Origin of the sequence: Mycobacterium sp. SMC-4 (genome assembly GCF_050205565.1) — a bacterium.
In the GTDB taxonomy this organism is placed as follows: Bacteria; Actinomycetota; Actinomycetes; order Mycobacteriales; family Mycobacteriaceae; genus Mycobacterium.
The window spans coordinates 281,107-335,726 of record NZ_JBNMQU010000003.1; the positions used below are offsets into that span (position 1 = coordinate 281,107).

General features: G+C 67.8%; 61 protein-coding genes and 2 pseudogenes (2 of these 63 only partly in view). 38 read left to right on the forward strand and 25 right to left on the reverse strand.

All coding sequences use genetic code 11. The features are described from left to right. The 5 genes from ACQI46_RS08145 to ACQI46_RS08165 all read left to right on the forward strand — a co-directional run. Positions 1–214: the final stretch of a helix-turn-helix transcriptional regulator gene (locus ACQI46_RS08145; RefSeq protein WP_427093463.1), read on the forward strand. 227 nt of this gene lie to the left of the window's left edge; only the last 214 of its 441 coding nucleotides appear in the window; the start codon falls outside the window, past its left edge; the stop codon is at positions 212–214. A gap of 25 nt (positions 215–239) precedes the next feature. Then, positions 240–674, forward strand: a complete 435-nt coding sequence (locus tag ACQI46_RS08150; RefSeq protein ID WP_427093464.1) for a VOC family protein — start codon at positions 240–242, stop codon at positions 672–674. Between the two features lie 89 nt (positions 675–763). After that, complete coding sequence (locus tag ACQI46_RS08155) at positions 764–1,987, forward strand: oxygenase MpaB family protein (protein WP_427093465.1); 1,224 nt, start codon at positions 764–766, stop codon at positions 1,985–1,987. Between the two features lie 231 nt (positions 1,988–2,218). Continuing rightward, on the forward strand, positions 2,219–2,650 hold the full coding sequence (locus ACQI46_RS08160; protein WP_427093466.1) for a DUF732 domain-containing protein: 432 nt from the start codon (positions 2,219–2,221) through the stop codon (positions 2,648–2,650). A gap of 152 nt (positions 2,651–2,802) precedes the next feature. Continuing rightward, positions 2,803–3,621, forward strand: coding sequence for a class II glutamine amidotransferase (locus tag ACQI46_RS08165; protein WP_427093467.1), 819 nt, complete (start codon positions 2,803–2,805; stop codon positions 3,619–3,621). Positions 3,622–3,628: 7 nt separating this feature from the next. Here ACQI46_RS08165 and ACQI46_RS08170 read toward each other — a convergent pair whose 3' ends face one another. Beyond that, positions 3,629–4,090, reverse strand: a complete 462-nt coding sequence (locus ACQI46_RS08170) for a nuclear transport factor 2 family protein (RefSeq protein ID WP_427093468.1) — start codon at positions 4,088–4,090, stop codon at positions 3,629–3,631. 79 nt (positions 4,091–4,169) lie between these two features. Between ACQI46_RS08170 and ACQI46_RS08175 the strand changes: the two genes are divergently transcribed. Next, complete coding sequence (locus tag ACQI46_RS08175) at positions 4,170–4,952, forward strand: superoxide dismutase family protein (RefSeq protein ID WP_427093469.1); 783 nt, start codon at positions 4,170–4,172, stop codon at positions 4,950–4,952. Positions 4,953–5,423: 471 nt separating this feature from the next. Here ACQI46_RS08175 and ACQI46_RS08180 read toward each other — a convergent pair whose 3' ends face one another. The 4 genes from ACQI46_RS08180 to ACQI46_RS08195 all read right to left on the reverse strand — a co-directional run bounded on the left by ACQI46_RS08180 (position 5,424) and on the right by ACQI46_RS08195 (position 7,110). Then, complete coding sequence (locus ACQI46_RS08180; protein ID WP_427093470.1) at positions 5,424–5,732, reverse strand: hypothetical protein; 309 nt, start codon at positions 5,730–5,732, stop codon at positions 5,424–5,426. A gap of 73 nt (positions 5,733–5,805) precedes the next feature. Continuing rightward, positions 5,806–6,564 (reverse strand): DUF427 domain-containing protein, encoded by a 759-nt coding sequence (locus ACQI46_RS08185; RefSeq protein ID WP_427093471.1) that lies wholly within the window; start codon positions 6,562–6,564, stop codon positions 5,806–5,808. A gap of 8 nt (positions 6,565–6,572) precedes the next feature. Beyond that, positions 6,573–6,872, reverse strand: a complete 300-nt coding sequence (locus ACQI46_RS08190; RefSeq protein WP_427093472.1) for a DUF732 domain-containing protein — start codon at positions 6,870–6,872, stop codon at positions 6,573–6,575. Positions 6,873–6,957: 85 nt separating this feature from the next. Then, a complete protein-coding gene (locus ACQI46_RS08195; protein ID WP_427093473.1) occupies positions 6,958–7,110 on the reverse strand; it encodes a hypothetical protein in 153 nt (50 codons plus the stop codon). Positions 7,111–7,304: 194 nt separating this feature from the next. Here ACQI46_RS08195 and ACQI46_RS08200 point away from each other — a divergent pair, with 194 nt between their 5' ends. From ACQI46_RS08200 to ACQI46_RS08210, 3 genes are read left to right on the forward strand one after another with little or no spacing between them, the layout of a single operon-like run. Next, positions 7,305–8,165 carry a formate/nitrite transporter family protein gene (locus ACQI46_RS08200; protein WP_427093474.1) on the forward strand — a complete coding sequence of 287 codons (861 nt, stop codon included), beginning with the start codon at positions 7,305–7,307 and terminating at the stop codon, positions 8,163–8,165. Next, a complete protein-coding gene (gene cynS, locus ACQI46_RS08205) occupies positions 8,162–8,611 on the forward strand; it encodes a cyanase (protein WP_427093475.1) in 450 nt (149 codons plus the stop codon). The genes ACQI46_RS08200 and cynS overlap by 4 nt, the downstream gene beginning before the upstream one ends. After that, positions 8,605–9,981 (forward strand): acetamidase/formamidase family protein, encoded by a 1,377-nt coding sequence (locus ACQI46_RS08210; protein WP_427093476.1) that lies wholly within the window; start codon positions 8,605–8,607, stop codon positions 9,979–9,981. The genes cynS and ACQI46_RS08210 overlap by 7 nt, the downstream gene beginning before the upstream one ends. Position 9,982: 1 nt before the next feature. On the opposite strand, the gene ACQI46_RS08215 is transcribed toward ACQI46_RS08210, so the two are convergent. Further along, positions 9,983–10,831 (reverse strand): sigma-70 family RNA polymerase sigma factor, encoded by an 849-nt coding sequence (locus tag ACQI46_RS08215; protein ID WP_427093477.1) that lies wholly within the window; start codon positions 10,829–10,831, stop codon positions 9,983–9,985. Between the two features lie 127 nt (positions 10,832–10,958). On the opposite strand from ACQI46_RS08215, the gene ACQI46_RS08220 reads away from it, so the two are divergent. Further along, on the forward strand, positions 10,959–11,312 hold the full coding sequence (locus ACQI46_RS08220; RefSeq protein WP_427093590.1) for a DoxX family protein: 354 nt from the start codon (positions 10,959–10,961) through the stop codon (positions 11,310–11,312). Positions 11,313–11,316: 4 nt separating this feature from the next. Here ACQI46_RS08220 and ACQI46_RS08225 read toward each other — a convergent pair whose 3' ends face one another. The 4 genes from ACQI46_RS08225 to ACQI46_RS08240 all read right to left on the reverse strand — a co-directional run bounded on the left by ACQI46_RS08225 (position 11,317) and on the right by ACQI46_RS08240 (position 13,838). Then, a complete protein-coding gene (locus ACQI46_RS08225; RefSeq protein ID WP_427093478.1) occupies positions 11,317–11,565 on the reverse strand; it encodes a hypothetical protein in 249 nt (82 codons plus the stop codon). Between the two features lie 76 nt (positions 11,566–11,641). Next, positions 11,642–12,949 carry an MFS transporter gene (locus ACQI46_RS08230; RefSeq protein ID WP_427093591.1) on the reverse strand — a complete coding sequence of 436 codons (1,308 nt, stop codon included), beginning with the start codon at positions 12,947–12,949 and terminating at the stop codon, positions 11,642–11,644. A gap of 109 nt (positions 12,950–13,058) precedes the next feature. Further along, a complete protein-coding gene (locus ACQI46_RS08235) occupies positions 13,059–13,364 on the reverse strand; it encodes a hypothetical protein (RefSeq protein WP_427093479.1) in 306 nt (101 codons plus the stop codon). A gap of 123 nt (positions 13,365–13,487) precedes the next feature. Further along, positions 13,488–13,838, reverse strand: a complete 351-nt coding sequence (locus ACQI46_RS08240; protein WP_427093480.1) for a DUF732 domain-containing protein — start codon at positions 13,836–13,838, stop codon at positions 13,488–13,490. Between the two features lie 243 nt (positions 13,839–14,081). On the opposite strand from ACQI46_RS08240, the gene ACQI46_RS08245 reads away from it, so the two are divergent. The 4 genes from ACQI46_RS08245 (at position 14,082) to ACQI46_RS08260 (ending at position 16,766) form a co-directional block, all read left to right on the forward strand. Continuing rightward, positions 14,082–14,420 carry an STAS domain-containing protein gene (locus ACQI46_RS08245; RefSeq protein ID WP_427093481.1) on the forward strand — a complete coding sequence of 113 codons (339 nt, stop codon included), beginning with the start codon at positions 14,082–14,084 and terminating at the stop codon, positions 14,418–14,420. A gap of 138 nt (positions 14,421–14,558) precedes the next feature. Beyond that, positions 14,559–14,798, forward strand: a complete 240-nt coding sequence (locus ACQI46_RS08250; protein WP_427093482.1) for a CsbD family protein — start codon at positions 14,559–14,561, stop codon at positions 14,796–14,798. Between the two features lie 141 nt (positions 14,799–14,939). After that, a complete protein-coding gene (locus ACQI46_RS08255) occupies positions 14,940–15,230 on the forward strand; it encodes an STAS domain-containing protein (protein ID WP_427093483.1) in 291 nt (96 codons plus the stop codon). Positions 15,231–15,674: 444 nt separating this feature from the next. Then, complete coding sequence (locus ACQI46_RS08260; protein ID WP_427093484.1) at positions 15,675–16,766, forward strand: hypothetical protein; 1,092 nt, start codon at positions 15,675–15,677, stop codon at positions 16,764–16,766. 78 nt (positions 16,767–16,844) lie between these two features. On the opposite strand, the gene ACQI46_RS08265 is transcribed toward ACQI46_RS08260, so the two are convergent. After that, positions 16,845–18,032: a lipid-transfer protein gene (locus ACQI46_RS08265; RefSeq protein ID WP_427093592.1), complete on the reverse strand. Its 1,188-nt coding sequence runs from the start codon at positions 18,030–18,032 to the stop codon at positions 16,845–16,847. Between the two features lie 111 nt (positions 18,033–18,143). Here ACQI46_RS08265 and ACQI46_RS08270 point away from each other — a divergent pair, with 111 nt between their 5' ends. After that, positions 18,144–19,202, forward strand: a complete 1,059-nt coding sequence (locus ACQI46_RS08270; RefSeq protein ID WP_427093485.1) for a dihydrodipicolinate reductase — start codon at positions 18,144–18,146, stop codon at positions 19,200–19,202. Continuing rightward, entirely contained in the window at positions 19,199–20,056 is an 858-nt protein-coding gene (locus tag ACQI46_RS08275) for a patatin-like phospholipase family protein (RefSeq protein WP_427093486.1), read from the forward strand. The genes ACQI46_RS08270 and ACQI46_RS08275 overlap by 4 nt, the downstream gene beginning before the upstream one ends. On the opposite strand, the gene ACQI46_RS08280 is transcribed toward ACQI46_RS08275, so the two are convergent. Both ACQI46_RS08280 and lpqV read right to left on the reverse strand, forming a co-directional pair. After that, positions 20,045–21,025, reverse strand: coding sequence for a patatin-like phospholipase family protein (locus ACQI46_RS08280; RefSeq protein WP_427093487.1), 981 nt, complete (start codon positions 21,023–21,025; stop codon positions 20,045–20,047). The two genes, ACQI46_RS08275 and ACQI46_RS08280, sit on opposite strands and share 12 nt — an antisense overlap. A 64-nt stretch (positions 21,026–21,089) precedes the next feature. After that, positions 21,090–21,500, reverse strand: a complete 411-nt coding sequence (lpqV, locus tag ACQI46_RS08285) for a lipoprotein LpqV (RefSeq protein WP_427093488.1) — start codon at positions 21,498–21,500, stop codon at positions 21,090–21,092. 115 nt (positions 21,501–21,615) lie between these two features. Between lpqV and ACQI46_RS08290 the strand changes: the two genes are divergently transcribed. Both ACQI46_RS08290 and ACQI46_RS08295 read left to right on the forward strand, forming a co-directional pair. Next, complete coding sequence (locus tag ACQI46_RS08290; protein WP_427093489.1) at positions 21,616–22,131, forward strand: cysteine dioxygenase; 516 nt, start codon at positions 21,616–21,618, stop codon at positions 22,129–22,131. Next, positions 22,124–22,492 carry a rhodanese-like domain-containing protein gene (locus tag ACQI46_RS08295; protein ID WP_427093490.1) on the forward strand — a complete coding sequence of 123 codons (369 nt, stop codon included), beginning with the start codon at positions 22,124–22,126 and terminating at the stop codon, positions 22,490–22,492. The genes ACQI46_RS08290 and ACQI46_RS08295 overlap by 8 nt, the downstream gene beginning before the upstream one ends. Here ACQI46_RS08295 and ACQI46_RS08300 read toward each other — a convergent pair. Genes ACQI46_RS08300 through ACQI46_RS08310 form a run of 3 tightly spaced genes read right to left on the reverse strand, consistent with a single transcriptional unit; the run spans position 22,489 to position 26,012 of the window. Then, on the reverse strand, positions 22,489–24,177 hold the full coding sequence (locus tag ACQI46_RS08300; RefSeq protein WP_427093491.1) for an alpha/beta hydrolase: 1,689 nt from the start codon (positions 24,175–24,177) through the stop codon (positions 22,489–22,491). The genes ACQI46_RS08295 and ACQI46_RS08300 overlap by 4 nt on opposite strands. Positions 24,178–24,186: 9 nt before the next feature. After that, a complete protein-coding gene (locus tag ACQI46_RS08305) occupies positions 24,187–24,966 on the reverse strand; it encodes an enoyl-CoA hydratase (RefSeq protein WP_427093492.1) in 780 nt (259 codons plus the stop codon). Between the two features lie 2 nt (positions 24,967–24,968). Further along, a complete protein-coding gene (locus tag ACQI46_RS08310; protein WP_427093493.1) occupies positions 24,969–26,012 on the reverse strand; it encodes an enoyl-CoA hydratase/isomerase family protein in 1,044 nt (347 codons plus the stop codon). A gap of 173 nt (positions 26,013–26,185) precedes the next feature. Between ACQI46_RS08310 and ACQI46_RS08315 the strand changes: the two genes are divergently transcribed. Both ACQI46_RS08315 and ACQI46_RS08320 read left to right on the forward strand, forming a co-directional pair. After that, a complete protein-coding gene (locus tag ACQI46_RS08315; protein WP_427093494.1) occupies positions 26,186–27,031 on the forward strand; it encodes a Bax inhibitor-1/YccA family protein in 846 nt (281 codons plus the stop codon). Positions 27,032–27,172: 141 nt separating this feature from the next. Continuing rightward, positions 27,173–28,068 (forward strand): annotated as a pseudogene (locus ACQI46_RS08320) (endonuclease domain-containing protein). Between the two features lie 31 nt (positions 28,069–28,099). On the opposite strand, the gene ACQI46_RS08325 reads toward ACQI46_RS08320, so the two are convergent. Together ACQI46_RS08325 and ACQI46_RS08330 are read right to left on the reverse strand one after the other, a co-directional pair. Continuing rightward, a complete protein-coding gene (locus tag ACQI46_RS08325) occupies positions 28,100–29,317 on the reverse strand; it encodes an acetyl-CoA C-acetyltransferase (protein ID WP_427093495.1) in 1,218 nt (405 codons plus the stop codon). 102 nt (positions 29,318–29,419) lie between these two features. Then, the gene (locus ACQI46_RS08330; RefSeq protein WP_427093496.1) at positions 29,420–30,415 is read right to left on the reverse strand and encodes an SGNH/GDSL hydrolase family protein; all 996 of its coding nucleotides are present in this window, start codon (positions 30,413–30,415) and stop codon (positions 29,420–29,422) included. A 191-nt stretch (positions 30,416–30,606) separates the two neighbouring features. Here ACQI46_RS08330 and ACQI46_RS08335 point away from each other — a divergent pair, with 191 nt between their 5' ends. From ACQI46_RS08335 to ACQI46_RS08355, 5 genes and pseudogenes are all read left to right on the forward strand, one after another. Beyond that, on the forward strand, positions 30,607–31,677 hold the full coding sequence (locus tag ACQI46_RS08335) for an alpha/beta hydrolase (RefSeq protein WP_427093497.1): 1,071 nt from the start codon (positions 30,607–30,609) through the stop codon (positions 31,675–31,677). A gap of 29 nt (positions 31,678–31,706) precedes the next feature. Continuing rightward, positions 31,707–33,101, forward strand: coding sequence for a cystathionine beta-synthase (locus ACQI46_RS08340; protein WP_427093498.1), 1,395 nt, complete (start codon positions 31,707–31,709; stop codon positions 33,099–33,101). A gap of 124 nt (positions 33,102–33,225) precedes the next feature. After that, positions 33,226–33,663 (forward strand): annotated as a pseudogene (locus ACQI46_RS08345) (RDD family protein); the annotation flags it as partial. Positions 33,664–33,687: 24 nt separating this feature from the next. Further along, positions 33,688–34,731: a hypothetical protein gene (locus ACQI46_RS08350; protein WP_427093499.1), complete on the forward strand. Its 1,044-nt coding sequence runs from the start codon at positions 33,688–33,690 to the stop codon at positions 34,729–34,731. After that, positions 34,703–35,218: an RDD family protein gene (locus ACQI46_RS08355; protein ID WP_427093500.1), complete on the forward strand. Its 516-nt coding sequence runs from the start codon at positions 34,703–34,705 to the stop codon at positions 35,216–35,218. The genes ACQI46_RS08350 and ACQI46_RS08355 overlap by 29 nt, the downstream gene beginning before the upstream one ends. On the opposite strand, the gene ACQI46_RS08360 is transcribed toward ACQI46_RS08355, so the two are convergent. After that, positions 35,202–36,383: an acyl-CoA dehydrogenase family protein gene (locus ACQI46_RS08360; protein ID WP_427093501.1), complete on the reverse strand. Its 1,182-nt coding sequence runs from the start codon at positions 36,381–36,383 to the stop codon at positions 35,202–35,204. The genes ACQI46_RS08355 and ACQI46_RS08360 overlap by 17 nt on opposite strands. A 32-nt stretch (positions 36,384–36,415) precedes the next feature. Here ACQI46_RS08360 and ACQI46_RS08365 point away from each other — a divergent pair, with 32 nt between their 5' ends. Continuing rightward, entirely contained in the window at positions 36,416–37,606 is a 1,191-nt protein-coding gene (locus ACQI46_RS08365) for a cystathionine gamma-synthase (protein WP_427093502.1), read from the forward strand. On the opposite strand, the gene ACQI46_RS08370 is transcribed toward ACQI46_RS08365, so the two are convergent. From ACQI46_RS08370 to ACQI46_RS08380, 3 genes are all read right to left on the reverse strand, one after another. Further along, positions 37,603–38,268 (reverse strand): GOLPH3/VPS74 family protein, encoded by a 666-nt coding sequence (locus ACQI46_RS08370; protein WP_427093503.1) that lies wholly within the window; start codon positions 38,266–38,268, stop codon positions 37,603–37,605. The two genes, ACQI46_RS08365 and ACQI46_RS08370, sit on opposite strands and share 4 nt — an antisense overlap. Beyond that, positions 38,265–38,759: a transcription elongation factor GreA gene (gene greA / locus ACQI46_RS08375; protein ID WP_427093504.1), complete on the reverse strand. Its 495-nt coding sequence runs from the start codon at positions 38,757–38,759 to the stop codon at positions 38,265–38,267. Before greA ends, ACQI46_RS08370 begins: the two co-directional genes overlap by 4 nt. 232 nt (positions 38,760–38,991) lie before the next feature. Continuing rightward, positions 38,992–39,417: a DUF4307 domain-containing protein gene (locus ACQI46_RS08380; protein WP_427093505.1), complete on the reverse strand. Its 426-nt coding sequence runs from the start codon at positions 39,415–39,417 to the stop codon at positions 38,992–38,994. Between the two features lie 118 nt (positions 39,418–39,535). On the opposite strand from ACQI46_RS08380, the gene mca reads away from it, so the two are divergent. Genes mca through ACQI46_RS08395 form a run of 3 tightly spaced genes read left to right on the forward strand, consistent with a single transcriptional unit; the run spans position 39,536 to position 41,139 of the window. Further along, positions 39,536–40,408, forward strand: a complete 873-nt coding sequence (gene mca, locus ACQI46_RS08385; protein WP_427093506.1) for a mycothiol conjugate amidase Mca — start codon at positions 39,536–39,538, stop codon at positions 40,406–40,408. After that, positions 40,405–40,728 carry a hypothetical protein gene (locus tag ACQI46_RS08390; RefSeq protein ID WP_427093507.1) on the forward strand — a complete coding sequence of 108 codons (324 nt, stop codon included), beginning with the start codon at positions 40,405–40,407 and terminating at the stop codon, positions 40,726–40,728. Before mca ends, ACQI46_RS08390 begins: the two co-directional genes overlap by 4 nt. 42 nt (positions 40,729–40,770) lie before the next feature. Continuing rightward, a complete protein-coding gene (locus ACQI46_RS08395; protein ID WP_427093508.1) occupies positions 40,771–41,139 on the forward strand; it encodes a nuclear transport factor 2 family protein in 369 nt (122 codons plus the stop codon). Between the two features lie 10 nt (positions 41,140–41,149). Here ACQI46_RS08395 and trhA read toward each other — a convergent pair whose 3' ends face one another. Then, positions 41,150–41,890: a PAQR family membrane homeostasis protein TrhA gene (trhA, locus tag ACQI46_RS08400; RefSeq protein WP_427093509.1), complete on the reverse strand. Its 741-nt coding sequence runs from the start codon at positions 41,888–41,890 to the stop codon at positions 41,150–41,152. Positions 41,891–41,945: 55 nt separating this feature from the next. Between trhA and ACQI46_RS08405 the strand changes: the two genes are divergently transcribed. From ACQI46_RS08405 to ACQI46_RS08420, 4 genes are all read left to right on the forward strand, one after another. Next, positions 41,946–42,740: a (2Z,6E)-farnesyl diphosphate synthase gene (locus ACQI46_RS08405; RefSeq protein WP_427093510.1), complete on the forward strand. Its 795-nt coding sequence runs from the start codon at positions 41,946–41,948 to the stop codon at positions 42,738–42,740. 2 nt (positions 42,741–42,742) lie between these two features. After that, a complete protein-coding gene (locus tag ACQI46_RS08410) occupies positions 42,743–44,089 on the forward strand; it encodes a hypothetical protein (RefSeq protein ID WP_427093511.1) in 1,347 nt (448 codons plus the stop codon). 135 nt (positions 44,090–44,224) lie between these two features. Beyond that, entirely contained in the window at positions 44,225–44,638 is a 414-nt protein-coding gene (locus ACQI46_RS08415) for a hypothetical protein (protein WP_427093512.1), read from the forward strand. Positions 44,639–44,723: 85 nt separating this feature from the next. Beyond that, positions 44,724–46,223, forward strand: a complete 1,500-nt coding sequence (locus ACQI46_RS08420) for an FAD-dependent oxidoreductase (RefSeq protein WP_427093513.1) — start codon at positions 44,724–44,726, stop codon at positions 46,221–46,223. Here ACQI46_RS08420 and coaA read toward each other — a convergent pair. Then, positions 46,195–47,133, reverse strand: coding sequence for a type I pantothenate kinase (gene coaA / locus ACQI46_RS08425; protein ID WP_427093514.1), 939 nt, complete (start codon positions 47,131–47,133; stop codon positions 46,195–46,197). The genes ACQI46_RS08420 and coaA overlap by 29 nt on opposite strands. Positions 47,134–47,163: 30 nt before the next feature. Here coaA and ACQI46_RS08430 point away from each other — a divergent pair, with 30 nt between their 5' ends. The 5 genes from ACQI46_RS08430 (at position 47,164) to ACQI46_RS08450 (ending at position 53,220) form a co-directional block, all read left to right on the forward strand. Next, positions 47,164–48,372: a DUF885 domain-containing protein gene (locus ACQI46_RS08430; RefSeq protein WP_427093515.1), complete on the forward strand. Its 1,209-nt coding sequence runs from the start codon at positions 47,164–47,166 to the stop codon at positions 48,370–48,372. 121 nt (positions 48,373–48,493) lie between these two features. Beyond that, on the forward strand, positions 48,494–49,957 hold the full coding sequence (locus ACQI46_RS08435; protein ID WP_427093516.1) for a glycine hydroxymethyltransferase: 1,464 nt from the start codon (positions 48,494–48,496) through the stop codon (positions 49,955–49,957). Between the two features lie 126 nt (positions 49,958–50,083). After that, entirely contained in the window at positions 50,084–50,911 is an 828-nt protein-coding gene (locus tag ACQI46_RS08440) for an acyl-ACP desaturase (RefSeq protein ID WP_427093517.1), read from the forward strand. A 203-nt stretch (positions 50,912–51,114) separates the two neighbouring features. Continuing rightward, complete coding sequence (locus tag ACQI46_RS08445; protein WP_427093518.1) at positions 51,115–52,428, forward strand: PhoH family protein; 1,314 nt, start codon at positions 51,115–51,117, stop codon at positions 52,426–52,428. A 108-nt stretch (positions 52,429–52,536) separates the two neighbouring features. Further along, entirely contained in the window at positions 52,537–53,220 is a 684-nt protein-coding gene (locus ACQI46_RS08450) for a polysaccharide deacetylase family protein (RefSeq protein WP_427093519.1), read from the forward strand. Positions 53,221–53,231: 11 nt separating this feature from the next. Here the strand turns inward: ACQI46_RS08450 and ACQI46_RS08455 are convergent, their stop codons facing one another. Further along, on the reverse strand, positions 53,232–54,620 hold the 3' portion of the coding sequence (locus ACQI46_RS08455) for a class II fumarate hydratase (protein ID WP_427093520.1). 18 nt of this gene lie beyond the right edge of the window; the window shows 1,389 of its 1,407 coding nt (coding positions 19–1,407); the start codon falls outside the window, past its right edge; it ends in the stop codon at positions 53,232–53,234.

Sequence of the window (54,620 nt, forward strand, 5' to 3'; positions counted from 1 at the left end):
AGCCGAAATCTGCATGATGGTCGGATTGCAGAGCGTCGGGTCGTTCACCACCAGCTTCGCCCGCACCTACGGGCTGCCACCGGCGGCGTACCGCGCGTCCATGCCGCCCGCGACAGTCCACGCCCGGATTCCGAGTTGCATCCTGAGCCGCGACACCCGGCCCAAGGCCGATACCCGCGTCCCCAAGACAGCACACGGGGAGAAGACGCGCTGATCGGCACCGTCGTAGCGTCGACCCCATGATCAAGATCTCAAGTGCCCACCTCTGGGTGCACGACCAGAACGTCGCGTTCGAATTCTGGACCGAGAAGGTTGGTTTCGAAGTGCGCCAGGATGTTTCGCTACCCGACGTCGACGGCATCTTCCGCTGGTTGACCGTGGGACCGCCCGGACAGGACGACGTGTCGATCGTCTTGATGGCGGTGCCCGGCGAGCCGGTGATGGACGAGACCAGCAGGCGCCAGGTTCTCGACCTCACCGCCAAAGGGTTCGCCGGCACCATCTTCCTGACCACCGAGGACTGTCGGGGCGCCTACGAGCGACTGAAGGCTCGCGGAGTGGAGTTCGCCGAGGAGCCCCACGAAATGCCCTACGGCATCGACTGCGGCTTCCGCGACCCGTCGGGCAACAGCGTGCGGCTCACCCAGTTGGCCGAGGTGCCGCTGGGCAGTTGAGCCCACGCGGTTCGTTGACACCTGTCCATTCCTCGGCTTAACATTCTGACTACATGCGTTGTCAGAAATGAGCTCGAGGAGGAGCCGTCGTGAGCGTGCCCATTCCGTCGCGCCACCCGGACCGCCCGCGGCCGATCCCGGCCGGCGTCCGCGCCATCGCGACGGCCCTGGCGATCCGGAATCCGAATCCACACCAGTGGCAGGTTCTGGGGGAACGCCTCACCGTCGGTGATGAGTCGATGGACCGCCTGGTCGAGTGGATGGCCGCCACCGGCACCGAACAGACGCGTCCGCTGTTCGAACAGGCGCTGACCGAAGGTATCGCCAGCGTCCCGGACGCACCGGCGCCCCTGCGTGAGTTCTTCGAATCCGTTGAGACACCGCCGGACTGGGTGAACAGGGATCTGCTGCGCATCGGACAACGCGCGCTGCGTCGGGGCGGCGCCGACGGCATGTACGTCGCTCGCGACGTCTCACTGTTGGGTGGTTACCAGTTCTCCGGATTCAACAAGACGCTGCTGCGCACCGGAGCTTTGGAGAAGGGCTCCAACAAGCGGTTCGCCGAGACCATGCAGTGGGCCATGGACGTCATCGCCGAGGACGGGCTGGAGCCACTCGGCGTGGGGTACCGGTCGACCATCCGGGTACGGCTGATCCACTCGTTCGTGCGTCGGCACGTGGCGGCGATGCCCGACTGGCGCGCCGACGAATGGGGGGTGCCGGTCAACCAGACCGACATGGCCGCGACACTGGTCGGCGCGCTGGTGGCGCCGGCCGTCGGTGCGCTCGGTATGGGTGTTGTGTTGTCGCCGAAGGAGTATGGCGCCGTCGCCCACCTGACCCGCTACGTCGGCTCGCTCATCGGCGTCGAAGACCAGTGGCTGCCCACGAGTTTCCGCGACAGTGTCCGGATCTTGGCGCACACGCTGACCGCGCTGGCGGCGCCCGACGAGTCCAGCAAGCAGCTGGCCGCCCCCATGGTCGAGGATCCGCTGGCGTGGCACTACGACGTTTTCCCGGGGCTGCGGCGGCGGCTGGCCCGCGCTCAGCACCTGTCGATCACCAGTACCTTCCTGGGGCGGCGTGCGGTGCAGCAGTTGGGGCTGCCGTCGTACTCGCTGCCCTGGTATCCGATGCTGCGGCTGCCGCTGAACCTGGCGCGCAGCGCCGCGGCTCTCGGGCTCTCCGGCGGCATGGAACGCGCCGACCAACGCGGCCGGCGTCAGCACGCAAAGTTGTTGCGCACCATGATCGGAGACGGCGCTTCGGCGACCATCGGGGAGTCGGCCCTCCACGTCGGCAAAGTGGCCTGACTCCACGCTCGGCCAAGAGCCGCTCCGCCGGAAACTGACGGTGTCGGCAAATGCTGCGCGATAGCGGCCGCGGTGCCACCGGGCATTTTGGTTCTCTACGCTGAGGTCGCCAATCCCCGGCAACGCATAGGCATTTGAGCCCCGAAATCAGGACCATTGACCCTGTTGCTCCCGTCGGCAAGAGCGCACTGTCAAAGGTGACGGCAAAGACGCCCGACCTCAGGGGGAATCATGAACGTCACCGTGCACGCCGCAGCCGACGAACCTCTCCAAGCACGCGCACCGACCAGAGTTCTGGCGCTGGTGACCGCGGCCGCCATGCTGATTCTCGGTCTGTTGGGCCATGCGTTGTTGAGCGCTCCGACCGCCGAAGCTCTCACCCGGGATGAGCAGGTCTTCATCAGCCTCCTCCTCGAGGATGGCATCGGGCCGACCGCCGGCACCACCTACGAAGACCTTGCGTTCACCGGCCACGTGATCGCCTGGGACCTGCGCCGTGGTGTGAGCTTCGGCGACGCGGCATACGCCCTATGGCTCGACAACCCCGGACTCACCAGGGACGAAGCGATCAAGGTCGTCGCTGCAGCCCTGGTGGTGTTCGCTCCGGAACTGGTGCCGATCTACACCGGCGAGACAGGTCCACCGGCCGACATGGTCGCCTGAACTCCGATCCGCAATCTACGAGGACGCCGACCCGATGTCGGCGTCCTCTTTTGGATGCCGAGCGCTCGTGACGCCGAAACGCCGTGCCGCCAGCCGGCAAGAGAGTAGACAGGCTCCATGACCCCTCGTCACGGCAGCGGCCCGGTGACCTGATGTGTCGCCTGTTCGGCCTGCACGCCGGAAAGCCGGTGACCGCGACGTTCTGGCTGCTGGAGGCGCCCGACAGCCTCGCTGAGCAGAGCCATCGCAACCCGGACGGCACCGGGCTCGGCCTGTTCGACACCGACGGGACGCCGGTGGTGCGCAAGCAGCCGATGGCCGCGTGGCAGGACCGCGACTTCGCCACCGAGGCCCGCGAAATGACCGGGCAGACGTTCATCGCGCACGTCCGGTACGCGACCACCGGGGCCGCCGAGGACAAAAACACCCATCCGTTCGTGCAGGACCGGCGGATCTTCGCCCACAACGGAGTGGTGGGTGACCTCGACGTCCTCGACGCGCGGCTCACCACCCTCGGTGTCACCGACCTGGTGCTCGGCGACACCGATTCCGAGCGCGTCTTCGCATTGATCACCGCAGCGGTGCGCAACAACGGCGGCGACGTCGCAGCCGGCATCACCGAGTCGTTGAGCTGGCTGGTCGACAACGTCGCGATCTCGGCGGTCAACATCCTGTTGGCGACGGAGACCGATCTCTGGGCGTTGCGGTATCCCGAGACCCACGACTTGTATCTACTCGACCGCACCGGGGAGCGTCGTCGGGACTTCTCCCTGCACACCAACAGGATCAGTGCGCACAGCGACCATCTGGCCGATGCGCCGTCGGTGGTCTTCGCCACCGAGCGCATGGATGACGGCCCGTGGGAACCGCTCGGAGTCGGCGAGCTGGTCCATGTCGGGCCGGATCTCGACATCGACCGGCGCACCGTGCTGACCCGCTCCCCGTCGAGGCCGCTGGCCGCACCCGACTGATGTCAGCTCACCACAGCGGGATCTCGTGTCCGCGTTCGGATTCCGGGCGGGCTCCGAAGATTCGGCGTTGCGACTCGTCGATGGCGACGTCGTTGATGCTCGCCTCGCGCCGTGACATCAAGCCTTCCGGCGTGAACTCCCACAGCTCGTTGCCGTAGCTGCGGTACCACTGGCCGCTGGTGTCGCGGCTCTCGTACTGGAACCGGACCGCGATGCGGTTCTCGTCGAACACCCAGAGGCTCTTGCGCAACGCGTAGTCGAGTTCGCGTTCCCATTTGGCGGTCAGGAACGCGACGATCTCCTCACGGCCGACGAAATGCAGATCGCGGTTGCGCCAACGGGAATCCGGTGTGTACGCCAAGCTCACTCGGTGTGGGTCGCGGGTGTTCCAGGCGTCCTCGGCAGCCTGGACCTTCTGCAGGGCCGTCTCACGGGTGAAAGGGGGCAGGGGCGGGCGTGTCTCGGTCATCGTCTCAGCCTCTCATCGGAGCCCGCGCCGATCGACGGTGCGTCGTTTCAAGATCACCCAGTATGGGTACGGGGCGGCCATGAACAAGCATGTCACCGTCGCCATCGCTTCCCTCGCCGCTCCCGCCGCCGTCCTCGCCGGCTGCGCCAACCAGTCAGCTGAGGACGACTCGGCCACCACGACCACCACCACGTCCGACGCCGCGCAGGGGCTGACGGCTCAACTGACCACTGCCGACGGCACCGCCGTGGCTGATGCGACCATCGACTTCACCGGCGGCTTCGCGACCGTGACCATCGAAACCGTCGACGACAGCACCCTGTCACCGGGCTTCCACGGCCTGCATCTGCACCAGTTCGGCCGCTGCGAGGGCGCAGACTTCAGCTCGGCCGGCGAGCACTTCCAGGCACCCGGCCACACCGGTATGCCCGCCAGCGGAGACCTTCCGCCACTGCTGGTGCGCTCCGACAATGCCGGAAAGCTGGTCGCGACCACCGACGCTTTCACCGAAGGGGATCTGACCGGACCCAACGGCTCGTCGATCATGTTGCACCAAGGCGCTGACATGCCGGGCGCCACCGAGGGCGCCGATGTGCGGCTCGCGTGCGGCGTGATCAGCCCGGCGACTGCGCCCGCGGCGGAGACGACGACGACCGTGGTCACCGAGACGGTGCCGCCGGGCGCCCCCGTCCCACCTGCCGCGCCGGTGCCGTCACCGGGGGCAGAGACGACGACGCCCGCCACCCCGGCACCCGAAGGGTCCCCGACGCCCACCACCACGACCACCGTCACAGAGACCACCACGCCGCCGGAGACCACGACCACGACGGTTCCGGCGACACCGGCCCCGCCAGCGGGCTGACGCGTCAGGCGACGCTCATGCGGGAGCGAGGCGGGAGCGACGCGAAAGTGCCTTCGCGGTAGTGCGGCGCGCTTGGTGACTACGGTGAGGGCACTTTCGTGGCGGCCCGAGGGCTGACGGCTCATGGCGCCCCGAGGGTTGACGCGTTGAGACGGCGGCGGTGCTGATGCGGGAGCGACGCGAAAGTGCTCTCACGGTAGTGCGGCGCGCTTGGTGACTACGGTGAGGGCACTTTCGTGGCCGCCCGGAGGGTTGACGGCTCGTGGCCGCCCCGAGGGCTGACGCGCTCAGACGGCCCGAGGGCCGACGGCTCAGACGGCGGCGGCGCTCATGCGGGAGCGTCGCGAAAGTGCCTTCGCGGTAGTGCGGCGCGCTTGGTGACTACTGTGCGGGCACTTTCGTGGCGGCCCGAGGGCTGACGCGCTGAGACGGCGCCCCGAGGGTGAGACGGCGCCCCGAGGGTTGACGCGCTCAGACAGCGGCGGCGATGAAGGCCAAGATCGCCAACACCACGAGGATGAGGCCCGCCAGCACGATGAACGCACCCATCGACGCCTTGCGGTGCTCGGGGTCCGCGTCCGAACTCGCGGCCCCGCGGACCGACGTCTTCATCGTCGCGAAGAGATCCGACCACGCCACCCGCGAAAGGCCGCGCCGTGTCGCGGTCGCATCACGCATCGGCCTTTCGGGCACCGTCCCTGCGCCGTTGCCGTACATCACCAGGCCGATGACGATCGCCGCCGCCGCCAGCACCAGCAACGCAACACCGAGAACCACCATTCGCACGCCTCCTGATCGCTGATTCGCCAGAGACGGGAATACCCGCCGACGATTCGAACCGAACGCGCCCGACTCAGCTGAAGTGCGTCTGCGGCCGGGCCAGTTCGACCCCGTCGACCGTGATGTCCACCTTCTCGTTGTAGAACGCCACCATCGTCGCGATCGCTGACACCGCGGGCAGCGGTGTCTTGTAGCTCCACGCCAGGTCCGCATGCACGGTGTCCCCGGACCGCACCGACCAGTAGCGCGACGTGGTCCCCTTGTACGGGCACACCGTCTGCGTGTCCGACGGCTCCAGATGATCGAACACCACATCGGTACGATCGATGTAATACCTTGTGGGCAAGCTGGTTTCGAACAACAGCACCGGTGAGTGGGTATCGGCCAACGTCATCCCGTCCAGCTCCACGACCACGTGACGGTGTGACCGCACCGCGTCGACGCGCGCGTAGGGGTTGCGCGGATGCTTGAAGATCGGCTCGTCCTCCTCGAACCAGTCCAGCGCGTCCCACTCGAAGCGCACCAGCCCGGCGACCGGACCGTCACCGTCGTCGAACACCCGCGCCGCCGACGCCACCTCCCGACCACCCGCCCGCAGCCCGTACAACCGCGACGGTCCGAACTGAACCCGTTGCGGATGGTCCTCGTCGACCAGACAGTCACGCCGCACGTCGGTCAACGGCACGTAGTACTGCGGGTAGTACGGGATCTCCCAGACGTAGCGCGCCGCCGTCGTGTCGAACACCGGCTCGCCGTTGCAGAAGCCGCGTACCCGTCGCGGTGACGGCTCCACCCGACCGCGTTCGGCGGCACTTTGCGGGTAGTCAGCCACACCCACGCCTAAGACGGGCAGTACGAGCGTGTGGCGGCCTCGACGAAGAGCCCACTCTGCTCGGCGGTCCAACCGGCAGGGCCGACGATCTCGACCGCCACCTGATTCGCCGGCTGCCCGGCCGAGACGTACTCACAGATCGCCGTCGCGAGATCGATCGCATCGGCTGTGCTGGAGTACGGGATGCCCTTGGTGTCGATGGCATCGATGAAGACGTCGTCGGTATCTTCTGCACCGGCGGGAACAGCCAGCACAACGGCAACGGCGCCCGTCGCCGCGACGGCTCCGAAAACGCGACCCCCACGCACGCGAAACTCCTCCCCGGACGTTTGCCAGCGCCATCCAGCGTACGCCGCGCCGGGCTCCCGTATCCGCCTTTTCGGCGGCAGCGGCTCAATTCTCGTCCGGGATCTGGTGCCGCGTCTGGCTGCGCGCCGGCGCGTCCGGGTCGTCGTCGGAGTGCTCGAGCTTTTTCTGCAGTTCCTGCTGTTCAGCGGTGGCTTGAGTGGCGTCTTCAGGTGTCGGGGGGATCCTGCTCTGCTCCACGGGCGAAACCTCCATCGTCGGACACGTGTGCCCGACAGGGTTGTCCGAACGGGTCACGCCGAAACACCGCCGAACGCACAACGCCGTACCCGGCCGAGTGAGGAAGCGGCAACACGGTCGCATCGGCTGTGTCGCGGATCCGAAATATCGGACAGGGAACGTTCCGGCGTAACCGCTTCTCGGAAGGTTCTGTCATGTCATATGTGACTCCGTCGGACTTCGTCCACAAGATGATCGACGCCGGCGAGGCCAAAGCCACGATGTCGACCCGCGACACCCTCATCCGCGCGTACATGGCCGGCGCCATCCTGGCCATGGCCGCCGCCTTCGCGGTCACGATCACGGTGCAGACCGGCAACGCGCTGCTGGGCGCGGTGCTGTTCCCGGTCGGCTTCTGCCTGCTGTACCTGCTCGGCTTCGACCTGCTCACCGGCGTCTTCACGCTGGTGCCGCTGGCGCTGCTCGACAAGCGGCGCGGTGTGACCGTGCGGTCGATGCTGCGCAACTGGGGCTGGGTGTTCATCGGCAACTTCGCCGGCGCGATCACCGTCGCGCTGATGATGGCGATCGTGTTCACCTACGGATTCAGTGTGGACCCGAACGAAGTGGGCGTGCGGTTGGGCGAGATCGGACACAGCAGGACCGTCGGCTACGCCGAACACGGCGCGGCCGGGATGCTCACGCTGTTCATCCGCGGAGTGCTCTGCAACTGGATGGTGTCCACCGGCGTGGTTGCCGCGATGATGTCGACGAGCGTGTCCGGCAAGGTGATCGGGATGTGGATGCCGGTCATGCTGTTCTTCTACATGGGCTTCGAACACTCGATCGTCAACATGTTCCTGTTCCCGTCCGGACTGATGCTCGGCGGCGACTTCTCCATCGCCGACTACCTGATCTGGAACGAAATCCCCACGGTCGTCGGGAATCTCGTCGGTGGCCTGACCTTCGTCGGCTTGACTCTCTACGCCACCCACGCCCGCACCCGCCCGTCTCGCCTGACGCTGCCGGACGCTCCGCTGCCGACGACTCCGCGCCGAGAGGAAGTCAGTGCATGACCCCGATCATGGCCAAGTCCGACGCCGCGGACCTGATTGTCGCCGCCCGCATCCGGAACAAGTTGACGTGGGCCCAGATAGCCGAGGAGCTCGATGCCCCGCTGGTCTGGTGTGTGGCCGCCCTGCTGGGCCAGCATCCGATGTCCGCCGAGCAGGCCGAGAAGGTCTGTGCGCTACTCGATCTCGATGAATCCGTGGCCGAGAGCCTGCAACTGCAGCCCGCGCGGGGCATGGATCCGGCCATGCTCGCCGACCCCACCATCTACCGGTTCCACGAGGCCCTGTCAGTCTACGGTCCCGCTCTCAAAGAGCTCATCCACGAGGAGTTCGGTGACGGCATCATGAGCGCGATCAACTTCAACATCGACATCGCCCGCCGCGCGCATCCGGACGGCGACCGGGTCGTCGTCACCCTCGACGGCAAGTTCCTGGACTACCGATGGTGACCCAGGAGCCGGGCCAGGCCGCCGCTGGAGCGTCTGGGCGGCTCGCCGCCGAAACGCTCTGGAACGGCCTCGGCAGACGCGATTTCGTCCGCGCCGTCGCCGCCATCAGCGCCGGCGCCGGCGTCGCCGGCATGGCGGCGGCCTGTTCGAACAGCAGCGGGCCCGTCACTCCGACAGCGTCGGAGTTCACCGTCCTGCAGCCCGGGCAAGGCGAACTCGGCGCCGATCATTACCTGCCGTCGACCCCGGATCAGGTGTTGTGGGGGTACGTCCCCAACGTGCACGCAGACCCTGTCCTGACGATGCGGTCCGGGCAGACCGTCACCGTCGACGCGGTCAGCCACGAAGGCATCCTCGAAGACCAGGGCCGCGACCCGGCCGAGTATTTCGGTGGCCACGGCGTGGATCGCAGCGACATCCTCGATGACGCGATCGCGATCGCCGCGGACTATCGGCGCACCCCGAGAAACTTCGACAAAGACGGACCCCATGTGGTGACCGGACCCGTGTTCGTCGAAGGCGCCGAACCCGGTGACGTGCTGAAAATCGATATCCTGCAGGCCATCCCGCGGGTTCCCTACGGTGTGGTGTCGAGCCGGCACGGCAAGGGTGCACTGGCCCGCACCGCCGACGGGGCAGCGCCTGTCGGTCTCTCCGTGCAGCAGGTCATGCCCCCGGTGGTCGAGGACAAGCGATCCAGCGCGGAACCCATTGGCTACGGGAACGTCTCGACCTTCACCCGCGTCGAGGACGGCCAGGGCGTCATGAGCTACGGCCCCGGCCAGGTGCGGTTCCCGTTGCGGCCCTTCATGGGCATGATGGGGGTCGCGTACTCGCAGGACACCGAACTGACCGCGGCCAGCGCCAATTCGATCCCGCCGACCGTCGGCGGCGGCAACATCGACATCCGGCTGCTCGGCGAAGGCGCCACCTTCTACCTGCCGGTGTTCGCGCCCGGCGCGTTGTTCTACGTCGGCGACCCGCACATGGCCATGGGCGATGGCGAGGTCGCGTTGACGGCGATGGAAGGTTCTCTGCGCGGCACCTACCGGCTGACCGTGTGCAAGCCCGGATCTGGTGACGCACCCTCGGTGGCCTATCGGTATCCGTTCGCCGAGACCGCGGACGCGTGGATACCGATCGGGTTGTCCGATCCCGACGGATCACTCGGCGGACAGGGCAGCGACCTCGACGTGGCGATGCGGCAGGCCGTGGTCAACGCGCTGGACTTCCTGGAAACCGACCGCGGCATGGACCGCGCCACCGCGTATGCGTATCTGTCTGCGGCGGCGGACTTCTCGGTGTCCCAGGTGGTCGACCGCACCGTCGGTGTACACGGTCAGGTGTACAAGGCCCACTTCGACACCTGAGTCACGCAGGGAAGAACCGATCGCCGGGCCGCACCGGCCGGATCGCGATCGTGGTGATGACGTCATGCGCCGTGTGGATGTCGATGACGGCCAGCGGATGTCCGCCGGGTGCGATGACATCGACGATGCGGCCGTCGAGCCGCAACGGTGTACTGACCGAGATGCGGGGGAGGAACGACCGGGTCTCCTCGGCGACCGCGCCCGCGCCGCGCACCGTCGGCGCGGTCCCCGCCGGCAACAGCTCAGGATCTGCCTGCCGCACACAGTCGGGGGCCAACAAAGTGACCATGCGCGCCGTGTCGCCGCCGCGTGCGGCACGCAGAAACTCCTCGACGATCTCGCGATGTCGGCGTTCGTCGTTGGGAGACAGGTGGTCTGAGGCTGCGGGGCTGATGCGGGCGCGGGCCCTGCTCGCGTGCTTCTTGGCTGCACCCGGCGTGGTGCCGAGCGTGGTGGCGATGTCGTCGAACGGCACCGAGAACAGATCGTGCAGGACGTAGGCGACCCGCTGCGCGGGCGTCAGCGACGTCAGGAGCACCAGCAGCGCTCGTGACACGTCCTCCCGGCGCAGCATGTCCTCGTCGGCGGCCGCAGCCGCCTGCTCCGTGTGTTCCAGTGTCTCGGCCAACATCTGGCGACGCCGACGCTCCCGCAGCTCGTCCAGGCACACCGACCCCACCACGGTCGTCAGCCAGGCCGCCGGATTGTCGACGTCGTCGCTGGACGCCGACCGGGTGCGCAGCCACGCCGTCTGCACGGCGTCCTCGGCGTCGTGCACCGACCCCACCATTCGGTACGCGACCGACAACAACCGTGGCCGCGCCTGCTCGAAAACATCCGTCGAGATCACCGTGTCACCTTTCGGTCACGCGAAACGTCATCACCTGTGAGAGCAGTCGATGAGACGGAAAGGACGGCGACGTGGGAAGCATACCGAGACGATCCGGGTGGAGGCGGCGACTGTGCCCGATGTACTGATGTGGACTCTGGCCGCAGTGACGGCGCTATGCGCGGTGGCCAACATCGCAGTGGCCGTGGCGGATTGGGGCAAAGCCCCGTTTGTGCTGGCGAACTCGGCCGAGGTGGGCGTGGCCGTGGGCGCGATCCCGTACCTGGCGAGCTTGAAGGCGGCCGGTGCGCTCGGCCTCGTGGCCGGCTTCGCACTCACCCCGTGGCTCGGCCTGGCCGCCGCAGTAGGGCTGGTGCTGTTCTTCGTCGGAGCCGTCGCGGTGCATGTGCGCACCAGAGTGCTGCACAACATCGCTTTCCCGGTGGCGTACCTGCTGCTCGCCATCGGCGCCACCGCGTACTTCGCGGTGGCGATGGGGTAGGGGGTCAGATCCGGACGACAGAGCTGATCTTGATCTGCGCGGTTTCACACCGCCGGCACGCCAATGGCCGGATCTTCAAGCGGACGTTGGCGATTCGCAATGCACGCTGGCACATCGGGTAGGGGCAGCCGCAGGAGAGCCGGACCCACCACTGCGCGGGGTGAGCGAGCGGGCCGCAGAAGTTTCGGCAACTGCACAGGATTTCGGGCTCGAAGTCGAGTTCTGCCAGCGACGGCTCGAGCAGTGTGGTCACGGCCTCTGAATCTAAAGTGAAGGTCGAGACTTTTGCGGGAGGCGCGCGCGAGAAATCGATATGCGGCGCGCCACGGTCAGCGGCGGCCGCTCACATGTGCGGCGGCGTCGCGCGGCAGCCGCAGGGTTTCGACCAGCGTGACGGCCAGCACCAGCCCCAGCGCCACGAACGTCCACGCATAGGAAGTGAGCGTGGTCAGCAGCACCGCCGCGATGGCGATTCCCAGCCCGGAGGCGAGCTCCTGCACCGTCGCATTCAGGGTGTTCGCGTGGGTCATCTGCTCGCCGTCGACATCGGCGAAGGCCAGGCTGTTGTAGGCGGTGAAGCCGATCGAGCGCAACGCGCCGCTGACGTACAGCACCGCGGCGATCACGTAGATCGGCAACTCGGGCCGCAACGCGGCCAGCACGCCGAACCAGACCACCGACACCAGCCCGTTGACCAGCAGGACCTGACGGATGCCGAACCGGCGCATCAATGGCGTGGTGAGCGGCTTGATGGTCAGATTGCCCACGAACAGCGCCGTCACCATGAGGCCCGCCGAGAACGCCGACCAGCCGAACTCCAGCTGGAACATCAGCGGCAGCAGGAACGGCACCGCAGTGATCACCAGCCGGTACAGCGAGCCGCCGGCGACGGTGATCCGCAATGTGCGCACCCGCAGCACAGCCAGCCTGATCAGCGGTGTCGACGCGCGGCGCAGATGCCACACCGCCGCGGACAGACAACACAGGGCCGCCACCACGCCGCAACCGACCTGCACCCACGGTGTCCCCGTGACCCGGACGTGCTCCAGAGCGATCAACGCCGCGGCGATCCCGGTCCCCAGCAGCGCCAGCCCCCGCCAGTCGAACGGGCCGGGCGTCGCAGCGGCGTCACCGCGAATCAGCTTGGCGGCAAGCAGCAGTCCGACGATGCCGATCGGAATGTTGACGAAGAAGATCCAGCGCCAGGATCCCGCGGTTGCGATCGCGCCGCCCAACGCCGGCGCCAGCACCGGAGCCGTCAGCGCGGGCCAGGTCAGCAACGCGATCGCGCGTACCAGATCGGTCTTGGCGGTGTGGCGCAGCACCGCGAGCCTGCCGACCGGAACCATCATCGCGCCGCCGACCCCCTGGAGCACCCGCATGGCCACCAGCATCGGCAGCGACGTACTCAACGCACACCCCACCGAGGCCAGCGTGAACACCGCGATGGCAGCGAGGAACACCGGTCGGACGCCGAACCTGTTCGCCAACCATCCACTGGCCGGGATCAGCACCGCCACCGTGACCAGGTACGCCGAGATCGCGATGTTGACGTCCACCGGCGCCACACCGAACGACGCCGCGATCGCCGGGATGGCCGGCGCGATGATCGTCGCGTCGAGGATCTCCATGAACATCGCGCCGGCAACCAGCAGCGCCGCCCCGCGGGGATAGGACAGGGCAGCAGACGCGGTGTCGGGCACGGACGTAGAACCTAGACGCTCCGGCCGTCGCGCGCCGGTCCGCTCAGACGGAGCAGTCCAACATCACCGTCACCTTCGGGGGCTGTGTCACCCGGAAGACGTTGATGTCGTCGTCGTCGTTGATGACGAAAGGTTGACGCGGCACCGGATGGCTGTGCACTCCCTGTACCGAACACTGTTCCATCGGTGCGCTTCCGACGCGGCTGATCCGCACGTCAAAGCCTTGCGCGCGAAGCTGATTGATGGTCGTGGACGACGAGTCGCCACCCGAGGGAGCCGCCATGGACGGTGCGGCGAAGGCCAGCAGCGCGCCGACCGACAGTGCGCTTGCGCCGATGATCTTGTTCACGATGAGTCTCCCTGCGACAGTGGGCACTTGCGACCACGATGATTTTTAAGTGACTTCATCGTGGCCAAGCGCTCGCTGCAACGCTTGGAGTCTGCGTGGAGATTCCGTGGAGATTTCGGCCCGTCAGCCGCCGACGACGGCCTGATACATCGGGCAGTACGCGCTGACTGCCCCCCGCATCAACCCTGCGGCGGCGGCCGGGCCGAGTCCCTCGGCTTGGAGGGACTGCATCAGGTCGGTCTGGATGCGCACTGGGTCGACGTGGTTCGCGGCACCCTCGGCGACGATGTCGCAGATGTTGTTGCCGGCCTCGACCGCCTGTTCCTCCGAGGCGAACGTCACGCCGAGTTTCTGCAACAGCGCGAGGAACTCGGCATCGGAGTCGATGGCCCCGGCGCTGTGCATACCGACCACCGCCGGGACGCCGACAGCCGCGGCGGCGATGATCGACGAGACGACGTGGCGTGCGCGCATGGTGCCTCCCGGGGCGTTGGTCTGCCGCGGATGCTAGCTCGGCGGACACCGCCGATCCGTGAACCGGCGGTCGCGTCGGCGCGGCGCTCGGACGAGACGCCAGATCACGATCAGGTAAGGTCGACGTCGACCCCGATGACTGCATGGTCGTCGGGTTTCGATGACATTCGGGTTCAGACCGCAGCCTCCCGGACAACCCGCGACCGCGCATGCGCGGCCACAGGAAGAGACGAGGCAGCAGACGTGCAGCAATTCACCGAACACGAGGTTGACGGCGCGGTCGTCGTCGCGGCTGTCGGTGCTGTCGACATGCTGACCGCCCCGCAGCTGCAGGACGTCATCACCGCCGCCGTCGATCGCAAGCCCAGCGGCCTGATCATCGATCTGACCGATGTCGACTTCCTCGGTTCGGCCGGGATGCAGGTGCTGATGGCGACCCGCAACCAGCTCGGCCCGGATACCAGATTCGCGGTGGTCGCCGACGGTCCCGCCACCAGCCGCCCCCTGAAGATCACCGGCATCTCCGACTACATCGAAATGTTCGCCACCCTCGATCTCGCGCTGAAAACCCTCGCCGACTGACGCAGCTCGCCCAGTCGGCTGATAACGGAATGTTTGCGATTTTCACGAGTCGGGAACAAAAGCCTCGCGCTACAGCCATGCTGGTCCCGGACACGGCTTGACGGTCGCCGGGCAGGAGTACTGCGAAGGAGCACTTCGATGGGTGACAACAACTCGGGTCCAGAAGAAGCAATCAAGGGCGTCGTCGAGGGCGCCAAGGGCAAAGCCAAAGAGGTCGTCGGCGTGGTGACCGGCCGCGACGACCTGCAGCGAGAAGGCAAAGCCCAGCAGGACAAGGCCGACGCGCAGCGCGAGGCCGCCCAGAAGGAAGCCGAAGCCGAGAGCGCACGCGCAGCCGCGAAAGCCAATGAAGAGCGTCAACGCGCCGAGCAGTCATAGGCCGATGGGCAGCACGCTGACGCGATGACTGTCACGTCCATACGCAGCAGGTCAGCCGACTGTCGAAGCTTCTCCATAGCGTCGACAGAACTGGTGGTGGGGACCCGCTCGCAGGGACGTGGAGCAAGTCGAGAAGTCACGGTGTCAGTGTCAGGCGAGGTCGACGCGGCCAACGCCAAGCATTTCGCTCATACCGTCCGAGAAGCTGTCGGGCAGTGCGCCACGTTGGTCCTCGACTTGAGTGCGGTGCACTTCATGGCGTTCGACGGCGCCTCGGCCTTGTATGCGTTGAGTGCGCACCTCGCTCGAGAGGACACCAGCTGGTGTGTGGTGGGCAGTCCGTCGGTGGCGCGGGTGCTGCAACTGTGCGATCCCGAAGGACTGATCCCGCTCGCCGATGTCGCCCCGATCCGTGGCGCCGAGCCCGCCTGACCCAGCTTTGTGACCCGGTCGGGCGCCCGCAGCGAATTGTGTCCAGACCCTCCCGGCGTTGTGTCGCAAGTCGCCGCGCCATGCCCCGCAAGTCGAGAAATAAGCGCGTGACGTCCGCTGTGATCTACCGCTCACTTTGCCCGGCAAACCTAAGAATTTGTTATTGAAAAGTTTGCGATGCGTTTTCCTTGATTCCTTGCGGCTGATCTGATCGCCGCAGGTCGCCGCGGATTTCGTGGTTGCTGTTCACGGTAGCCGGTGAACGGACGAAGAATTTCTTAAGCGATACCTGAGAAGTGTTGTGGCGCTTGTCCATAACGGGAAACCGGCTGTTCGTGACCTTGAAATTCCGTGGCTAAAGTGGAATCAGGTCGCTCCCCACTGGGGGCCAGGACAGCAGATCTAGGCCGGATGCAGTTCATGCCGGCGGAGGTAGTACAGCAGATGGCAAACTTTGCGCTGCCCACTGGGCAGAACCGGCGGCACGGCGCCGCAACGGCACCCGCCGCATCCAGCACACCCGGCGCCGGTTGTGAAGCGGGCGGAACCTTCGAGCGACGACTGCCCGTCGGTTACGGCCCGATCGGTGAGGTCGCGACCGGAGGGGGCACCATGGCTGTCGCCAACTTCGCGACCGACACGGTCTCGTTCTTCCACGCGGACACGCTCGCCGGGATAGGCGCCGTGCGCGTCGGCGGCGAGCCGGGCGCCGTCGTCCTCACCGACGACCGCGCCTACGTCAGCGTCGCGTCCGAGACACACGACGCCGTGCTGGTGATCGACACAGAGACATGCGACGTCGTGGCGTCCTACTCGGTCGCTTCCGGCATCACCGCCCTGGCGGTCAGCCCGGACGGAAAGCGTGTGTACGCCGGCCGCACCGCGCCGGAGCAGGCCCCGGGCTCCACGTTCGACCGGGTCGAACTCTCGGTCATCGACACCACCGCCGAGCGGGTCGGCACCATCGACATCGGCTCCGGCCCGGCGGCCAACATCGACGCCATCCGCGTCGACCCCGGCGCGAAGACCATCTACGTGGCCGTCACCGACGACCGCACCAGTCAACTGGTCGTCGTCGACGCCGAGACGACGCGCGTACGACGCGTCATCCCGATCGGTCCGCCGATCCGCGACATCGCCTACGGCGGCGACGCGGTTTACGTGCTGACCTCCGACCGGGCCGTCGGCGGCGCCCTCTACGTCGTCGACCTCAGCACCCACCGCGTCAGCGATTTCGTCGCGCTCGGTGGCGCTCCCACACAGCTGTCGCTCAGCCCTGACGAGGCGCGTGCCTACGTCGTGGACTACGACCGCGTCATCGTGGTGTGCGCCTTGAGCCTCGATGTCATCGACAGCCTGAAAATCGACGCGCGTCCCTCCTGCGTCGCCCAGAAACTCGACGGATCACAGCTTTTCGTCGCCGACTACTCCGGTTCGGTGAACGTCTTCGCCGTCGAGTCGACGCTCGAGGAGCTGTACTCGCAGATCGTCGCGACCGACGCGATCGCGTTCGGGCTGCAGCCGGTCAGCGCCTGAGTTTCCTGCCGAGCAGACACAGACTCGCGTGCTTTCACCAGAAAGTGTGCGAGTTTGTGTCTGCTCGCGGGAGGCTCCCTAGCGCTCGGCGCGCTGGTAGGCGGTCACCACCGCCGCCCCGCCCAGGCCGATGTTGTGCTGCAGCGCCGCCGTCACACCGTCGACCTGGCGTTTGTCGGCGGCGCCGCGCAGCTGCCACGTCAGCTCACTGCACTGCGCCAGACCCGTCGCACCCAGCGGATGCCCCTTGGAGATCAGGCCGCCGGACGGATTGACCACCCAGCGACCGCCGTAGGTGGTGTCGCTGTCGTCGATCAGCTTGGGCGCCTCGCCGGGCCCACACAGGCCGAGAGCCTCGTACAGCAGCAGCTCGTTGGCCGAGAAGCAGTCGTGCAGCTCGATCACCTGGAAATCCTCCGGACCCAGCCCTGACTGCTGGTAAACCTGTTGTGCGGCTTTGACATTCATGTCGTAGCCGATGATGTTGGCGGCACTGCCGTCGAACGTCGACGCGAAATCAGTGGTCATCGCCTGGCCGACGATCTCGACGGCTTGCCCCGCCAGACCGCGCTTGGCCACGAAGTCCTCGCTGGCCAGCACCACCGCAGCCGAACCGTCCGACGTCGGAGAACACTGCAGTTTGGTCAGCGGATCCGAGATCATCTTCGCCGCCAGAATGTCATCGAGGGTGTACTCGTCCTGGAACTGCGCATACGGGTTGTTCACCGAATGCTTGTGGTTCTTGTAGCCGATCTTCGCGAAGTGCTCGGCGGTGGTGCCGTACTTCTTCATGTGTTCACGCCCTGCCGCGCCGAACATCCAGGGCGCCACCGGGAACTGCATCTCGTCGATCTCGTTGAGCGCCAGGATGTGTCGCTTCATCGGCGACTCACGGTCATCGACGCTGCTGGCCAGCGAGCCGGGCTGCATCTTCTCGAAACCCAACGCCAGCACACACTCGGCCAACCCGCCGCGAATCGCCTGCGCACCCAGATACAACGCCGTCGAACCGGTCGAGCAGTTGTTGTTGACGTTGACGATCGGAACGCCCGTCATGCCCAACTCGTAGAGCGCCCGCTGCCCCGACGTCGAGTCCCCCGAGCAGTAGCCGACGTAGCCCTGCTCGATGTCGGTGTACTCCACACCCGCGTCCTGCAGCGCTTTCGTGCCCGACTCGCGGGCCATGTCCGGATAGTCCCAGCCCTCCCTGCGCCCGGGCTTCTCGAACTTGGTCATCCCGACTCCGACGACGAAAACGCGCCTCATGGTGGTCATCCTCTCGCTGCTTTGCGGTCTGCCAGAAAACCTAGCGCGGGGGTTACGGTCCGCGGTGGCCGACTGTTGATATAGACCTGAAGGCGACAGTGAGGAGACCAGATGGCGCTGCGGGTAGTGCAGTGGGCGACCGGCGGCGTGGGGGTCGCGGCGATCCGAGGGGTGCTCGAGCATCCCGAACTCGAACTCGTCGGGTGCTGGGTGCACTCACCGAGCAAGGCCGGCTGCGACGCCGGCGAACTCGCCGGGCTCGACCCCATCGGCGTGGTCGCAACCAACAGCGCCGACGACATCCTCGGCCTGGACGCCGACGCCGTCATCTACACGCCGCTGATGGGCGATCAGGACGAGGTCGCCGCGCTGCTGCGCTCCGGCAAGAACGTCGTCACCCCGGTGGGCTGGCTCTACCCGAGCCAACGCAGCGGCGCGCCCCTGCGCGAGGCCGCGCTGGAAGGCAACGCCACACTGCACGGCACGGGCATCGCCCCCGGTGGCATCAGCGAGAAGTTCCCACTCATGCTGTCGGCCATGTCCACCGGTGTGACATTCGTGCGCGCCGAGGAGTTCTCCGACCTGCGCACGTACGAGGCACCCGATGTGCTGCGCCACGTGATGGGCTTCGGGGAGACGCCCGACAAGGCGCTGACCGGACCGATGCAGAAGATGCTCGACGCCGGCTTCATCCAGGCGGTGCGGATGTGCGTCGACCAACTCGGCTTCGCCGCCGACCCGAAAGTGCGTGCCACACAAGAGGTGGCCGTGGCCACCGCACCCATCGAGTCACCGATCGGGCAGATCGAACCCGGCCAGGTCGCCGCCCGGAGGTTCAACTGGGAAGCCCTCGTCGACGGCGAACCCGTCGTGCGGGTGACGGTGAACTGGCTGATGGGCGAGGAAAACCTCGATCCCGCTTGGTCGTTCGGTCCCGCCGGGCAACGCTACGAGATCGAAGTGTGCGGCAACCCCCGATTCACGGTGTCGATCAACGGTTTCCAGTCCGATGTGGGCGGTGAGGGACCCGAGTACGGGGTTGTCGGCACCGCGGCGCACTGTGTGAACTCGGTGCCCGCGGTGTGCGCCGCCGCCCCGGGCATCGCCACCTACCTGGATCTGCCGCTGATCAGCGGCAAGGCCGCGCCGAGCCGGGGCGGTGCCCGATGAAGCGGGCCCTGGTGCTCGCCGGGGGAGGACTGGCCGGCATCGCCTGGGAAACCGGTGTGCTGCTGGGAATCCGAGACGAAGCGCCCGACGCCGCCGCCGCGCTGCTGGATGCCGACGTGCTGGTCGGCACGTCGGCCGGATCGACGGTGGCCGCGCAGCTCAGCAGCGGCGTACCGCTGGAAGAGCTCTTCGCGCGGCAGCTGTCCGAAGAAGGCGGCGCCCACGAGATCAATCCGGGCGTCGCGATCGAGACGATCACCGGCCTGTTCCTCGACGCCATGCAGACCCCCGGAACGACCAAGGAGCAGAAGCTGCAGAAGATCGGCGCGGTGGCCGTCGGCGCCGACACCGTGACCGAAGACGTGCGCCGCACCGTCATCGAGCACCGGTTGCCGTCCCACCACTGGCCGGACCGGACGTTGCGGGTCACCGGAATCGACATCGCCACCGGAGAACTCGTCGTCTTCGACAACGACACCGGAGTCGGTCTCGTCGACGCCGTGGCCGCCAGTTGTGCCGTGCCCGGCGTGTGGCCACCGGTCACCATCGGCAGCCGCCGGTTCATGGACGGCGGAGTGGGCAGCACGGTCAACATGAGCGCCGCGCACGACTGCGAGGCCGTCGTCGCGCTGGTGCCGTCCAGTGCACAGTCGCCGTCCCCGTGGGGCACCGGGACGGTCGACGAGATCCGGTCCTTCCCTGGCGCGACGCTGGCGATCTTCGCCGACGACGAATCTCTGCAGGCCTACGGCCGCAATCCGCTCGACCCGGCCTGCCGCGCCCCTGCGGCGCAGGCCGGCCGCAATCAGGGCCGCCGAGAGGCGCACCGCGTCGCCGAGTTCCTACGAGCGTGAGACGCGCGCTTCCAGCGTGTCCAGCCCGGTCGCGGCGAGCTCCTGCCCGATCTCGATGACCTCGGCGGCGCGGTGGAAATCCAGGCTGCGGCACACCGTGCGCGGCACCTCGATCAACAGGTCGGGCGGGTAGGCGGCCAGAGTGTGACGGGCCAGCGCCGCCTGAGCGATGTCGATGACCCGGTTCATCACGTCGAAGCTGCCCAGCCGCGGCACCGTCGGGACCGGGTCGTCACTGACTTCTTCGGGGTCTTCGAGGGGTTCGTCGTCGCCGGCCACGAAGCGGCCCAGCACCGCGCGACCCGTCTGGGTCTCCAACAGTGACCGCGCGGCCTTGCTGTCCAGCAGCGAGGACCGGGTGCGCCACATCCGGTTCAACCACTCACCACTGGGCCGGCTCTCGTGCTCGTCGCGATGCGGTTCGGGATCATCACCGGCCAGGCTGACAGCCAGCGTCACGTCGGCGACCACCGAGGCGATCGGCGCCATCGGAATCGGATCGAGGATTCCGCCGTCGGCCAGCAGGCGTCCGTCGAGGACGTGGGGCGTGATGAGCCCGGGGATGGCGATGGACGCCCGGATCGCGTCGTCGACCGGTCCGCGTTGCATCCACACGGACTTGCCGGTGATCAGGTCGGTGGCCACCGAGGTGTACGGGATCGGCAGCTCTTCGATGGTGATGTCGCCGACGATGTCGCGCACGGCGTCGAGGATCTTCTCCGCACGGAGCACACCGGGTGCGGTCAGTGACGGGTCCAGCAGCCGCAGCACCGCGCGCTGGGTCAATCCGGTTGCCCAGTCGGTGAATTCGGGCAGCTTTCCGGCGGCTTCCAGCCCCCCGACCAGGGCGCCCATCGACGACCCGGCGATGCCGACGATCTGGTGACCGCGTTCGTGCAACTCGTTGATGATCCCGATGTGGGCGTAGCCGCGCGCCCCGCCGCTGCCCAGCGCCAGTGCGACCCGCATGCATGCATTGTGACGGAGCCGCGCACGCGGCGTGCAGCGACTTAATCGACCGCGTGATTCGAAGTCATCCGCACAGGTCGTCGGCCGCCGCTTCGACGGCGACGATGACCGCCGACTGCTGCCCCGGCGTCAGCTCGGCCCACGGTTTGTCGAACAGTCCGGCACCCACGGGGCCGCCCTGCTGGAGGGTCTTCAAGTACGGCTCGACCTGTGACGCCGGATCGCCGCCATGCTCCTGCATCCACGTTTTGGCTGCTCGGCAGGTCTGGAAGTAGTCGTCTTCGGTGGAGTCGGCGGGAGCATCCACCGCGGTGGTGACGCCGTCGGGGGAGACACCGGCAGCCCCGGCCGGCGTCGGCGCCGACGTGGTGGTCGCCGAAGTTGCCGTCTGCTCCGGTGCGGGCTCATCGGTCGACGAACACCCGGACAGCGCCACCGCAACCACCCAGGCCAGACCGATGGCGTATCTGCGCATACCGCCAATCTATGCAACACTGGCGCCCGTGATGAGCGAGATCCGGTTTCTGGAGTGTTGTCCGGCCTGACGCCGACCCCCGAACCTGTTCATCCCTCATCTCTGGAGACCCCTCATGGTTCTCGCGCCCACCCGGCTGCGTCTGCCCGACCTTCTGCACGTCACCGACCGCTTCGCCGACGACGTCCTCGTCGGCGACTACGACCACCTGTTCCCGGCCGGTGGCCTGCCCCGCACCGAGCGCTGGTTCACCCGCCTGCACGGCAACGACGAACTCGACGTCTGGCTGATCAGCTGGGTGCCCGAACGCTCGACCGAATTGCACGATCACGGCGGCTCGCTGGGCGCCCTCACGGTCGTCAGCGGCGCCCTGCGCGAAACGCGTTGGGACGGTGCGACGTTGCGTGACCGCACGCTGGTCGCCGGCGACCAGGCCGCGTTCCCGCTGGGCTGGGTACACGACGTGGTGTGGCGCCGCGACACCGTCTCGGTGAACTCGGCCCCCACGCTGAGTGTGCACGCTTACTCGCCGCCCCTGACCGCGATGTCGTATTACGACGTGACCGGCGACAATGCGTTGCGGCGCAACCGGACTGAGCTGACGGACAAACCGGAGGGCGCTGATGAGTAGCCGTATCGACGCCGTCCTCGACAGTGCGCGCGCCCGACTGACCCGGCTGCGCGCCGAACAGGTGCCTGCCGCGCTGGATCGGGGCGCGCTGCTGGTCGACATCCGCCCGGCCGCGCAACGCGCCGCCGAAGGGGAGGTGCGCCAGGCTCTGGTGATCGAGCGCAACGTGCTGGAGTGGCGGTGCGACCCGACCAGCGACGCGCGACTGCCGCAGGCCGTCGACGACGACGTGGAGTGGGTGATCCTGTGCTCGGAGGGCTACACCTCCAGCCTGGCGGCAGCGGCGCTACAGGACCTGGGGTTGCACCGCGCCACCGACGTCGTCGGCGGCTATCACGCCCTCAAACACGTGTTGAGCTAAGAGTTCTCGTCGCTGTGCAGCAATCCGCGCAGCCGTTCGGTCTTCTCCTGCGTCCATCCCGGAGGCAGCAGAATCAGCGCCCACGCGTCAGCCACATCACGGACGTAGACGTGGCCGTGCCCGTCGGGTACGTCGACGGCCACCGCCATGTCAGCCGACACCTGAAGGAACGTCACCACCGGAATCCACTCCATGTCCGGGGACACGTCGTCGCCGCGCTTCTCGTGCAACCAGTCCGGCCGGGCGAAGAGCAGATCCGGATTCCACCACGCGATCGGATCCGACGCGTGCTGCAGATAGACCACGCGCGGCTGTTGCCACCCGGCATGAGGCCGTTGCAGGTCTTCGGGTTCGGCGACGAACCGGACGTTGGCGCCGGCGTCGTAGATCGGCAGCCACTGCGGCGAGCCCGGATCTCGATTGAGCGTCAGGTCATTCCAGACGGTGTTGTTGAACGTCGGGCCGCTGAACAACGCCCCGTCCGTGCGCGCGATGAGATTGTTCAGCGCCAGGAACGGCGCTTCACCGCCGAACGATCCGAGGCTCTCACCGAACACCACCAGTTTCGGTCGTTGCGACTCCGGCATCTCGCGGATGAGTTCGTCGACGGCCTCGAACAGCGCCTGACCGGCCTGACGGGCGTTCTCGTTGTCGACCAGGAACGACAACCAGCTCGGCAGGAACGAGTACTGCATCGACACGATCGCGGTGTCGCCGTTGAACATGTACTCCAGCGCCGTCGCTTCGGCCTCGTTGATCCAGCCGGTGCCCGTCGTCGTCGCCACCGCCACCACGGCGCGCTGCAGCGCGCCGGTGCGCTGTAGTTCGCGCGCTGCCAGAGCTGCGGTGTCTTTGATGTCGTCGGCGGAGTGCAGGCCGGCGTAAGCGCGGATCGGCTCGACCGCCGGTGCGCCGTTGAAGGCGGTCAACTCCTCGACCGTGGGCCCACCGGAGATGAAGATCCGACCCTGATGGCCCAACGACTCCCACGACACCAGTGACTCGGGGCCGCCGGAACGCAGTACCGATTGCGGGGCGGCGAAATCAGGATCGGTCTCGTCGTTGACCGCCGCGAAGGTGCTGTTGGCGGTGTTCATCGCGAACCGCACCACCACGCCGTTGAGTAGCGCCACCGACAGCGCGACCACCAGACCGACTGCGACCACCGCCGAGACCCGGGGTGGCGCAACACGATTGAGCTGACGCGCCAGGAACCGCACCAGCAGACGCAGCGCCTGGCCGATCTCCACGAGCACGAACAACGTCACCAGCGCGATCACCCCGGCCAGCGGGTAGTCCCAGAATCCCAGCCGCGGCACGCCCATCAGGTCGCGGACGTCGTCCTGCCAGCGGTGAAACCAGAAGATCGCCAACACCATCCCGATTGCGCCGACCGCGACCAGGATCGGCCACGCCCAACGCGGGGCGGGTGGACTGGTGTCCTTGGAACGCAGGTAACGCACCAACCACACGGCGAACACGCCGATGCCGTAGCCGATTGCGCCGGCGCCCCCGCTCACCAGGCCCTGGAACAGCGGGCCGCGCGGCAGCAGCGACGGCGTCAGCGAGAACCACAGGAACACCAGCCCGACGGCGGTCCCGGTGAACGTGTAGTGCCGAATCCACCACGCCCGTCGCGGCGCAGCGCGTTCCTCGGACGCCTGGGCCTCGACGGTGTCGGTCACGCCCGCACTCTAGCGGTGTGTGAAGTTCGCTTGCCGCTTCTCGGCGAACGCGTTCATGCCTTCGGTCTGGTCGTCGGTGGCGAACGCCGAATGGAACAGCCGCCGCTCGTAGAGCAGACCTTCGGCCAGCGTCGATTCGAAGGAGCGGTTGACCGCCTCCTTGGCCATGCGCGCGGCCGACAGCGACATGCCCGCGATGGTCTGGGCTACGGCTTTGGCCTCGTCGAGCAGCGCGTCGGCGGGCACCACGCGGGACACCAGCCCCGCGCGCTCGGCTTCTTCGGCGTCCATGTTCCGGCCGGTCAGGATCAGGTCCATGGCCTTGGCCTTGCCGATCGCGCGGGTCAGGCGCTGTGAACCGCCCATGCCCGGCAGCACCCCGAGCTTGATCTCCGGCTGCCCGAACTTCGCGCTGTCGGCGGCGATGAGGATGTCGCACATCATCGCCAGCTCGCAGCCACCGCCGAGCGCGTACCCGGCCACCGCGGCGATGGTCGGGGTCCGGGTCGCGGCGAACTTGCCCCAGAGGGCGAAGAAGTCGGAGGAGAACACGTCGGCGAACGACAGGTTGGCCATCTCTTTGATGTCCGCGCCCGCGGCGAAGGCCTTCTCGCTGCCGGTGATGATGATCGCCCCGATCCCCGGATCGGCGTCCAGTTCGGCTGCGGCGCTGGTGACTTCGTGCATCACCTGGCTGTTGAGCGCGTTGAGTGCCTTCGGGCGGTTCAACGTGATGGTGGCGACGCGGTCCTCGCGGTTGAGCAGGATCGTCTCGTAGCTGTCGGTCATGGTCACTCCTGTTCGAACGTCAGATCGGGCTGTGCCGACGCGAAGTACGCGTCGACGTCGGCGGCGGTGACCGCATCCAGTGATGCCGGCGACCACTGCGGGTTGCGGTCCTTGTCGACGAGCTGCGCGCGGATGCCCTCCACGAGATCATGCGACCGCAGCGATGCGCAGGACGTCCGGAATTCCTGCACCAACACGTCTTCGAGCGTGGGCAGCTCCGCGGCCTGGCGGACCGCCCGCAGCGTCACCGAGAGCGCGATGGGGGAGCGGGTCGAGATCAATTCGGCGGCGTCGCCGGCGGCGGTGCTGCCGTGTTCCTGCAGCGCGGCGACGATCTCGGCCACGGTGTCCTTCGCGTAGCACTCGTCGATCCAGGCACGCTCCTGCGCCAGCGGGCTCGGCGGTGGCTCCTGGGTGTGGGCGGCCAGCGCCGCGTCGACACCGTCGGCGACGATCGCCCGGGTGAACGCGTCGAGACGGTCGTGGGGCACGAAGTGGTCGGCGAAGCCCATCGCGATGGCGTCGGCCCCGGAGAACGGGGCGCCGGTCAACGCGGCATGGACGCCGAGCAGGCCGGGGGTGCGTCCGAGGATGTAGGTGCCGCCGACGTCCGGGATGAAGCCGATACCGACCTCGGGCATGGCCATCTTGGTGGTGTCGGTGACGACACGGACGCTGCCGTGGGCGCTGATGCCGACACCGCCGCCCATCGTGATGCCGTCCATCAGCGCGACGTACGGCTTCGGGTAGCGCCCGATGTAGGCGTTGAGCAGGTACTCGTCGTGCCAGAAGCGGCGGGACTCGGCGCCACCGGCCTTGGCGTCGTGGTAGATCGCGACGACGTCGCCACCGGCGCACAGGCCGCGTTCCCCGGCGCCGGAGACCACGACAGCCCGCACGGCGTCGTCGTTCTCCCACTGCTGGAGTGCCTGCGTCACGGCGGTGACCATCGGATGGGTCAGCGAGTTGATCGCCTTGGGCCGGTTGAGCGTGATGAGCCCGATGCCGTTCTCGACGTTTACTAGGACATCCTTGTTTTCGACCACAGAATGCAATCTAGATCGTCCTCCGCGCGCAGGCGGGGCCGGGTAAGGTTTCCTGTGAAGCTCCTGGGAATCGACGCCCGCAATTCGGGAACCGTCCGGGAACCCCGCTCGTTGAGCAGGTGTTCGTCTCCGGCGACTACGCCACAGGACACAACACAGGAAAGGAACCGACGGTGCGCGAAAGCAGCAACCCGGTATTTCGCTCGCTCCCCAAGGGGCAGCAAGGCGGATACGCGCAATTCGGTACCGGAGCCGCCGGCTACGGTGCGCAAGCGGTACACGCCGATCCCTATGTGACCCAGTACCCCGATCAGCAGCAGACCGGCGTCTCGCGTCCGATGACGATCGACGACGTGGTCACCAAGACCGGTGTCACCCTCGCGGTGCTGACCGCCGTCGCGGTGGTGTCCTACTTCATCGCCACGGTGAACCCGGGCCTCGCGATGATGCTGGCGATGGTCGGCGCCATCGGCGGCCTGGTGCTGGTGCTCGTCGCGACGTTCGGACGTAAGCAGGACAATCCGGCCATCGTGCTCAGCTACGCGGGTCTGGAAGGCCTGTTCCTCGGCGCGATCACCTTCCTGTTCGCCAACGTCATCTCCAACGGCGGCTACTCGATGATCGCGCAGGCGGTCGTCGGCACCCTCGGCGTGTTCTTCGGCATGCTCGTCGTCTACAAGACCGGCGCCATCCGCGTCACCCCCAAGTTCACCCGCATGATCGTCGCCGGCATGTTCGGTGTGCTGGCCCTGATGCTCGTCAACTTCCTCGCCGCGATCATCGGCGGTGGTGACGGCCTGGGTCTGCGCAGTGGCGGCATGCTGGCCATCGGCTTCTCGCTGCTGTGCATCGGCCTGGCCGCGTTCAGCTTCCTGATCGACTTCGACGCCGCCGACCAGATGATCCGCGCCGGCGCGCCGGAGAAGGCCGCCTGGGGCGTCGCACTCGGCCTGACCGTCACCCTGGTCTGGCTGTACGTCGAGATCCTGCGACTGCTCAGCTACTTCAACCAGGATTAGCCTCTACACGAGAAGGGCGCCCACTTCGGTGGGCGCCCTTTTTCGTGCGGGTGTGCGCTCAGATCGCGATATGGACCCCGAATGCGATCTGAGCGCACACGCCGATCGTGGTTCTCCACAGCTGCGCATCCACCCCTGGCGGTGCCGGTCCGGTCCTGCCACGGTTCGACGAGTGAGTCTCTTGCGTGGCCCTTCATCGGCAGCGAAGCAGTGGCCGCCGGACGCGCCCGAAAGCACCAACTGCGCGCGCACTACCGGGCCGTCTTTCCCGACGTCTACGTGCCGAAGGGCGCGGATCTGACGCTGGCCCAACGGACAAAGGCAGCGTGGCTCTGGTCAGGACGCAACGGCGTCATCGCCGGTGCGGCAGCGGCAGCACTGCACGGGTGCAGGTGGATACCCGACGACGAAGCGATCGAGCTGATCTGGACCAATGCCCGGCCTCCGAAAGGCATCGCCACCCGCAGAGACCGGCTGAGCGACACAGAGATACAAGAAGTTGCCGGCCTGCCGGTCACGACGCCCGAGCGCACCGCGTTCGACATCGGACGTCTCACGCCCGGCGTGCTGGGGGTCATCCGACTCGACGCGCTGAGCAACGCAACCCACGTCGATCCCGCGGCAGTCACGGAGCTGGCCCGCCGACATGCCCGATCGCCGGGCATTCCGGACCTGCTTCTGGCACTCGACCGGTACGACCCCGGTGCAGAATCACCGCGCGAGACGTGGCTGGGTTTTTGCTCATCCGCGCCGGCTTCCCGCGGCCGCGAACGCAGATCCCGGTCTTCGACGACCGCGGCCGGCCCCGCTACTACCTCGACATGGGATGGGAGGACCTCAAGGTCGCGGTCGAGTATGACGGCGAGCACCACAGGCGCCGCGACACGTTTCGCGACGACATCATTCGCGCGGAGTTCATCGCCGAGCGAGGTTGGCAGCGGGTGCGCGTGGTCGCCGGGCACCGTCGCGCTGAGATCATCGACCGCGTCGCCCGGGCGAGGTCTTTCGGTGTGCGCTCAGATCGCAATACCAGTTGAAACCACGATCTGGCTGCACACAGAGCCGGACCTACGAGAGGCGCTCCACGACCATCGCCATGCCCTGGCCGCCGCCGACGCACATCGTCTCGATGCCGAACGTCTTGTCGTGCGTGGCAAGGTTGTTCAGCAGCGTGGCGGTGATCCGCGCCCCGGTCATGCCGAACGGATGGCCCAGCGCGATGGCGCCGCCGGACACGTTCAGCTTGTCCTCGTCCATGCCCAGCTCGCGCGCCGAACCCAACACCTGCACCGCGAACGCCTCGTTGATCTCGTACAGGTCGATGTCGGAGATGCTCATCTTCGCGTTGGCCAGCGCCTTCTTGACCGCCTCGATCGGGCCCAGGCCCATGATCTCCGGCGAGAGCCCCGAGACGCCCGTCGACACGATCCGCGCCAGCGGCGTCAGGCCGAGCTCCTTGGCCTTCGTGTCGCTCATGATCACCACGGCCGCGGCGCCGTCGTTGAGCGGGCACGCGTTGCCGGCGGTGATCGTGCCATTGGGGCGGAACACCGGCTTGAGCTGGCTGATCTTCTCGTAGGTGGTGCCGGCGCGCGGGCCGTCGTCCTTCGACACCACGGTGCCGTCGGGCAGCGTCACCGGCGAGATCTCGCGCTCGAAGAAGCCGCTGTTGATGGCCTCCTCGGCCCGGTTCTGCGACCGCACGCCCCAGCGGTCCTGGTCTTCACGGCTGATACCGGTGAACGCCGCGACGTTCTCGGCGGTCTGCCCCATCGCGATGTAGATGTCGGGCAACAGGCCGTCCTCGCGCGGGTCGTGCCATTCCGTGGCGCCCTCGGCGGCCTTGGCGGTGCGCGCCTGCGCATCGGCGAACAGCGGGTTCTTGCTGTCCGGCCAGCCGTCGGCGGTGCCCTGACCGAACCGCGACACCGTCTCCACACCCGCCGAGATGAACGCGTCGCCTTCACCGGCCTTGATCGCGTGGAAGGCCATCCGCGTGCTCTGCAGCGACGACGAGCAGTAGCGGTTGACCGTGGTGCCGGGCAGGAAGTCGTAGCCGAGGTGCACGGCGACCACCCGGGCGATGTTGTTGCCCGCCTCCCCGGCGGGCTGGCCGCAGCCCATGATCAGGTCGTCGATGTCGCGGGGGTCGAGCGCGGGCACCTTGTCCAGCACCGCCTTGACCATCTGGGCGGCGAGATCGTCGGGACGCATCGACACCAGCGACCCCTTGTTGGCCCGGCCGATCGGCGAACGGGCGGTGGCGACGATGACGGCTTCAGGCATGACGGCTCCTCGGATGCAGCGACGCGAACTACGACGAACCTAGCTGGCATTCGCGCCGGCAAGCGTGGGGACCCTCCCCTACACAAGTGTGGGGACCCTCCCCTACACAAGTGTGGGGACCCCAGCCAACACGGGTGCGGGCACGCCCGTCGACCGCCGCCACAGTCGGCTCAGCCCCGTGAGCCGCCGCAGCAGCGGACCGTGCCCGGCCGACCGCGACTCCAGCGCGGCGTCCGGCGGCGAGCCTGACGTGCACACACCCAGCGCATGACACAGCGCGGGCAGCAGCTGTTTGGCGGCCAGGGAATAGCCCGCGGCCGACGGATGGAACATGTCGTCGGAGAACAGCAGTTCGGGCGTCTGGTGGAAGTGCGGCGCCAGGAGGTCGGCGAAGGGGACCGGCACACCGCCCGCGGCGCGCACCGCGGCGGCCTGTGCCCGCGCCAGCCGCAACCCGCGCGCCCGCACCCAAGCGCGCAGCGGCTGAGGAATCGCCTTGATGACCCCGAAGTCCGGGCATGTGCCGACCACGACGACCGCATCACTGGCCCGTAGCCGTTGCACGGCCCGACCGAGTCGGCGCGCCGAAGGGCCGACGCCGTTGGGCCGCGTGATGTCGTTGGCGCCGATCATGATGACCGCCGCGTCCGGTGGCCGGCCCGCGACGAACATCGCGTCGATCTGACCCGACAGGCCCTTCGACGTCGCGCCGACGATCGCCTTGGTGCTCAGCCGGATCCGCTTGCCGGACTCTTCGGCCAGTCCCCGCGCCAGCAGCACCCCCGGCACTTCCTCGGCATCGGAGCAGCCGTAACCGGTGGCCGTCGAGTCGCCGAAGATCATCAGGTGCAGATCGAAGGGCACGCCGCGTTCCCAGCGCTCCACGGGTCCTCCGCCGGGGGCGTAGACGCCGTCGGCGCGGGGCGGGATGTCCCAGGCTTTGGGGATGACCTGACGCGCTTGATCGGCCTGGCCCGTCAGGAGGTTCCGCGCGCCGATGTATGCCGACCCTGTCGAGGCCAGCGTGGCCGCGGCCGCCCAGGCGACCGTCGAGCGGCGCGGTAAGCGACCGCGAGGAGCATGACCGGAGCTGCCCACGCGGCCAGTCTAGGTCTGAAGGCCGCGCTTATCGCGCGTCGACCGCGGCCAATCGGTCACGGTGCGGTATCAACTGCGAGTGGTTTGCGTTTAACCCATTGTGATACTGGTTACACGTGTCAAGCTAAGTTCTGAGATGATCTGAGTAATTCGGCTTATCTGGCACTACAACGGCGTAGGAAGTGGTGGCGATGACGGCACCGAGCAAGGTTCCAAGCACGGCTCATGTGGGCGTCCGCCCAGCTCGGAGCCTCAAACCGCGCCGATACCCGGTCAGCGACGGCGCCCCCGTCGAGATCGTCGAAGACGGGCCCAGCGTCGCCGGACGGATGCTCGGGTTGGCCGCATCGCTAACCATCAAGCCGTTCCTGACCGTGGGAAGCTACGCGCCGAAGCTGCCGTGGCCGTGGGGAGTCGTCGACTTCGCCGCCCGGGTCCTCAAACCGGCTCCCGGCACTGTGCGGGCGACCATCTCCCTGCCGCACTGCAATGCGCAGCTGGTGCGCGCCGCAGGTGTGCTGCCCGCCGACGGCAACCGCAGCGTCATCCTCTATCTGCACGGCGGCGCCTTCCTGACGTGCGGCGTCAACACGCACGGCCGGCTGGTCACCGCGCTGTCGAAGTTCGCCGACGCGCCGGTGCTGGTGGTGAACTACCGGATGATTCCCAAGCACTCCGTGGGTACCGCCCTCGACGATTGCCACGACGGCTACAAGTGGCTGCGGGAGCTGGGCTACGAGCCCGACCAGATCGTGCTCGCCGGCGACTCCGCCGGCGGCTACCTGGCACTGTCGCTGGCTGAGCGACTCCAGGTCGAGGGGATCGACGGCTACCGCAGCGAGACCCCGGCGGCGGTGGTGACCATGTCTCCGCTGTTCGAGATCGACAACGAGGCCCGGGCCGACCACCCCAACGCCCGCACCGACGCGATGTTCCCGCCCAAGGCGTTCCACGCGCTCGTCGATCTCATCGAGACCGCGGCGGCCAAGCGAACCGTCAACGGCAGGCGCGAGGAGGTCTACGAACCCCTCGACCACATCGAGCCCGGCCTGCCGCGCACGCTGATCCACGTGTCCGGATCCGAGGTCCTGCTCAGTGACGCCCGCAAGGCGGCGCGCCTGCTGGCCGCGGCCGGCGTCCCCGTCGAGGTGCGCGTATGGCCTGGTCAGATGCATGTGTTCCAGCTCGGCGCGCCCATGGTGTCCGAGGCGAGCCGGTCGTTGAAGCAGATCGGTGAGTACATCCGAGAGGCCACCTGGTAGTCCTGCGTCGAGCCTGGGACGATGGACTCATGCGTATCGCCCGGCACATCACTGAGCTCATCGGCAACACCCCGTTGGTACAGCTGAACTCGGTGGTCCCGCCGGGCGCCGGATTGGTCGCGGCCAAGGTCGAATACCTCAATCCGGGCGGCAGCTCGAAGGATCGCATCGCGATCAAGATGATCGACGCCGCCGAGGCCAGCGGCGAGCTGCGTCCCGGCGGCACCATCGTCGAACCCACCTCCGGCAACACCGGCGTCGGGCTCGCACTGGTCGCCCAGCAGCGCGGCTACAAGTGCGTCTTCGTCTGCCCGGACAAGGTCGGCGAGGACAAACGCAACGTGCTGCGCGCCTACGGCGCCGAGGTCGTGGTGTGCCCGACGGCGGTGCCGCCCGACCACCCCGACAGCTACTACAGCGTGTCCGACCGGCTGGTCAGGGAGATCGAGGGTGCGTGGAAGCCCGACCAGTACTCCAACCAGATGGGCCCGCAGAGCCACTACGAGAGCACCGGCCCGGAGATCTGGGCCGACACCGACGGCAAGGTGACGCACTTCGTCGCCGGCGTCGGCACCGGCGGGACGATCACCGGCGCGGGCCGCTACCTCAAGGAAGTCTCCGACGGCAGGGTCAAGGTCATCGGCGTCGACCCGGAAGGCTCGGTGTACTCGGGCGGCACGGGCCGGCCGTACCTCGTCGAAGGTGTGGGCGAGGATTTCTGGCCGACGGCCTACGACCCGTCGGTACCCGACGAGATCATCGCGGTCTCCGACGCCGACTCCTTCGAGATGACCCGGCGCCTGGCCCGCGAGGAGGCCATGCTGGTCGGCGGCTCCTGCGGCATGGCGGCGGTGGCGGCCATCCAGGTCGCCGAACGCGCCGGACCGGACGCGGTGGTCGTGGTGCTGTTGCCCGACGGTGGCCGCGGCTACCTGGGCAAGATCTTCAACGACGAATGGATGTCGTCCTACGGGTTCCTGCGCAGCCGACTCGACGGCAAGACCAAGGAGTCCACCGTCGGTGACCTGTTGCGGGGCAAGTCGGGCGCCCTGCCCGACCTGGTGCACACCCACCCGTCCGAGACCGTGCGCGACGCGATCACGATCCTCAACGAGTACGGCGTCTCGCAGATGCCGGTGGTCGGCGCCGAACCGCCCGTGATGGCCGGCGAGGTCGCCGGCAGCGTGTCCGAGCGTGAGCTGCTCTCGGCGGTGTTCGAGGGGCGGGCCAAACTCGCCGACGCGGTCGCCGACCACATGAGCCCGCCGCTGCCGCTGGTCGGTGCCGGCGAACTCGTCAGCAGCGCAGCCAAGACCCTGCGCGAATGCGACGCCGTCATGGTGGTCGAGGAGGGCAAACCGGTCGGCGTGCTCACCCGGCACGACCTGCTGAGTTACCTGTCCGCTGAGACCTCCGGCAGCTGACACCGCGGTCGTAAAAACAAGATCAACAACCCGCGTGAAAGCGCTGCGCGAGGCAGGTCCTCAGGTAGGGTAAGCACGCTTGTCTCGGGCTGAGATCTCACAGAAGGCATCCATGACCGACCGACCGCCGCCAGCGGGTGATTACCCGTCGAATGTGGTTGCGGTGCTCCCCAAAGAGTCATACACGTCGTGGACGACGCGGGTGCTCGCGCAGGTGATCGACATGATCCCGGTTGTCATCGTCCTGGGTATCGGGGTGGCCGTGCAGTCCGGCGCCCTCGCCCTGGTGCTCGCGTCGCTGGCCGCACTCGCCTACGCGGTGTGGAACTTCGGTCATCGGCAGGGCACCACCGGATCGAGTCTGGGCAAGTCGATCACCCGGTTCCGGGTGGTCAGCGAACTGACTTGGCAGCCAATCGGTTTCAAGCTGTCCGTACTGCGCCAACTGGCCCACGTCATCGACGGGGCGATCTGCTACGTCGGCTACCTGTTTCCGCTCTGGGATCCCAAGCGGCAGACGATCGCCGACAAGATAATGACGACGGTCTGCGTACCGCTGTAGACACCGACAACATCAGGAGCGACCATGACAGACAATCCGTCGGCGCCCGGAGGTAACCCGCCAGAAGGGGGCTACCCGCCGCCCGGCAACTACCCGCCGCCGCCTCCTGGTTCCCAGCCCACGCCGCAGGGCGGCCATGCGCCGCCTCCACCGCCGGGCGGTTATCCGCCCCCGCCACCCGGCAGCTACCCACCGCCGCCGGGCGACTACCCGCCGCCCCCCGCGGGGTCCTATCCCACGCCGCAGGGCGGTTACGCGCCGCCTCCGCCGCCGGGGGGTTATCCGCCTCCGCCGCAAGGCAATTACCCGCCCCCGGGTGCCTACCCGCCGGCGTATGGTGCGTACCCGCCCGGTTTCGGGGGCGCGCCGGCATACAGCATCGGCGACGCGCTCGAGTGGGCCTGGAACAAGTTCAGCAAGAACGCGATGCCTCTGGTGCTGGCCACACTCATCTACGGCGTGGCGATCGCCGCGCTGCAATCACTGATCAGCTTCGGCTCCACCGCCGTGAGCCCGGACTCGAGCAGCTACGCCGCCGACGAGAACGGGTTCGCGATCTCCTACAACGTGACCGGCGGTGCCGGTCTCGTCGTCACGATCATCGGGTGGATCGTGTCGCTGCTGGTGTCCGGTGCCGTGCAATCGGCCTACATCGGCGGCCTGCTCGACATCGCCAACGGTCAGCAGGTCACCCTCAGCTCGTTCCTACGGCCCCGCAACGTCGCCAACGTCGTCATCGCGGCCGTCATCGTCGGCGCCATCACGACCGTCGGTGTGTTCCTGTGCATCATCCCGGGTCTCATCGCCAGCATCATGTTGATGTTCACCACCGTCGCGCTGCTGGATCGAAACCTGGCACCGCTGGACGCGATCAAGACCAGCTTCGGCATCAGCAAGGCGCAATTCGGCAAGGTGTTCGTCGCGTGGCTCGTCATCGCGGTCATCACCCTCATCGGTGCGCTGCTCTGCGGTATCGGCCTGCTGGTCGCGGGCCCGGTGGCCGGACTGATCCTGGTGTACACCTTCCGGACGCTGTCAGGTGGAGCGGTGGCACCCGCCACGCCCTAGCCCGGCCGCTTTGCCGAAACGCTTCTACACCTCCTGGATCGCGCGCTGCGCGGCATTCGTGATCGACGCGCTGCCGGTGGGTGCGGCGCTGACCATCGCGAACTCGGTCGCCGTCGGCACCGCCGACACGCAGTGCGTGGAGTATTCCGCCGGAGGTGTGGCCTGCGCGCAGGGCCATTCGACCACCGGGATCGTCACCGCCTGGGTCATGGGGCTGCTGTCGCTGGCCTACGTGGTCTGGAATCACGGCTACCGTCAGGGCAGAACGGGATCCAGCATCGGCAAGTCGCTGCTCAGGTTTCGCGTTGTCAGCGAAAAGACGTGGCAGCCCATCGGATTCGGCCGGTCGGTACTGCGTCAGCTGGCGCACCTGGTGGACTGTGTGGTCTGTTTCCTCGGCTACCTGCTGCCGCTGTGGGACGGGCAGCGCCAGACGATCGCCGACAAGATGATGACGACTGTCTGCGTGCCTACCGGAACGCGCTGACCCCGGTGAGTGTCTCGCCGATGACCAGCTGGTGCACCTCGGAGGTGCCCTCGTAGGTCAGCACCGACTCCAGGTTGTTGGCATGCCGCAGCACCGGATACTCGAGGGTGATGCCGTTGGCGCCCAACAGTGTTCGACATTGGCGGGCGATCTCGAGGGCCTCGCGGACATTGTTGAGCTTGCCGACGCTGACCTGCTCGGGCCGGATCCGGCCGTCGTCCTTGAGCCGGCCCAGGTGCAACGCCAGCAGCTGCGCCTTGCTCAATTCGACCGCCATGTCGGCGATCTTGGCCTGCGTGAGCTGATAGCCGGCCAGCGGCTTGTCGAACACCTCGCGGCTGCCCACGTAATCGATGGTCGCCTCGAGGCAGTCGCGCGCCGCCCCGACCGCGCCGAACACGATCCCGAAGCGGGCCTCCGACAGGCAACTCAGCGGACCCTTGAGGCCTTCGGCGCCGGGCAGCCGGGCGTCCTCGGGCACGCGGACGTCGTCGAGGCTGAACTCGGCGGTGACCGATGCGCGCAGCGACAGCTTGTGCGTCATCTCCCGGGCGGTGAACCCGGGCGTCGACGTCGGCACCGCGAAGCCCAGCACGGGCCCTCCGGGCTCGCGCGCCCACACGATCGCGACGTCGGCGACCGAGGCGTTGGTGATCCACATCTTGGACCCGTTGAGGATCCAGTCCGACCCGTCGCGGCGCGCGGTGGTGCGCATGCCGCCCGGGTTGGAGCCGAAGTCGGGCTCGGTCAGACCGAAGCAGCCGATCAACTCACCGGCGGCCATCCCGGGCAGCCACTGCTGCCGCTGCTCTTCAGATCCCCAGCGGTGAATCGCATACATCGCCAACGAACCCTGCACCGACACCAGGCTGCGCAACCCGCTGTCGACGGCCTCGAACTCCTGGCACACCAGCCCGTAGGCGGTGGCCGTGGAGCCTCCGCAGCCGTAACCCGTCAGGTGCATGCCCAGCAGCCCGAGCTTGCCGATCTCGACGGCGAGCTCGCGCACCGGGACATGCCCGGATTCGAACCATTCGGCGATGTGGGGACGGAGTCGTTGCTCGCCGAACTGGCGCACCATCGTGCGCAGGTCACGGTCCTCGGCGCTCAACAGTGAGTCGAGGTCGAGCAGGCTTTCGATCGGGGTGCTCCCAGCGCTGGACATGACCAAGTTCTACACGGCTACCCTGGGCGACCATGGGTGAGCAGCGCAGTGCAGCAGATCATTACCGGACCTACGGGTTCGCGACCAAGGCCATCCACGCCGGTTACCGGCCCGATCCGGCCACCGGGGTGGTGAACCCGCCCATCTACGCCAGCTCGACGTTCGCCCAGGACGGCGTCGGCGGTCTGCGCGGCGGCTTCGAGTACGCCCGCACCGGCAACCCCACGCGCGCGGCGCTGGAGACGGCGTTGGCGGCCGTCGAGCAGGCGTCCTACGGGCGCGCGTTCAGCTCCGGCATGGGGGCGACCGACTGCGCGTTGCGGGCCGTGCTGCGTCCCGGCGACCACCTCGTGATCCCGGACGACGCCTACGGCGGCACCTTCCGGCTGATCGACAAGGTGTTCGCCCACTGGGGGCTGACCTACACCGCGGTGGCGCTGTCGGATCTGGACGCGGTGCGCGCGGCCCTGACCGACCGCACCCGGCTGATCTGGGTGGAGACGCCGACCAACCCGCTGCTGTCGATCGCCGACATCAGCGGGATCGCCGCGGTAGCCGCCGAGGCGGACGGCCCCGGTGTGAAAGTGTTGGTGGACAACACTTTTGCTTCGCCGGCGCTGCAGCAGCCGCTGACCCTGGGCGCCGACATCGTGCTGCATTCGACCACCAAGTACATCGGCGGACACTCCGATGTGGTCGGTGGGGCGCTGTTGACCAACGACGAAGCCCTCGACGACGCGTTCGCGTTCCTGCAGAACGGTGCCGGCGCGGTGCCCGGCCCGTTCGACGCGTACCTGACCATCCGCGGTCTGAAGACCCTGTCGCTGCGGATGCAGCGCCACAGCGACAATGCCGCGGCGATCGCCGAGTTCCTCGAAGGGCATCCGGCGGTGTCCACCGTGCTGTATCCCGGTCTGCCCGGCCATCCGAACCACGATGTCGCCGCGGCGCAGATGAGCGGGTTCGGCGGCATGATCTCGGTGCGGCTGCGCGGCGGCCCGCAGGCCGCGCGCGACTTCTGCGCGCGCACCGAGCTGTTCATCCTGGCCGAGTCGCTGGGCGGGGTGGAGTCGCTGATCGAATATCCCGGCGCCATGACCCATGCGTCGACGGCCGGCTCCCAGCTCGAGGTGCCCGACGACCTGGTCCGGCTGTCGGTCGGCATCGAGGACGTCGCCGATCTGCTCGGCGACGTGGAGCAGGCGTTGAGCTCTCTGGGTTAACCGATCGCGCTGAGAGCTTGGCGCACGGTCGCTGCGGTGACCGCAAGGTTCACCTCAGCCAGACCGGACGGCGACTCGTCGACCCAGCTGCCCGCCGAGATCTCGCCGGCCCGGGCATGCACCCAGCGCCAGCCGCGATCGTTGAGGCTCAGCAGCGCTCCCAGACCGTCGACCGCGTGCAGCACGGTCACGATCGCTGCGGTCGACGGCGACGGGGGACGACGTTCGAACAGTGCGCCGATCAGGGCTGCGCGCGCCTCCTGCGGCCGACTCCGGTCGGTCAGGGGAAAGGCGAAGCTGCGTCGGAAACGACTGCCCGACAACGGGGTTCGTCGTATCGCCCCGGACGCCTCCAGATGGGCGACCAGACGATCCTGGGTGTGTCTGCCCACCTTCTTGATCGCGGTGCCGGCCTCGAGCGGCCGGGCCCGCACCAGATCCAGTGCGGGCGCGGCCACCGGATGCACCGGTCCGGGGGCCGCCAACGCCACCAGGACGCCCTCAGGTGCCGGGTCGCCGGCCGTCGCGGGCCGGATATGGCACTGATGGGCCAACTCGAGCAGCACCGCGGCGGCAAGGACGTGGTCACGCCGAGGCGGATCCAGCGCAGGCGTCCCCGAAGCGTTGTCGAGCAGAAGGAGGAACAGGTCCTCGGTGATCAACCGTGGTACGGCTCAGCGCTGACCAGCGTCACCTTGACGGTGCTGCCGCTGGGCACCCGGTACTCGCGTGTCTCGCCGACCTTGGCGTCGATGAGCGCCCCGCCCAGCGGCGAGTTCGGCGAGTACACCTCGAGCTTGCCGGCGCCGACGCCCTGTTCGCGGGTCGCGATCAGGAACGTCTCGGTGTCGTTCTTGTCGTCGTCGTAGTAGACGGTGACCACCGAGCCGGGCAGCGCCACACCGGACTGCGTGGGCGCCTCGCCGACCTTGGCGCTGTTGAGCAGTTCCTGCAGCTGACGGATGCGGGCCTCCTGCTGGCCCTGCTCCTCGCGGGCGGCGTGGTATCCACCGTTCTCGCGCAGGTCGCCCTCTTCGCGTCGGTCGTTGATCTCGGCGGCGATGACGGGGCGGTTGGCGATCAGCTGGTCCAGCTCGGCCTTCAGCCGGTCGTACGCCTCTTCGGTGAGCCAGGTGACCTGAGTGTCGGTCATGTCGTCGCGCTCCTGTCGTTGTTGATTCCGCGCTCTTGTGCGTCAAGAAAGTCCCCGGGACACGGCGCTGGGGCTGTACTGCGGGTATTGCCGCCAACTCGGGCGCGCTGGTCTCGGCGCCCAAAATGCAGCAATACACGGCCCCAGCTGGAACCGTGTATCGGCCCATCCTAGCACCGCCGGGATACCGGGAATTCGGAATTTCGCTGTTCGCCGTTGGTTGCGGCGCGGGCTATCCGGCCTGATCCAGATAGGCCGGCACATCGGTGCCGCATCCGTACACGTCCCCGACCGCGGGCGGTTTGCTGGCCGTCACGGTCGCGGTGACCTGCACCGTCGGCTCTTGTGACGGACTAACCAGCACTTCCCGGCGCCCGACCTCGTCGCCGTCGTAGGAGCGCGCCCGCACGATGCACACCGCGGGCCGGGACGGATCTTTGCGGGTGACGTTCATGGTGACCTCGACGGTGGCGTCGTCGACCACGCGGAAACCGTTGATTTCGCCGTCGACCTCCTGGGCGCCGAGCCGGTTGAATGCGACGACCGCGATCGCCACCCCCGCGATCAACACCAGAGCGGTCAACGCCACGGCGATCAGGCGACGCCTGCGTGGATTCAGGCGCTGCCGTCCGTAGCGGGCGGTGGGACGTTCGATCATCTCGTTTTGCATGCCCGTCGGTCGGATAGGTCTACTAGGACTGGAACTATAAGACCCAGTGTGGCGGTTGAACCGTTGCGTGAGTGCCCATGCATCTGAGCAGCTAAGAGGGAACAGGTTGAGCGAACTGCGGTTGATGGCCGTGCACGCCCATCCGGACGACGAGTCCAGCAAGGGTGCGGCCACCATGGCGCGCTACGTCGACGAGGGCGTGCGCGTCATGGTCGTGACGCTGACCGGCGGCGAGCGCGGCGACATCCTCAATCCCGCGATGGACCTACCGGAAGTCCACGGCCGGATGAGCGAGATCCGCCGCGAGGAGATGGCCAAGGCGGCCCAGATCCTCGGGGTCGAGCACCACTGGCTGGGCTTCGTCGACTCCGGACTGCCCGAAGGGGATCCGCTGCCGCCCCTGCCGGAGGGCTGCTTCGCGCTGGAACCGCTCGAAGTGCCCACCGAGTCGCTGGTACGCGTCATCCGCGACTTCAAACCCCACGTCATGACCACCTACGACGAGAACGGCGGCTACCCGCACCCGGACCACATCAAGTGCCACCAGGTCTCGGTCGCCGCGTACGAGGCGGCCGCCGACCACCGCCTGTACCCGGACGCCGGCGAACCGTGGAGTGTGTCGAAGCTGTACTACAACCACGGCTTCCTGCGACAGCGGATGCAGATCCTGCAGGACGAGTTCACCAAGCACGGCCAGGAAGGACCGTTCGGCAAGTGGCTCGAGAAGTGGGATCCCGCCGAGGATCTGCTCGGCAAGCGGGTGACCACGCGGGTGGAGTGCGCGAAGTACTTCTCGGTCCGTGACGAGGCGCTGCTGGCGCACGCCACCCAGATCGACCCGAAAAGCTTCTTCTTCACCACGCCGATGGAGTGGCAGCAACGCCTCTGGCCGACCGAGGAGTTCGAGTTGGCCCGCTCACGGGTTCCGGTGCAGCTGCCCGAGACCGACCTGTTCGCCGGAATCGAGGGACGCGAATGAACGACGCATTGATGACGGGTCTGCAGTTCGTCACCGCGGTGCTGGCCCAGGACGAACCCCGCCAGACCGGTCCGGAATTCGGCAAGGCCAGCCCGTTCGGGCTGATCGTGATCGTGCTGCTGCTCATCGGTGTCTTCGTCCTGGTGTGGTCGATGAACCGGCACCTGCGCAAGCTGCCCAAGTCGTTCGACAATGACGACGAGGCCGCCACCGAAACCGCCGCCGAGGGCGACGCGCCGGGCGGCACCGGCGCCGTGGGCGCCGACCCCGACCTGTCCACCGGGTCGCCGGCCGACGGGGTCAAACGCGATCCGGAGTGATCTGGCGCCGGTTCGCGCCTGCGGTTGTGTAACCTGCCGCACATGAGCTTCGAGCCCGACGCCCTGCAGAAACTCGTCCAGCGCTACCTCGACACCGTCGCCACCGGCACAGCCGACGACGTCGCCGCGCTGTACGCCGAGGACGCCACCCTCGAAGACCCGGTCGGCGGGGGAGAGGTGCACATCGGTCGGCAGGCCATCGCGGGGTTCTACAAGAACGCCGAGGGCGCCGAGATCAAAACCGAGCTGTTGCACTTCCGCGCCGGTGGCCACGAAGCCGCGTTCCTGTTCGCGATCACCGTCGGCGGCGCCATGCGGATCGAGCCGATCGAGATCATGACCTTCAACCCCGAGGGCCAGATCACCGCGATGAAGGCCTACTGGGGCCCGCAGAACATCACCCAGCTGTAGCGCGTCCTCGCTAGAAGACGGCGAACCACATCGCGATGTAGTGGCAGATCGCCGCGACCGCGGTGCAGGCATGGAAGAACTCGTGGTGCCCGAACGTCGTCGGCCACGGGTTGGGCCACTTCAGCGCGTACAGCACCCCGCCGATGCTGTACAGCGCGCCACCGACGATCAGCAGCACCACCGCGGCCACACCGGCGCCTTGCATGATCGGCCCGATGAACCACACGGCCACCCAGCCGAGCAGGATGTACAGCGGCACACCGAGCCACCGCGGCGACGACGGCCACAGCATCTTCAACGCCACACCGGCAAGCGCGCCGCCCCACACGATCCAGAACAGCGTCATGCCGTTGTTGGCGGGTAACGCGAGCAGCGCGAAGGGCGTGTAGCTGCCGGCGATGAACACGAAGATCATCGAGTGGTCGGCGCGCTTCATCCAGGTGCGCGCGGTCGTCGAGGTCCAGTTGACGCGGTGATAGATCCCACTGACGGCGAACATCGCCACGATCGTGCAGGTGTAGATCAGCGTGGCGATGCCGGCGCGCGTGGACTGCAGCGACCAGGACACCGCGACCAGAGCCGCCCCGGCGATCACCGCGATGGCGGCCGAGTACACGTGGATCCAGCCACGCAGCCGCGGCTTGCCCAGGAACTGGGCGACGCCACCGGCGACCGCCTCGGGGAGATCCTCGGGTTTCCACGGTTCCCGCGGCGAGTCAGCGGTGTACCAGGGTTCGAGGGATGTCGGCATATCACCTCCGCTGAGTGGCTCTGGCGCTTCCCGGGCCACAGTAGTCTGGACGATCGTGGACCTCATTCCGCGGCGCCTCAAGGAGCCGATGTATCGGCTCTACGAGCTGCGGCTGCGGCAGGGATTGTCGCCGTCACGTTCGGAATTGCCGCGCCACATCGCGGTGCTGTGCGACGGAAACCGCCGGTGGGCACGCGAAGTCGGTCACGACGACGTCAGTTACGGCTACCGTGCGGGTGCCCGCAAAATCGCCGAAATGCTGCGTTGGTGTGACGAGATCGGCATCGAGATGGCCACCGTGTACTTGCTCTCCACGGAGAACCTGCAGCGCGAACCCGAAGAGCTGTCGTCGCTGATCGACATCATCACCGATGTCGTCGAGGAGATCTGCGCGCCGGTCAACCGGTGGAGCGTGCGCACCGTCGGCGATCTGGAGTTGATCGGGGAGGAGCCGGCACGACGGCTGCGCGAGGCGGTGTCGTCGACCGCGGATGCCCACACCGCCACGTTCCACGTCAACGTCGCGGTCGGTTACGGCGGCCGCCAGGAGATCGTCGACGCGGTCCGCGGGCTGCTGAGCAAGGAACTCGCCAACGGCGCCACCGGCGAGCAGCTCGTGGAAGCCGTTACCGCCGAAGCGATCTCGGAGAACCTGTACACCTCGGGTCAGCCCGACCCCGATCTGGTGATCCGGACCTCCGGTGAGCAGCGGCTGTCGGGCTTCCTGCTGTGGCAGAGCGCGTACTCCGAGATGTGGTTCACCGAGGCGTACTGGCCGGAGTTCCGGCGCATCGACTTCCTGCGCGCGGTGCGCGACTACAGCGCCCGGCATCGTCGCTACGGGCGGTAACCATGGTCGCCCTGTCAGCGGTGGTGTTCACCTTGAGCTGGTGGCTGGGGCTGTACCTGGTCGCGCGCGACCCGCGCAAAGTCGTGCTGGTGCTGGCCTCCATCGGGCTGACCAGCTTCGCGGTGGTCGTCGCACTGGACGCGGTGCGGGTGACGACGTCGTCGCCGCTGCTCGGGGCCGTCGAGATCTATCTGGTCGCGGTGCCGGGAGTGGCGTGGTTCGCGGTGCTGCTGGAGCTGTCGCGCCCGCGGGACAGCTGGCGCAACCGGTTCCGCGACGCCGGACTGGTCGCAGGCGTCGCCGTGCTGGCGTTCACCGGCGCGGCCCTGGCCGGTGACGTCGCGGGGCCGCTGCGGCTCGGGCACTGGATCATGTTCGCCGCGGTGTCGGTACCGTCGCTGGCCGCGATGGTCCACGCGGTGGTCCGTCGCGCCCAGCCGGGTCCGGTTGTCGGGTTCGTCGTCGTCGCAACGCTGTTCTTCGCCCTGGGCAACGCGATCCTGGTGATCCCGCTGGGGCTGGTGCCGAGTTGGCTGGCGTTGGCGTCGACCGGCTTCGACGTCGCACTGCTCGGTGTGGCCGTGGCGATAAGCGATGCGTTCGACGAGGGGCAGGCGCTGCGGAAAGACATGCTGCGCTCGTTCACCGCGACGTCGGTGGTGGCGGTGTTGTTCGGCGGACAGGTGCTCATCGCGGCAGCGGTGAGCGGCCCGAGTGCCACGTTGACGGTGCTGCTGTTCACCAGCCTGGCCGTCGCCGTCGCGATCAACGTGCTGGCCGACCCGCTGGCCGGGGTGCTGGACCGGCTCGCGTTCTCCCGATCGCCGGAGCTGCGGGCCGACCGCGCCGCGCTGCGCGGCACCGAAACCGCGCTGCCGCGCAGAGCCGCCGACCCGCTCGGCGACATGGACGACGAGACGTTCGTCCGCGTCACCCGCCGCGCCCTGAGCCACTACGGCGACTTGTCCAAGCTCGTCGCGAGCCCGTTGACGGCGCTGCCGGTCATCGAGGAGCGACTCGCCCGCCGCGGCGCCCCGGACCAACCCCTCGAACGCGCCAACGAACTGCGCGCGCTTCTCGCCGAACGCATCGCGGCCCTGAAGCCGCGCGACGGCGCCGACTTCGGCACCACCGAACAATGGCGCCACTACAACTCGCTGTACTTCCCGTACGTCGTCGGCGTGCGCGCCTACGCGCAGAACGCGACCGCTGCGGGTCTGGACCCCGTCGCCCGGCAGGCCTGGCACTGGTTGGTCAGCGACGTGCCGCAGCGCTCGCTGCACAACTGGCAGAACGCGGCCGCCCGCGTCATCGCCACCGACTTGCGCGCCACCGTCTCCGTCTCTTGACGCGCGTGGAATGCAAGTTCGGCGCAGAGCGCTGACCTGCGGTTGGCAGTGGTTGGCAGTGATCTGTGTCGATCTGGCACCTCCCCATCGGCAGCGTCAGGGGTGTCTCACCGCCTCATCACCGAAGGAGAAACCATGACCGCCACCACCCACTCCGGAGCCGTCGGCGCTGTCAAGTCCTCGGACGCGCTGCTGCGACTGGCCATGCGGGTCGACGCCGTGCTGGTCTTCGTGGCCGGCGTCGCCGTGCTCGCCTTCGCCGGCCGGCTCTCGGAGCTGACCGGACTGTCCCGGCCGATCGAGTACGCCTCCGGCGTGTTCTTCGTCGTCTACGGCGTTGTGGTCCTCGCTCTGGCCGGCATCGATCGGGTGCGCCCGGCCGGCATCGGCACGGTGATCGCCAACGCGCTGTGCACAGTGATCGCGGTCGTCGCCGCGCTGACGTTGCCGCTCACCGCCATCGGCGTCGCGTTCGTCGTCGCGATGGGGCTCTACACGGCGTTGATGGCCGAGTGGCAGTTCATCGGGGTCCGGCGCATCACGGCCTGACCCGAAATTGAGTAGTCGACTACGCAAGGCATGACCGGTCGGGGCGCTCACACTCAGAAGCGTCCCGGGGGTAGAGGAGGTCGCCGTGTCCGTCAATTCACAGAACCTGGTTCCGACGGACACGTGCGATCTCCTCGTCGTCGGAGCCGGGCTCGCGGGTCTGAACGCGCTGTTCGCGGCGAGCCGATACCTGGGCCGCGAGCAGAAGGTGATCCTCGTCGACCGTCGCGCTCGTATCGGCGGAATGTGGGTCGACACCTACCCGTATGTGCGGCTGCACCAACCTCATCCGATGTTCACCGCCGGCAACATCGCCTGGACCCTCGGTCGCGAGCGGTCCTACTTGGCCACCAAAGACGAGGTGCTGAGCCACTTCGACCACTGCATCGCCGAGATCGCCAAACGAGTGACCGTCGACGAACGCTACGGCTGGGATTTCGAGTCCGACGAACCGGTCCCCGGCGGCGTCCGCGTCACCTGCCGCACGCCGCACGGCCAGACGCGCGTCATCGTCGCCCGGCGACTGATCAAGGCCTACGGTTCGCGCGTGATGCCCAACCCGCCGCTGTCTCTGTCGAGTGCGCGGGTGCGGTCGGTGTCGCCGGACACCTGCGACGTCCGCGTCGGGGACATCGCCGAGAGCGCCGCGCCGGTGTACGTCATCGGCGGCGGCAAGACCGCGATGGACACCGCGCACACGCTGATCACGACCCACCCCGGTCGTGAGGTGCACCTGGTGGCCGGGTCGGGAACGCTGTTCGGCAGCCGGGACAGGTTCTTCCCCACCGGGCGGCGGCGCTGGGTCGGCAGCACGACGCTCAGCAGCATGGCTGTCGACATGTGTCGCCGGTTCGACGGCACCAACGAGCAGCAGGTCGCCGACTGGTTCGGCGTGATCTACGGCACGCGCGTGACTCCGCGCACCGGCAACTTCCTGCTCGGTGTGCTCTCGGAGGAGGAGAACACGGTCATCAGGAACGGCGTCGCCGACGTGGTGATGGATCACCTCGTCGACGTCGTCGACCACGACGGCGCGCCGCACATCGTTCTACGCAGCGGCGCGCGGATGCCGGTGGCCGACGGCAGCTGGATGATCAACTGCACCGGCTACCTGACCGTCGGTGACCACCCGTACGAGCCGTACACATCCGGCGACGGAACGGTGCTTGCAGTCCAATCACGTTCGGCCACCATGCATCTGATGTCGTACATGGGCTATTTCATGACGCATATGATGTTCCAGGGCAAACTCACCGGCGTCCCGCTCTACGAGTTCGACCTACAGGAGATGATCCGCAGGCACAGAGCTGTGCTGCCCTACGCGATGTTCGCGCTGGCGCAGTACAACCTCGGCTTGATGGCCGACGCCATGCCCGCCAAGGTGTTCCGCGAATGCGGACTGGACTACGACCGCTGGTATCCGTGGCCGCGCCGCACCGCGGGGGCGGTGCGGTTCATGCTCACCCACCGGCGCGAACGTGCGCACCTGCGCCGGACACTCGACACCGTGCGGGAACGCTGCGATGTGCGCTGCGGCCCGCTGGATCTCGGCAGCGCTACAGCTTCCGGAGCCGCAGCCGGTTGATCGAGTGGTCGGAATCCTTGCGCAGCACCAAGGTGGCGCGGGGACGGGTCGGCAGGATGTTCTCGATCAGGTTCGGCCGGTTGATCGAATGCCAGATGTCACGGGCGGCGAACACCGCCTGCTCGTCGGTCAGCGTCGAATAGTGGTGGAAGTGCGACGCCGGATTGGCGAACGCCCCGGCCCGCATCGACAGGAACCGGGAGATGTACCAGTTCTCGATGTCCTCGATGCGCGCGTCGACGTAGACCGAGAAGTCGAACAGGTCCGAGACCATCAGCGCCGGACCGGTCTGCAGGACGTTGAGCCCCTCGAGGATCAGGATGTCGGGACGGCGGATCACCTGCTTGTCGCCGGGGACGATGTCGTAGAGCAGATGCGAGTAGACCGGCGCGCACGCCACGTCGGAGCCGGACTTCACCGCGGTGACGAACCGCATCAACCCCCTGCGGTCGTAGCTCTCCGGGAAGCCCTTGCGGTGCATGAGGTTCCGGCGGGCGAGCTCCTTGTTCGGATACAGGAAGCCGTCGGTGGTCACCAGATCCACCCGCGGATGATGCTCCCAACGCGCCAGAAGGGCCTGCAGCACACGCGCGGTCGTCGATTTGCCGACAGCCACACTGCCCGCGACACCGATGATGAAGGGCACCGGCCGGTCCGGATCGCCGGCCGAATCGCCGAGGAACGCCGCGGTGGTGGCGAACAGCGCCTGACGCGCGGCGACCTGCAGATGAATCAACCGCGCCAGCGGCAGATAGACCTCTTCGACTTCCAGCAGGTCGATCTTCTCGCCGAGTCCGCGCAACTTGACCAGTTCGTCCTCGGTCAATTTCAGCGGTGTCGACGACCGGAGCCCCCGCCATTGACTTCGATCGAACTCCACATACGGGCTGGGTTCGCTCAGCCGAGCCATGCGCCCAGTCTTGCAGTTAGCTTGGTTGCCATGGACGCCGGTACTGATTCTGCAACCCTGATCCGCGACTATCTGATGCTCGGGCTGCGCTTCGACCGGGTGGAGGAGGGCTATGTCGACTCCTTCACCGGTGACCCCGCGCTGCGCCGAGCGGTGCAGAACGAACCCGCACCCGACCCCGCCGACCTGGCTCGGCAGGCCGAACGGTTGCTGACCGAACTCCCGGGCGGCCTGGAGGAACGGCGTGCCGAATTCGTCGGCGCGCACCTGCGCGCGCTGGCGTGCGCGGGACGCAAGTTCGCCGGCGAAGACGTCGGCTTCGTCGACGAGGTGGAAGCGTATTTCGACGTCCGCATCACCAAGGGGGACCCGGAGCGGTACGAGCAGGCGCACGCCAAACTCGACGAGGCCCTCGCCGGCCCGGGTCCGCTGGCCGACCGGGTGCAGGCCTACCGCGCCGGTGAGGAGATCCCGCCCGACCGCCTCGAGGAGGCCATCCACGCGTTCTCCTCGGAGCTGCGCGACCGGGTGCGGGCGACGTTCCCGCTGCCCGAGCGCGAGACCATCACCTACGAGGTGGTGACCGACAAACCGTGGTCGGGGTTCAACTACTACCTCGGCGACTACCGGTCCACCGTCGCCGTCAACGCCGATCTCAAGCAGCAGATGTCCAACCTGCCGCGGCTGGTCGCCCACGAGTCGTATCCCGGCCACCACACCGAGCACTGCCGCAAGGAAGCCGGCCTGGTCGAGGGGAAGGGGCAGGCCGAGCAGACGATCTTCCTGGTCAACACCCCGCAGTGCCTGATGGCCGAAGGGCTGGCCGACCTGGCGCTCTACGCCGCGGTCGGACCGGACTGGGGACCGTGGGCCGCCGAGATCTACGCCGATCTGGGGCTGCGCTTCGACGGTGACCGCGCCGAGATGGTGTCGGAAGCCACCGCGGCGCTGGCCGACGTCCGGCAGGACGCGGCGCTGATGCTGCACGACGAGCACCGCGACGTCGACGAGGTGGTGGCGTTCCTGAAGCGCTGGCTTCTGGTCAACGACGAGCGGGCCCGCCAGATGCTGCGGTTCCTGTCCTCACCGCTGTGGCGCGCGTACACCAGCACCTACGTCGAGGGCTACCGGCTGCTGCGCGGCTGGCTGGACGACCGCCCCGACGGTGTCACGCTGACCGACCGGTTCACCACCCTGCTCGACGAGCCGCTGGTCCCGTCCTCGCTGCGCGCCGCATAGGCCGTCAGGCTCCCTGTCCTCCGGTGTGCGGTTTCGTCCGGGACACGCCGGCGCAGGGGTATCGAATCGCACAGTCGACGCGCATTCTGCTGGCACCCACGCACCGATTAGGCTCCCTGCCATGACTTCTTCACCGCTGTCAGGTCTGGGCGCCGAGTACGCCGATACGGCCAGCGAGGCCTATCGCGCCGCACTGCAGGTGATCGAGAGCGTGGAGCCGCGCGTCGCCGAGGCCACCCGCAAGGAACTCGAGGACCAGCGGTCGTCGCTGAAGCTGATCGCCAGCGAGAACTACGCCTCACCGGCCGTGCTGTTGACCATGGGCACCTGGTTCTCCGACAAGTACGCCGAGGGCACCGTCGGGCACCGTTTCTACGCCGCCTGCCAGAACGTCGACACCGTCGAGGCACTCGCGGCCGAGCACGCCCGCGAACTTTTCGGCGCGCCGTACGCCTACGCGCAGCCGCACTCCGGCATCGACGCCAACCTGGTGGCGTACTGGGCGATCCTGGCGACCCGGGTAGAGGCGCCCGGGCTGGCCGAGCTGGGCGCCAAGCACGTCAACGACCTGTCCGAGGCCGACTGGGAGAGCCTGCGCAACAAGCTCGGCAATCAGCGGCTGATGGGCATGTCGCTGGACACCGGGGGACACCTGACCCACGGCTTCCGGCCCAACATCTCCGGCAAGATGTTCCACCAGCGCCAGTACGGGACCGATCCGACGACGGGCTTCATCGACTACGACGCCGTCGCCGCCGCGGTGCGTGAGTTCAAGCCGCTGGTGCTGGTCGCCGGTTACTCGGCCTACCCGCGCCGGGTCAACTTCGCCAAGATGCGCGAGATCGCCGACGAGGTCGGCGCGACGCTGATGGTCGACATGGCGCACTTCGCGGGCCTGGTGGCCGGCAAGGTGTTCACCGGTGACGAGGACCCGGTGCCGCACGCGCACGTCACCACGACGACGACGCACAAGTCGCTGCGCGGTCCGCGCGGCGGTCTGGTGCTGGCCACCGAAGAGTTCGCACCGGCCGTCGACAAGGGTTGCCCGATGGTGCTGGGCGGTCCGCTGTCGCACGTGATGGCCGCCAAGGCCGTCGCGCTGGCCGAGGCCCGGCAGCCGGCGTTCCGGGAGTACGCCCAGTCCGTCGCCGACAATGCCCAGGCGCTGGCGGACGGCTTCGTCAAGCGTGACGCCGCGCTGGTCACCGGCGGCACCGACAACCATCTCGTGCTGCTGGATGTGACGTCGTTCGGGCTGACCGGTCGGCAGGCCGAGTCCGCGCTGCTGGACGCCGGCATCGTCACCAACCGCAATGCGATCCCGGCCGACCCGAACGGCGCCTGGTACACCAGCGGCATCCGCCTGGGCACTCCGGCGCTGACCACACGCGGGTTCGGAGCCGACGACTTCGATCGCGTGGCGGAGCTCGTGGTCGAGGTGCTGAAGAACACCCAGCCCGCAGCGGGCCCCAAGGGACCGTCGAAGGCCAAGTACACACTGGCCGACGGCACCGCCGAGCGGGTGCGCGCTGCGTCGGCCGAGTTGCTCGACGCCAACCCGCTGTACCCGGGCCTGACGCTCTGACCTCGTCGCCGAAATTGCATTCCACGCGCGTCAACCCGCGACTTGACGCGCGTGGAATGCAAGTTCGGCGGGCGTGTCGCGGGCCGGAAATTTACGATCCCCACAGACTTGAGTTAATGTAACCGCATGGCACAGAAACCTGTCGCTAATGCACTGACGCTCGAGCTGGAACCGGTCGTCAATGTCGAGCTGCGCCGCCACCTCGACTCCGAGGACCCGTGGTTCGCCCACGACTATGTGCCCTTCGACCAGGGCGAGAACTTCGCGTTCCTCGGCGGCCGGGACTGGGATGCCTCGCAGGTCAGCCTGCCCAGACACGTCACCGACGCGCTGGAGATCCTGCTCATCACCAAGGACAATCTGGCCGGCTACCACCGCGAGCTCGTCGAGCACTTCATCCTCGAGGACAAGTGGGGCCGCTGGCTGGGTCGCTGGACCGCCGAGGAGCATCTGCACGCCATCGCGCTGCGCAACTACCTGGTGGTCACCCGCGAGGTCGACCCCACCGCCAACGAGAACGTGCGCGTCGAACACGTCATGAAGGGCTACCGGGCCAACACCTACAGCCAGATCGAGACGCTGGTGTTCATGGCGTTCTGGGAGCGCGCCCACGCGGTGTTCTGCCGCAACCTGCAGGCCCAGGTCGACGAGCCCGTGCTGGCATCGCTGGTGGGGCGCATCGCCCGCGACGAGGAACGCCACGAGGAGTTCTTCGGCAACCTGATCGCGCACTGCCTGACCACCCACCGCGACGAGACCCTGGACGCGATCGCCAAGCGCGCCGCGGAGCTCGGCGTCATCGGCGGCGACATCGACGCCTACCAGGACAAGGTGGCCAACGTCGCGGCGGCCGGCATCTTCGACCGCGACCAGCTGCGCACGGTGATCGTCGACCGCATCACCGCCTGGGGGATCGCCGACGAAGCGGCCCTGAAACAGTTCACGAACTCGTAACGCACGCGGCGTCCGGAGTTCGGCGCGCCTACAGAGCACGCATACCCGCGCGGGAGTACCGTCGGCTCCGATGGCTAGCGATTTGCTCTGCTGTCCGGGCGGTCCCGATTGAGAGGGCCGGCCCCGGTCCTGAGACCGCGTGTGTATCCACCGAGAAGTTCGTGTGGGGCCGCAGGAACTCGCGCAGCCTCGAGGAGTGCTACGTGACTGATTCGCCCATCAGAACCTACGTGCTGGACACGTCGGTGTTGTTGTCCGATCCCTGGGCCATCACCAGGTTCGCCGAACACGAGGTGGTGGTTCCGCTCGTCGTCATCAGCGAGCTGGAAGCCAAACGCCACCACCACGAGTTGGGTTGGTTCGCTCGGCAGGCGCTGCGCATGTTCGACGATCTCCGGTTGGAACACGGACGGCTTGATCTGCCCATTCCCGTTGGGGCGCAAGGCGGTACGCTCCAGGTCGAGCTCAATCACAGCGACCCCACGGTGCTGCCGGCGGGTTTCCGCACCGAGACGAACGACGCCCGCATCCTGACCTGCGCGGCCAACCTCGCCGCCGAAGGCAAACGGGTCACCTTGGTCAGCAAGGACATTCCGCTGCGCGTCAAGGCCGGTGCGGTCGGCCTGGCCGCCGACGAGTACCACGCCCAGGACGTCGTCACCTCGGGGTGGACCGGGATGGCCGAGCTCGAGGTGGCCGCCGAGGACGTCGACGCGCTGTTCGCCGACGGTGAGATCGACCTCGCGGCGGCCCGCGACCTGCCGTGCCACACGGGAGTTCGATTGCTGGGCAGCAGTTCTCACGCGCTGGGCCGGGTCAACGCCGACAAGAAGGTGCAGCTGGTACGAGGTGATCGCGAGGTGTTCGGCCTCCGGGGAAGGTCCGCCGAACAACGCGTCGCCCTCGATCTGCTGCTCGACGAGTCGGTCGGCATCGTCTCCCTCGGCGGCAAGGCCGGCACCGGCAAATCCGCGCTGGCGCTGTGCGCCGGCCTGGAGGCGGTGCTGGAACGACGCACCCAGCGCAAGGTCGTGGTGTTCCGGCCGCTGTACGCGGTGGGCGGCCAAGATCTCGGGTACCTGCCGGGCAGCGAGAGCGACAAGATGGGCCCCTGGGCCCAAGCGGTTTTCGACACCCTCGAGGGATTGGCCAGCCCGGCCGTACTCGAGGAGGTGCTCTCGCGCGGCATGCTCGAGGTGTTGCCGCTGACCCACATCCGGGGCCGGTCGCTGCACGACTCGTTCGTCATCGTCGACGAGGCGCAGTCGCTGGAACGCAACGTGCTGCTGACGGTGCTGTCGCGGCTGGGTTCGGGCTCACGGGTGGTGCTGACCCACGACGTCGCGCAACGCGACAATCTGCGGGTCGGCCGCCACGACGGCGTGGCCGCGGTGATCGAGAAGCTCAAGGGGCACCCGCTGTTCGCGCACATCACGCTGCTGCGCAGCGAGCGCTCGCCGATCGCGGCGCTGGTGACCGAGATGCTCGAGGAGATCAGCCCGGGGGCGCTGCCCTGACGGTGAATCAGACACTGGCGCACCGAAAGTCACAGACATCCACGTTTTGCAGACGGTTACTCGCACTTCCTCTGCAAAAGTCGGATACCTGTGACAGGTGAGGCATCAGTGGCTCGTTGGGTGATCGCGGTGGTGGCGGCGCTGCTGGTGGCCGCCGCCCCACCTGCGGTCGCGAACCCCATCGACTGCGCGGTGGTCAAGTGTGTGGCGCTGACGTTCGACGACGGGCCCGGCCCGCACACCGACCGGCTGCTGCAGATCCTGCGCGACTACGACGCACGGGCGACGTTCTTCCTGATCGGCGACAAGGTCGCGGCCGACCCCGCCGCAGCTCGGCGCGTCGCCGACGCGGGCATGGAGATCGGCAACCACACCTGGTCGCATCCGGACATGACCACGCTGGCACCGGATCAGGTCGCAGAACAGTTCCATCGCGCCACCACCGCGATCGAAGCGGCCACCGGTCAGCGTCCCACGCTGGCGCGCACCGGCGGCGGGCACATCGACGACGTGGTGCTCGCCGAGGCCGGGCGGCAGAACCTCGCCGTGATCAACTGGGACGTCGTCCCGTACGACTGGATGCACGACGCCGCCACCACCCGCGCTCTGCTGACGCAACAGCTCCGGCCGAACACGGTGGTGCTGCTGCACGACACACTCGGCGCGACGGTGGACGTGATGGCCGAGCTCGTCCCGAAACTACGCGCCGACGGCTACCACCTGGTGACCGTCAGCGAGTTGCTGGGTCCGCGAGTGCCGGGCGCCCTGTACGGCGCCCGGCCGCCACGCTGAACGGGCGAAGGTCAGTCGCCGTCGCGGACCTTGGCCATCGCGAGCACGTCGAGGCGCTTGTCGAGCTCCTCCTCGGAGAGCTTGTCGCCGATCAGGCCGCGGTCGATGACCGTCTGCCGGATCGTCTTCTTCTCCGCCAGCGCCTGCTTGGCCACCTTGGCGGCCTCCTCGTAGCCGATCGCCGAGTTCAGCGGCGTCACGATCGAGGGCGACGACTCGGCGAGCTCACGCAGCCGGTCCTCGTTGGCGACCAGGCCGTCGATGCACTTGGCGGCGAACAACTTCGACGAGTTCGCCAGCAGGGTGAACGACTCCAGCACGTTGCGCGCCATCATCGGGATGTACACGTTGAGCTCGAACGCACCCGACAGACCGCCGACGGTGACGGCGGCGTCGTTGCCGATCACCTGCGCGGCCACCTGGGTGACGGCCTCGGGGATGACCGGGTTCACCTTGCCCGGCATGATCGAGCTGCCCGGCTGCAGGTCGGGCAGCTGCAGCTCGGCCAGACCGGTCAGCGGGCCCGAGCCCATCCAGCGGATGTCGTTGGCGATCTTGGTCAGCGACACCGCGATCGTCTTCAACGCACCGGACGCCTCGACCAGGCCGTCGCGGGTGGCCTGCGCCTCGAAAGAGTCGAGGGCGGGCCGCAATTCGGCGATGCCGGTCTGCTCCACCAGCACCTCGACCACCTTGGCGCCGAACCCGTCGGGGGCGTTGAGACCGGTGCCCACCGCGGTGCCGCCGATGGCGAGCTCACCGAGGCGGGGCAGGCAGGCGCGCACCCGTTCGATACCGGCCTCGATCTGGCGGGCGTAGCCGCCGAACTCCTGACCCAGCGTCACCGGCACCGCGTCCATCAGGTGGGTGCGGCCGGACTTGACGACGGTGCGCCACTGGCGGGCCTTGGCGGCCAGCGACTCGTGCAGCACCTCCAGAGCCGGAATGAGCTGGCGCACCGCGGCTTCGGTGGCGGCGATGTGCGTCGCGGTGGGGAACGTGTCGTTGGAGCTCTGCGACATGTTCACGTGGTCATTCGGATGCACCGTCACGCCGTTGGCGGCGGCGATCGAGGCGATGACCTCGTTGGTGTTCATGTTCGAGCTGGTGCCCGACCCGGTCTGGAACACATCGATGGGGAACTGGTCGTCGTGGCGGCCCTCGGCGATCTCGGCCGCCGCGGCGATGATCGCGTCGGCCTTCTCGGCGTCGAGCAGCCCGAGATCCTTGTTCACCTGTGCGCATGCGCCCTTGAGCAGGCCGAGCGCGCGGATCTGGGTGCGTTCCAGCGGACGGAACGAGATCGGGAAGTTCTCCACCGCTCGCTGGGTCTGCGCGCGCCACAGCGCGTCCTTGGGGACCCGCACTTCACCCATGGTGTCGTGCTCGATGCGGTATTC

Excerpts from the sequence above, each read along its gene's own strand:
- ACQI46_RS08150 (WP_427093464.1), top strand. The coding sequence starts at position 240 with ATGATCAAGATCTCAAGTGCCCACCTCTGGGTGCACGACCAGAACGTC.
- ACQI46_RS08160 (WP_427093466.1), top strand. The coding sequence starts at position 2,219 with ATGAACGTCACCGTGCACGCCGCAGCCGACGAACCTCTCCAAGCACGC.
- ACQI46_RS08165 (WP_427093467.1), top strand. The coding sequence starts at position 2,803 with ATGTGTCGCCTGTTCGGCCTGCACGCCGGAAAGCCGGTGACCGCGACG.
- ACQI46_RS08170 (WP_427093468.1), bottom strand. The coding sequence starts at position 4,090 with ATGACCGAGACACGCCCGCCCCTGCCCCCTTTCACCCGTGAGACGGCC.
- ACQI46_RS08175 (WP_427093469.1), top strand. The coding sequence starts at position 4,170 with ATGAACAAGCATGTCACCGTCGCCATCGCTTCCCTCGCCGCTCCCGCC.
- ACQI46_RS08180 (WP_427093470.1), bottom strand. The coding sequence starts at position 5,732 with ATGGTGGTTCTCGGTGTTGCGTTGCTGGTGCTGGCGGCGGCGGCGATC.
- ACQI46_RS08200 (WP_427093474.1), top strand. The coding sequence starts at position 7,305 with ATGTCATATGTGACTCCGTCGGACTTCGTCCACAAGATGATCGACGCC.
- cynS (WP_427093475.1), top strand. The coding sequence starts at position 8,162 with ATGACCCCGATCATGGCCAAGTCCGACGCCGCGGACCTGATTGTCGCC.
- ACQI46_RS08210 (WP_427093476.1), top strand. The coding sequence starts at position 8,605 with ATGGTGACCCAGGAGCCGGGCCAGGCCGCCGCTGGAGCGTCTGGGCGG.
- ACQI46_RS08220 (WP_427093590.1), top strand. The coding sequence starts at position 10,959 with ATGTGGACTCTGGCCGCAGTGACGGCGCTATGCGCGGTGGCCAACATC.
- ACQI46_RS08230 (WP_427093591.1), bottom strand. The coding sequence starts at position 12,949 with ATGTTCATGGAGATCCTCGACGCGACGATCATCGCGCCGGCCATCCCG.
- ACQI46_RS08240 (WP_427093480.1), bottom strand. The coding sequence starts at position 13,838 with ATGCGCGCACGCCACGTCGTCTCGTCGATCATCGCCGCCGCGGCTGTC.
- ACQI46_RS08250 (WP_427093482.1), top strand. The coding sequence starts at position 14,559 with ATGGGTGACAACAACTCGGGTCCAGAAGAAGCAATCAAGGGCGTCGTC.
- ACQI46_RS08260 (WP_427093484.1), top strand. The coding sequence starts at position 15,675 with ATGGCAAACTTTGCGCTGCCCACTGGGCAGAACCGGCGGCACGGCGCC.
- ACQI46_RS08265 (WP_427093592.1), bottom strand. The coding sequence starts at position 18,032 with ATGAGGCGCGTTTTCGTCGTCGGAGTCGGGATGACCAAGTTCGAGAAG.
- ACQI46_RS08270 (WP_427093485.1), top strand. The coding sequence starts at position 18,144 with ATGGCGCTGCGGGTAGTGCAGTGGGCGACCGGCGGCGTGGGGGTCGCG.
- ACQI46_RS08275 (WP_427093486.1), top strand. The coding sequence starts at position 19,199 with ATGAAGCGGGCCCTGGTGCTCGCCGGGGGAGGACTGGCCGGCATCGCC.
- ACQI46_RS08280 (WP_427093487.1), bottom strand. The coding sequence starts at position 21,025 with ATGCGGGTCGCACTGGCGCTGGGCAGCGGCGGGGCGCGCGGCTACGCC.
- lpqV (WP_427093488.1), bottom strand. The coding sequence starts at position 21,500 with ATGCGCAGATACGCCATCGGTCTGGCCTGGGTGGTTGCGGTGGCGCTG.
- ACQI46_RS08290 (WP_427093489.1), top strand. The coding sequence starts at position 21,616 with ATGGTTCTCGCGCCCACCCGGCTGCGTCTGCCCGACCTTCTGCACGTC.
- ACQI46_RS08295 (WP_427093490.1), top strand. The coding sequence starts at position 22,124 with ATGAGTAGCCGTATCGACGCCGTCCTCGACAGTGCGCGCGCCCGACTG.
- ACQI46_RS08305 (WP_427093492.1), bottom strand. The coding sequence starts at position 24,966 with ATGACCGACAGCTACGAGACGATCCTGCTCAACCGCGAGGACCGCGTC.
- ACQI46_RS08325 (WP_427093495.1), bottom strand. The coding sequence starts at position 29,317 with ATGCCTGAAGCCGTCATCGTCGCCACCGCCCGTTCGCCGATCGGCCGG.
- ACQI46_RS08335 (WP_427093497.1), top strand. The coding sequence starts at position 30,607 with ATGACGGCACCGAGCAAGGTTCCAAGCACGGCTCATGTGGGCGTCCGC.
- ACQI46_RS08340 (WP_427093498.1), top strand. The coding sequence starts at position 31,707 with ATGCGTATCGCCCGGCACATCACTGAGCTCATCGGCAACACCCCGTTG.
- ACQI46_RS08350 (WP_427093499.1), top strand. The coding sequence starts at position 33,688 with ATGACAGACAATCCGTCGGCGCCCGGAGGTAACCCGCCAGAAGGGGGC.
- ACQI46_RS08360 (WP_427093501.1), bottom strand. The coding sequence starts at position 36,383 with ATGTCCAGCGCTGGGAGCACCCCGATCGAAAGCCTGCTCGACCTCGAC.
- ACQI46_RS08365 (WP_427093502.1), top strand. The coding sequence starts at position 36,416 with ATGGGTGAGCAGCGCAGTGCAGCAGATCATTACCGGACCTACGGGTTC.
- greA (WP_427093504.1), bottom strand. The coding sequence starts at position 38,759 with ATGACCGACACTCAGGTCACCTGGCTCACCGAAGAGGCGTACGACCGG.
- ACQI46_RS08380 (WP_427093505.1), bottom strand. The coding sequence starts at position 39,417 with ATGATCGAACGTCCCACCGCCCGCTACGGACGGCAGCGCCTGAATCCA.
- ACQI46_RS08390 (WP_427093507.1), top strand. The coding sequence starts at position 40,405 with ATGAACGACGCATTGATGACGGGTCTGCAGTTCGTCACCGCGGTGCTG.
- ACQI46_RS08395 (WP_427093508.1), top strand. The coding sequence starts at position 40,771 with ATGAGCTTCGAGCCCGACGCCCTGCAGAAACTCGTCCAGCGCTACCTC.
- trhA (WP_427093509.1), bottom strand. The coding sequence starts at position 41,890 with ATGCCGACATCCCTCGAACCCTGGTACACCGCTGACTCGCCGCGGGAA.
- ACQI46_RS08410 (WP_427093511.1), top strand. The coding sequence starts at position 42,743 with ATGGTCGCCCTGTCAGCGGTGGTGTTCACCTTGAGCTGGTGGCTGGGG.
- ACQI46_RS08415 (WP_427093512.1), top strand. The coding sequence starts at position 44,225 with ATGACCGCCACCACCCACTCCGGAGCCGTCGGCGCTGTCAAGTCCTCG.
- coaA (WP_427093514.1), bottom strand. The coding sequence starts at position 47,133 with ATGGCTCGGCTGAGCGAACCCAGCCCGTATGTGGAGTTCGATCGAAGT.
- ACQI46_RS08430 (WP_427093515.1), top strand. The coding sequence starts at position 47,164 with ATGGACGCCGGTACTGATTCTGCAACCCTGATCCGCGACTATCTGATG.
- ACQI46_RS08435 (WP_427093516.1), top strand. The coding sequence starts at position 48,494 with ATGACTTCTTCACCGCTGTCAGGTCTGGGCGCCGAGTACGCCGATACG.
- ACQI46_RS08440 (WP_427093517.1), top strand. The coding sequence starts at position 50,084 with ATGGCACAGAAACCTGTCGCTAATGCACTGACGCTCGAGCTGGAACCG.